Annotated in this window: 44 protein-coding genes, 3 tRNA genes and 1 rRNA gene; 13 read left to right on the forward strand and 35 right to left on the reverse strand. The window is 47.1% G+C overall.

Annotation, left to right across the window (positions count from 1 at the left end; translation table 11 throughout):
• Positions 1-251: 251 nt before the first annotated feature.
• Complete coding sequence (locus tag KNP87_RS15930) at positions 252-425, reverse strand: hypothetical protein (protein ID WP_167331052.1); 174 nt, start codon at positions 423-425, stop codon at positions 252-254.
• Between the two features lie 263 nt (positions 426-688).
• Between KNP87_RS15930 and KNP87_RS15935 the strand changes: the two genes are divergently transcribed.
• A complete protein-coding gene (locus KNP87_RS15935; protein ID WP_214722279.1) occupies positions 689-3,124 on the forward strand; it encodes a HAMP domain-containing sensor histidine kinase in 2,436 nt (811 codons plus the stop codon).
• A 58-nt stretch (positions 3,125-3,182) separates the two neighbouring features.
• Here the strand turns inward: KNP87_RS15935 and wrbA are convergent, their stop codons facing one another.
• The 4 genes from wrbA to KNP87_RS15955 form a co-directional block, all read right to left on the reverse strand.
• Positions 3,183-3,785 carry an NAD(P)H:quinone oxidoreductase gene (gene wrbA / locus KNP87_RS15940; protein ID WP_214722280.1) on the reverse strand — a complete coding sequence of 201 codons (603 nt, stop codon included), beginning with the start codon at positions 3,783-3,785 and terminating at the stop codon, positions 3,183-3,185.
• A gap of 105 nt (positions 3,786-3,890) precedes the next feature.
• The gene (locus KNP87_RS15945; RefSeq protein WP_214722281.1) at positions 3,891-4,925 is read right to left on the reverse strand and encodes a DUF2332 domain-containing protein; all 1,035 of its coding nucleotides are present in this window, start codon (positions 4,923-4,925) and stop codon (positions 3,891-3,893) included.
• Between the two features lie 118 nt (positions 4,926-5,043).
• The gene (locus KNP87_RS15950; RefSeq protein WP_214722282.1) at positions 5,044-7,077 is read right to left on the reverse strand and encodes an acyltransferase family protein; all 2,034 of its coding nucleotides are present in this window, start codon (positions 7,075-7,077) and stop codon (positions 5,044-5,046) included.
• Positions 7,078-7,282: 205 nt separating this feature from the next.
• Entirely contained in the window at positions 7,283-9,442 is a 2,160-nt protein-coding gene (locus KNP87_RS15955) for a hypothetical protein (protein ID WP_214722283.1), read from the reverse strand.
• Between the two features lie 185 nt (positions 9,443-9,627).
• Here KNP87_RS15955 and KNP87_RS15960 point away from each other — a divergent pair, with 185 nt between their 5' ends.
• Positions 9,628-11,433 carry an LTA synthase family protein gene (locus tag KNP87_RS15960; RefSeq protein ID WP_214722284.1) on the forward strand — a complete coding sequence of 602 codons (1,806 nt, stop codon included), beginning with the start codon at positions 9,628-9,630 and terminating at the stop codon, positions 11,431-11,433.
• 107 nt (positions 11,434-11,540) lie between these two features.
• Here the strand turns inward: KNP87_RS15960 and KNP87_RS15965 are convergent, their stop codons facing one another.
• From KNP87_RS15965 to groES, 5 genes are all read right to left on the reverse strand, one after another.
• Positions 11,541-11,723 (reverse strand): hypothetical protein, encoded by a 183-nt coding sequence (locus tag KNP87_RS15965; protein WP_214722285.1) that lies wholly within the window; start codon positions 11,721-11,723, stop codon positions 11,541-11,543.
• A gap of 33 nt (positions 11,724-11,756) precedes the next feature.
• Entirely contained in the window at positions 11,757-12,902 is a 1,146-nt protein-coding gene (locus KNP87_RS15970; protein ID WP_214722286.1) for an AbiH family protein, read from the reverse strand.
• Positions 12,903-13,611: 709 nt separating this feature from the next.
• Positions 13,612-14,943, reverse strand: coding sequence for a hypothetical protein (locus tag KNP87_RS15975; protein WP_214722287.1), 1,332 nt, complete (start codon positions 14,941-14,943; stop codon positions 13,612-13,614).
• 246 nt (positions 14,944-15,189) lie between these two features.
• A complete protein-coding gene (groL, locus tag KNP87_RS15980) occupies positions 15,190-16,830 on the reverse strand; it encodes a chaperonin GroEL (RefSeq protein ID WP_026831841.1) in 1,641 nt (546 codons plus the stop codon).
• A gap of 19 nt (positions 16,831-16,849) precedes the next feature.
• On the reverse strand, positions 16,850-17,134 hold the full coding sequence (gene groES, locus KNP87_RS15985) for a co-chaperone GroES (protein ID WP_012371631.1): 285 nt from the start codon (positions 17,132-17,134) through the stop codon (positions 16,850-16,852).
• Positions 17,135-17,219: 85 nt separating this feature from the next.
• Here groES and KNP87_RS15990 point away from each other — a divergent pair, with 85 nt between their 5' ends.
• Positions 17,220-18,047, forward strand: a complete 828-nt coding sequence (locus tag KNP87_RS15990; RefSeq protein WP_251135661.1) for a CPBP family intramembrane glutamic endopeptidase — start codon at positions 17,220-17,222, stop codon at positions 18,045-18,047.
• 21 nt (positions 18,048-18,068) lie between these two features.
• Positions 18,069-18,302, forward strand: coding sequence for a DUF4305 domain-containing protein (locus KNP87_RS15995; RefSeq protein ID WP_026831839.1), 234 nt, complete (start codon positions 18,069-18,071; stop codon positions 18,300-18,302).
• A gap of 48 nt (positions 18,303-18,350) precedes the next feature.
• Here KNP87_RS15995 and KNP87_RS16000 read toward each other — a convergent pair whose 3' ends face one another.
• The 4 genes from KNP87_RS16000 to KNP87_RS16015 all read right to left on the reverse strand — a co-directional run bounded on the left by KNP87_RS16000 (position 18,351) and on the right by KNP87_RS16015 (position 21,772).
• Positions 18,351-18,644, reverse strand: coding sequence for a DUF2089 family protein (locus KNP87_RS16000; RefSeq protein ID WP_026831838.1), 294 nt, complete (start codon positions 18,642-18,644; stop codon positions 18,351-18,353).
• A gap of 20 nt (positions 18,645-18,664) precedes the next feature.
• A complete protein-coding gene (locus KNP87_RS16005) occupies positions 18,665-18,952 on the reverse strand; it encodes a hypothetical protein (RefSeq protein WP_214722288.1) in 288 nt (95 codons plus the stop codon).
• Between the two features lie 389 nt (positions 18,953-19,341).
• The gene (locus tag KNP87_RS16010; RefSeq protein ID WP_214722289.1) at positions 19,342-20,556 is read right to left on the reverse strand and encodes a cation:dicarboxylate symporter family transporter; all 1,215 of its coding nucleotides are present in this window, start codon (positions 20,554-20,556) and stop codon (positions 19,342-19,344) included.
• A gap of 157 nt (positions 20,557-20,713) precedes the next feature.
• The gene (locus KNP87_RS16015) at positions 20,714-21,772 is read right to left on the reverse strand and encodes an NAD(P)/FAD-dependent oxidoreductase (protein WP_214722290.1); all 1,059 of its coding nucleotides are present in this window, start codon (positions 21,770-21,772) and stop codon (positions 20,714-20,716) included.
• A gap of 184 nt (positions 21,773-21,956) precedes the next feature.
• Between KNP87_RS16015 and KNP87_RS16020 the strand changes: the two genes are divergently transcribed.
• The 4 genes from KNP87_RS16020 to KNP87_RS16035 are packed head-to-tail and all read left to right on the forward strand — an operon-like array spanning position 21,957 to position 25,738.
• Positions 21,957-22,748 carry an ABC transporter ATP-binding protein gene (locus KNP87_RS16020; RefSeq protein WP_026831834.1) on the forward strand — a complete coding sequence of 264 codons (792 nt, stop codon included), beginning with the start codon at positions 21,957-21,959 and terminating at the stop codon, positions 22,746-22,748.
• Between the two features lie 3 nt (positions 22,749-22,751).
• Positions 22,752-23,663, forward strand: coding sequence for an iron-hydroxamate ABC transporter substrate-binding protein (locus KNP87_RS16025; protein WP_026831833.1), 912 nt, complete (start codon positions 22,752-22,754; stop codon positions 23,661-23,663).
• Positions 23,664-23,687: 24 nt separating this feature from the next.
• The gene (locus tag KNP87_RS16030; protein ID WP_051523867.1) at positions 23,688-24,734 is read left to right on the forward strand and encodes a FecCD family ABC transporter permease; all 1,047 of its coding nucleotides are present in this window, start codon (positions 23,688-23,690) and stop codon (positions 24,732-24,734) included.
• Positions 24,731-25,738, forward strand: a complete 1,008-nt coding sequence (locus KNP87_RS16035) for a FecCD family ABC transporter permease (RefSeq protein ID WP_119924026.1) — start codon at positions 24,731-24,733, stop codon at positions 25,736-25,738. Before KNP87_RS16030 ends, KNP87_RS16035 begins: the two co-directional genes overlap by 4 nt.
• A gap of 178 nt (positions 25,739-25,916) precedes the next feature.
• Here KNP87_RS16035 and KNP87_RS16040 read toward each other — a convergent pair whose 3' ends face one another.
• The 10 genes from KNP87_RS16040 to KNP87_RS16085 all read right to left on the reverse strand — a co-directional run bounded on the left by KNP87_RS16040 (position 25,917) and on the right by KNP87_RS16085 (position 34,209).
• A complete protein-coding gene (locus KNP87_RS16040) occupies positions 25,917-26,402 on the reverse strand; it encodes a hypothetical protein (protein WP_214722291.1) in 486 nt (161 codons plus the stop codon).
• Between the two features lie 26 nt (positions 26,403-26,428).
• A complete protein-coding gene (locus tag KNP87_RS16045) occupies positions 26,429-26,905 on the reverse strand; it encodes a hypothetical protein (protein WP_214722292.1) in 477 nt (158 codons plus the stop codon).
• Between the two features lie 21 nt (positions 26,906-26,926).
• Complete coding sequence (locus KNP87_RS16050) at positions 26,927-27,388, reverse strand: hypothetical protein (protein ID WP_214722293.1); 462 nt, start codon at positions 27,386-27,388, stop codon at positions 26,927-26,929.
• Between the two features lie 26 nt (positions 27,389-27,414).
• Positions 27,415-27,891, reverse strand: a complete 477-nt coding sequence (locus KNP87_RS16055; protein WP_214722294.1) for a hypothetical protein — start codon at positions 27,889-27,891, stop codon at positions 27,415-27,417.
• 162 nt (positions 27,892-28,053) lie between these two features.
• Positions 28,054-28,212, reverse strand: coding sequence for a hypothetical protein (locus tag KNP87_RS16060; protein WP_014971497.1), 159 nt, complete (start codon positions 28,210-28,212; stop codon positions 28,054-28,056).
• A gap of 170 nt (positions 28,213-28,382) precedes the next feature.
• The gene (locus KNP87_RS16065; protein WP_214722295.1) at positions 28,383-32,126 is read right to left on the reverse strand and encodes a S8 family serine peptidase; all 3,744 of its coding nucleotides are present in this window, start codon (positions 32,124-32,126) and stop codon (positions 28,383-28,385) included.
• A gap of 249 nt (positions 32,127-32,375) precedes the next feature.
• A tRNA-Ala gene (locus tag KNP87_RS16070) sits at positions 32,376-32,448 on the reverse strand.
• A 108-nt stretch (positions 32,449-32,556) separates the two neighbouring features.
• Entirely contained in the window at positions 32,557-33,336 is a 780-nt protein-coding gene (gene tatC, locus KNP87_RS16075) for a twin-arginine translocase subunit TatC (RefSeq protein WP_214722296.1), read from the reverse strand.
• A gap of 7 nt (positions 33,337-33,343) precedes the next feature.
• Complete coding sequence (locus tag KNP87_RS16080; protein WP_285801260.1) at positions 33,344-33,550, reverse strand: twin-arginine translocase TatA/TatE family subunit; 207 nt, start codon at positions 33,548-33,550, stop codon at positions 33,344-33,346.
• Positions 33,550-34,209 carry a redox-sensing transcriptional repressor Rex gene (locus KNP87_RS16085; protein ID WP_026831822.1) on the reverse strand — a complete coding sequence of 220 codons (660 nt, stop codon included), beginning with the start codon at positions 34,207-34,209 and terminating at the stop codon, positions 33,550-33,552. The genes KNP87_RS16080 and KNP87_RS16085 overlap by 1 nt, the downstream gene beginning before the upstream one ends.
• Before the next feature lie 156 nt (positions 34,210-34,365).
• On the opposite strand from KNP87_RS16085, the gene KNP87_RS16090 reads away from it, so the two are divergent.
• The gene (locus tag KNP87_RS16090; protein ID WP_026831821.1) at positions 34,366-36,267 is read left to right on the forward strand and encodes an ABC-F family ATP-binding cassette domain-containing protein; all 1,902 of its coding nucleotides are present in this window, start codon (positions 34,366-34,368) and stop codon (positions 36,265-36,267) included.
• Positions 36,267-36,659: a hypothetical protein gene (locus KNP87_RS16095; RefSeq protein ID WP_026831820.1), complete on the forward strand. Its 393-nt coding sequence runs from the start codon at positions 36,267-36,269 to the stop codon at positions 36,657-36,659. The genes KNP87_RS16090 and KNP87_RS16095 overlap by 1 nt, the downstream gene beginning before the upstream one ends.
• A 67-nt stretch (positions 36,660-36,726) precedes the next feature.
• Here the strand turns inward: KNP87_RS16095 and KNP87_RS16100 are convergent, their stop codons facing one another.
• Together KNP87_RS16100 and KNP87_RS16105 are read right to left on the reverse strand one after the other, a co-directional pair.
• Positions 36,727-37,320 carry a flavin reductase family protein gene (locus KNP87_RS16100; RefSeq protein WP_028105508.1) on the reverse strand — a complete coding sequence of 198 codons (594 nt, stop codon included), beginning with the start codon at positions 37,318-37,320 and terminating at the stop codon, positions 36,727-36,729.
• A gap of 23 nt (positions 37,321-37,343) precedes the next feature.
• A complete protein-coding gene (locus tag KNP87_RS16105) occupies positions 37,344-37,742 on the reverse strand; it encodes a DoxX family protein (RefSeq protein ID WP_214722297.1) in 399 nt (132 codons plus the stop codon).
• Between the two features lie 183 nt (positions 37,743-37,925).
• Here KNP87_RS16105 and KNP87_RS16110 point away from each other — a divergent pair, with 183 nt between their 5' ends.
• Entirely contained in the window at positions 37,926-38,246 is a 321-nt protein-coding gene (locus KNP87_RS16110) for a winged helix-turn-helix transcriptional regulator (protein ID WP_012371654.1), read from the forward strand.
• Positions 38,247-38,363: 117 nt separating this feature from the next.
• Positions 38,364-38,819 (forward strand): flavodoxin, encoded by a 456-nt coding sequence (locus KNP87_RS16115; protein ID WP_483299344.1) that lies wholly within the window; start codon positions 38,364-38,366, stop codon positions 38,817-38,819.
• An 18-nt stretch (positions 38,820-38,837) separates the two neighbouring features.
• On the opposite strand, the gene KNP87_RS16120 is transcribed toward KNP87_RS16115, so the two are convergent.
• On the reverse strand, positions 38,838-39,491 hold the full coding sequence (locus tag KNP87_RS16120; RefSeq protein WP_026831816.1) for a TVP38/TMEM64 family protein: 654 nt from the start codon (positions 39,489-39,491) through the stop codon (positions 38,838-38,840).
• Between the two features lie 162 nt (positions 39,492-39,653).
• On the opposite strand from KNP87_RS16120, the gene KNP87_RS16125 reads away from it, so the two are divergent.
• Complete coding sequence (locus KNP87_RS16125; protein WP_026831815.1) at positions 39,654-40,319, forward strand: haloacid dehalogenase type II; 666 nt, start codon at positions 39,654-39,656, stop codon at positions 40,317-40,319.
• Positions 40,320-40,365: 46 nt separating this feature from the next.
• Here the strand turns inward: KNP87_RS16125 and KNP87_RS16130 are convergent, their stop codons facing one another.
• The 8 genes from KNP87_RS16130 to rrf form a co-directional block, all read right to left on the reverse strand.
• Positions 40,366-40,935, reverse strand: a complete 570-nt coding sequence (locus KNP87_RS16130; protein WP_026831814.1) for a hypothetical protein — start codon at positions 40,933-40,935, stop codon at positions 40,366-40,368.
• A 31-nt stretch (positions 40,936-40,966) separates the two neighbouring features.
• Positions 40,967-41,974 carry a tRNA (adenosine(37)-N6)-threonylcarbamoyltransferase complex transferase subunit TsaD gene (gene tsaD / locus KNP87_RS16135; RefSeq protein ID WP_214722299.1) on the reverse strand — a complete coding sequence of 336 codons (1,008 nt, stop codon included), beginning with the start codon at positions 41,972-41,974 and terminating at the stop codon, positions 40,967-40,969.
• Entirely contained in the window at positions 41,971-42,429 is a 459-nt protein-coding gene (rimI, locus tag KNP87_RS16140; protein ID WP_214722300.1) for a ribosomal protein S18-alanine N-acetyltransferase, read from the reverse strand. Before rimI ends, tsaD begins: the two co-directional genes overlap by 4 nt.
• Positions 42,422-43,075: a tRNA (adenosine(37)-N6)-threonylcarbamoyltransferase complex dimerization subunit type 1 TsaB gene (gene tsaB, locus KNP87_RS16145; protein WP_214722301.1), complete on the reverse strand. Its 654-nt coding sequence runs from the start codon at positions 43,073-43,075 to the stop codon at positions 42,422-42,424. Before tsaB ends, rimI begins: the two co-directional genes overlap by 8 nt.
• On the reverse strand, positions 43,072-43,518 hold the full coding sequence (gene tsaE / locus KNP87_RS16150) for a tRNA (adenosine(37)-N6)-threonylcarbamoyltransferase complex ATPase subunit type 1 TsaE (RefSeq protein WP_026831810.1): 447 nt from the start codon (positions 43,516-43,518) through the stop codon (positions 43,072-43,074). Before tsaE ends, tsaB begins: the two co-directional genes overlap by 4 nt.
• A gap of 107 nt (positions 43,519-43,625) precedes the next feature.
• Positions 43,626-43,702, reverse strand: a tRNA-Met gene (locus KNP87_RS16155).
• Between the two features lie 33 nt (positions 43,703-43,735).
• Positions 43,736-43,812 (reverse strand) — tRNA-Met (locus KNP87_RS16160).
• 165 nt (positions 43,813-43,977) lie between these two features.
• Positions 43,978-44,093: ribosomal RNA gene (gene rrf, locus KNP87_RS16165) — 5S ribosomal RNA — on the reverse strand.
• Positions 44,094-44,102 lie beyond the last annotated feature (9 nt).

A 44,102-nucleotide genomic window follows, 5' to 3' on the forward strand; every position in this document is an offset into this window, starting at 1 on the left:
AATGAGCTACGGTATCAAAAACGATTAAACGGCTTAAGTCCGCTGGAATTCAGGGCTCAAGCCGTTTAAAAATTTTATATTATTTTACCTGTCTACTTGACGGGGAGTAGTTCAGACAGCGCAAAAATGCGCTTTTTCCTGTAGGAGTTGCGTGTAGCGAGTGATTTTTTTGCGAGATCAGGGTGGCAGATTATCATTCTGCCACTCTGATCTTTGTAAAAACTGACTTTTGAGTCAGCCCCTTTTTTGTATCATCTGCTCTTTTGCCGCTTCACGGAAAAGACGATCGCCGCAAATAACGACAACAGTCCTCCTGCCCAGCCGATGATCGGTGCGTATGAAAACGTATCGCGCAACAGCATCCCGCCAACGATTAAAATCGCCGCATCGGCGGCGAACAACACAGCTAAAAAGCGATAGTTCATCTGAAGTCCCCCTTTCTTCTCAGAAACATCCACCGTACTTTTCATCTTTCCCTGATTTTAAAGCACGCATGCATCGGCTCGATTGTGAATGTCCCAAAACGTCTCGAGCACTTTTTGGTATGAATTTCTTGTATTTAAGATAATTTTCTAATAACACTATATTTTTGAGTCTAAAAAATGTACGATTACGGTAAGAAATAGGTATAGTAGTTACATCTATTATTGAATCGGAAAGCTGACGCAAAGGGGCATCCATATACTTTATGAAAAAATGGTTCAATCAAAAAATCAGCCGACAAATCATGTCCGCTTTTTACCTCATACTAATTACGCTTTCTGTTTCTTCGATTGCTGCTTACTTTTATACGAACCATCAAGTCATGAGTGCCAAAACCAGTCTCGATGCCATCAGCGAGCGTCAGGAACGGGCGACGTCCTTATGGGACGACTGGCAGTCGCTCCAATATGAGATGCGGGGATATATCGTGTTTGGAGACGACGCTGTATTAGAGACCGTCGACGAAAAAACACAATCGCTGGAGGAACAAACCCAGTGGTTCGAGAAAAACGGAACTTATGAGGCTGATCAAATCTATGCCTCCGATGTCCGTTCGCTTTACACGTCCTACACGACGTTCGTGATGCCGAGCTTGATCAAGTATGTCCAAGCCAAACAAGACGGGACTGTCGATGAAAGTTTTCTGCAGATGCCGAGTCTGAAATCGATGATGCCGGAAGTCAAACGGGATCCGAACCGAAAGTTCAAGATGAATGCGTCCGACAGTGAAACGATGCGTAAAAGTGTCAACACGATGGAGAGTGTTTTCACCAATTACCGGACAAGTCTGCAGGCCAAAGAGACGATGGCAAAGGACAAACTGATTACACAAACAAAATACGCAGAATGGATTTGGCTTGTGAATCTGCTTGTCTTATTTCTCGTCATTCTGTTGATCATTCGTCCCTTCATCGAACGGACGACACGTCAGATTCAACTGCTCAGTAAAGAAAGTAAGCTGCTTGCTCAAGGACTTCACACGGCACCGTTGATTCCGATGAATCGGACCGATGAGATCGGTGAGCTCAGCAAGTCATTTCATCAAATGGCGACGGCACTGACCGACAACAAACATCGGTTGATGTCGTCCAACGATAATCTGGAACAAGCACTGCAATTGACGTTGCGCAATGAAGCCCATCTCAAAATCCGGAATCAGTTGACCGAAACACTTGCCGACCGCGATACCGTGACAGCTTATCCAGCTGTCATCGAAAAGATGGTCGAGATTACCGACTCCACGAATGGTTCGTTGATTTTCAAAGAAGGGACGACGGTAACGAACATCGTGTCTCACGCCATGTCGGAACACGAGCAGGATCAGTTGATTGCGACGATTGAACCGGTCATTCGAAAAGCACGGACAGACAAAGTTCCGCATACGGCTCAATTCGAAGAACGCGCTTTTGCGGTGACACCGGTCCTTGATGCCAGTACCGATGAAATCATCGCCTACATCTATCTGATGCGCCTGCACCGCCCGTTTGATCGGCAAGAGCAGGAAGAACTAGCCGCCTTTGCCCGTCAACTCGCGTTGTCACTCCTCCGGATGCGCTCTTTCGACGAGATTGATCAAGAACGGGAAAAAACAGCCCGCTTGTTGAACTCGATCCGCGAATCGATCGTCTACATCGAACCGGACGGACCGATTCAATTGATCAACCGACCGTTGCTCGAATTATTTGATCATCCATCCGCCGTTGAGTCCAAGGCCGAATGGTTGATTGAAATCGATGATTCGATCACCCATTTGAAATACCAGGTCGATCAACTGCCTGAGTTCGAACGGTACTTACGTCAAACCTTCGTCAACCGGGAAACAGGAGAAGGCATCACGTTTTCGATTAACCACGAACGACGGTTCATCAAGACCTACTCGGAAGAAATCCATTACGGTGGGAAGTTCCGGGGTATCCTGCTTGTTCTCCGTGATGTGACGAACGAAGTCGAAATCGATCGGATTAAAAATGAACTCGTCTCGACGATTTCCCATGAGTTACGGACACCGCTCTCCTCAATTTACGGCTTTACCGAGCTGATGATCCAGCGGGATCTTCCGTCACATCGGCAAAAAAAATACTTGAACGCGGTCCACTCAGAAACGGAGCGGCTGTCCCTGTTGATCAATGACTTCCTTGATTTGCAACGGATGGAGGCCAATAAACAAGAGTACACGTTCGAACCGTTTGATTTACTTGCGATGATGAAGGACTTAAAACAACTGCATAGTCTGTCTTCGTCTAGTCATCAAATTCGTGTCTCATCTGACGTGTCGCCTCTCTTGATTGAGGCCGATGCGAAGAAAATCCGTCAGTTGTTCGGAAACTTGATCAACAATGCCATCAAGTACTCCCCAGCCGGTGGTGCCATTGAAATCCGTGTGACCGAGCACAATGAACGGCTGCAGGTTGCGATTACCGATCATGGTATCGGTATACCAGCTTCCGCCATGAGCGAACTGTTCCAGAAGTTTTACCGGGTCGATAATTCCGATACCCGAAAAATCGGTGGAACGGGGCTTGGCTTATCCATCTGTCGCGAGATTGCTCGTGCCCATGATGGTGAAATCCACGTCGAATCGATCGAAGGACAAGGCTCGACGTTCACCGTCGACTTGCCGTTAACACAACCTGATGCATAAGCAAACCGCGCTGTTCCGAAAAGGAACTGGCGCGGTTTTTTTGATTATATTTTTTTAATCAGCCTTTAATACGACTTGCAATGTCCACCGTACGCTTCGCTTGGTGACGAACAGCCGGTTCAACGGACTCGACCATGTTGCCGTCTTGATCGACGGTCACCGTCGTCCCGTATGGATTACCGCCTGCTGCAAACAGGACCGGATCCGAGTAGCCTGGTGCTGCGACGATCGCACCCCAGTGGAACATCGATGTATACACAGCAAGGACAGTCGCTTCTTGTCCGCCGTGCGGATTTTGAGCCGATGACATCGCGCTGACGACTTTATTGACAAGTTTCCCCTGACCCCAGAGACCACCTGTCGTATCGAGGAACTGTTGGAATTGTCCCGGGACATGTCCGTAACGGGTCGGGACACTGAAGATGATTGCGTCCGCCCAGTCGAGCAGGTCGGGTGTCGCTTCTTCGATTTCACGCGTGGCATCGGTATGTTTTTGCCAGAGTGGGTTGGAGGCAATCGCTTCTGCTGGTGCCGTCTCCTTGATTTTCGAAAGACGCACTTCGGCTCCAGCCGCTTCCCCTGCTTCTTTCGCCCACGTGGCGAGTTGGTGATTCGTTCCGGTCGAACTGTAATAGATGACAGCCAGTTTCACATTAGACATAACTTCGCTCCTTTTTTCAAAAACAGTGACGGACAATGGATGTACATGTCATCTTTTCCCGCTTTTTGGATAAAGTAACGCCTTTACTTTGAATCCAAGGGATTTTTATACTTCTTGTGGAACCAACCACTTGAACCAGCGACCGTGGCCGTCTGTCTCGGCAATCGTCTGTTCCGTCAAGACTCCATCGATGTACGCATCAAGATGCAAGTACCGGTCCTGGACGTTGTTGTACAGGTGGTAGAGGTTCCGCGTCTGTCCGATTTCCTCGACGACTTGGAGCAATTCCTTTTTCACAGCCAGCGGCATCTGGTTTGCGACATGTGTGTGGAAAATACAGAGGATACTGTCGTCCGGTGTCTGCGTTGCGTACCGCTTCAATAATTGAATTCCGTCCCCTTCGACGAGTTCCAGCGCGGACTCTTCCACGTAACGCGCTGCCGCCTCGAACATCTCAAGCCGTTCCCGGTGCTCCGTCCAAATCAGTGCTTTCAGCCACAACTGTTCATCGGCATCGGTCAGATCGACGATATTTAAATCGAGTCCGGTCCGCATCGTGACGGGTGGTGGTGTTTTTGGAAGCGTCGGTGTTACCGTTCCCTCGATGACGGAGGTTAGATGCAGACGGGATGCCGGATTGCCGACCGTCTCCCCTGCCCCGTAATCATAGGCATATTGATCAAACAACAGTTGCAATCCGGCACTCGTTCCGATTTCGAGCAGAGCGAGCGGTTGGTTCGTCTGTTGATGAATCTGACCAAACACCGGATACAGATACGTACAGCGTCGGACCTCGTTCGTTTGGACAAGACGTTGTGCCAGCAGCGGAATTAGATCCGCTTCGTAAGTCTGACAAAAGGATTCGAAATCTGCGAAGGACTCCGCAAAAGGTTTTGGCTGTTCCGTCACGCTCGGATAGTACGCGGCGAGCGGATGATCAATCCCTTTCAGCAACAGATAGTGGACGGCACCAAACAGGAGATTCGGAATCGGTTGCCCGTCGCGCGCGTGTCGGCACAGTTCAAGAATTGCCGGAGTTTGTGCAATTTCCTCCGATAGATATTCATAAAACGGACTCGAGTCCCGGCACTCTCGTTCCGCGAAAATCTGGAAGCGTTGTGCGATTTCTGCTTGTGTCACGAATCGTTCCCCCCTTTTTTCGTTACCCAACCTTATATTCCCTAAATTATTCCAAAAACCTGTTTCCGACATCAAAAAAACTCTTCCGCCTGTAACAGGGGAAGAGTTCGTCTGACGATTAATCAGCTTGTTTTTTCTTAAGAATATCCGTTACGACTTCATTCAGTTTTTGTTTGAAGACCGGTCCGAAACTTTCCGCGTACGAATTCGTCATATGACTGACGTCGCGGTAGATGACGACATTTCCGATGACCGGACGGAATTCTCCATCGACGCGGAAGTAATCCGTCAAATCGAGTTTGTAGAGCGACTTGTTCGTTTGCTCGAAGTTTTTCCAATACGCTTCATCGCGCTGGTTGACTTCCGCATTCATTTTCTTCGTCGTCTCTTCGATGCTCGTCGTCTCGAGCGACTCAAGAACGTTAAAGCTGTAACGCGGATTATCCCGCAGTGCCAGACCGTCGATGCCGTACTCGTCTTTGACGTACTGCATCTGATCGACCATTTGTTGATGAATCTTATCCTTCGTCGCATTTGCTGCCGTGACGTGCGAAATGATGAGATCGACGTCGGCATCCTTCAAGTAATCGAGGACATTTTGGTTCCAGATACCTTTTAAGACGTTATCGTCATAGCCGGTCGAGAAGCGTGTCCCGGAACGGGTGATGTTCAAGACCCGGTACTTTTCACCTTTTGCAGCTTCGTGAATCGCTCCGAACCATTGCTCCGAGTGCGAGCTGCCGACGAGTGCAATCGTTGCGATGTAGTCTTTCGTTTCGCCATACTCGCCGACTTTGACGTCACTTTTGCTCAATACTTGGTTACTGCCGTCGGTGTGAACGAGCGGCAGGTCATCAAAGACGTTGGCGTACGACGGGAATGGCTCACGGTCCGGTGTCTGGTCCGGATTCTTGACTGCCATCGCCCCCGGATAATCGCCGGTGCTGACGCCGTCCGTCAATTCTTTTTCTTCAAAATACTTCAGACCGAGCAACGAACCGATCAACAAGACGTTGATGCTCGCCATGATGCCGAGCTTCTTGAAGGACGAGCGGTCGACTTTTGAGCTGCGGATCGGTTTTTCGATGTATTCCGTCATCAAGTAAGACAACAGAATTGACGACAGGATGATCAACGTCCCCATCCAGAAACCTGGTGTTTGCTGGACGTTGTAGCGGTAAAACTCAAGCAGGACCCAGTGCCAGAGATAAATCCCGAACGCGATTCCACCGAGTTTGACCATCGGTTTTGAACCTAAGAAACGTTTGATCCCGAACGTCGTCTCACGTGTTCCCGACAAGACGATGAACAAGGCACACGTCATCGGCCATAAGGCGATGTAGCCCGGGAACATTTCCGAGACGTTGAAGATGATCCCGGTTAGGATCAACCCGATCAATCCGAGCCAACCGATCACGGTTGCAATCCATTTCGGAACACGGATCGACGACAGGTTGATACACAGCAGACTTCCTAAGGCGAATTCCCAGACGCGTGTCATCGTGATGAAGTACGCCCACGGCTGATTGACTGACGTCAGATAAATCGAATAGGCGAGAGAAGACACGAACAAGACACCTAAAATCGTATTGATCATCGGTTTGACGTTCTTGATCGCATACTTTTTGACCATCCAGAGGATGAAGGCAAACAAGACAAACCAAATCATGTAGAACTGCCCTTGAATCGACAAGGCCCAGAAATGTTCAACCGGCGACTTCATTTGGCTCGCATCCAAGTAATCGGTACTCGAAATCGCCAGTTGCCAGTTTTGATAGAAGAACATCGAGGCGACGACTTCACGAATCGTCTTCTCTAAAATCGATTGCGGTAATAAAAACGAACTTAAAACCAGCACGACGGCCAAAATGAACAAGACCGACGGCAACAGCCGTTTGATCAACTTCGTGACATACGGTAAGAAACGAAACTCACCGGTCCGGTTGATCGTTGAGATGATCGATGTCGTAATTAGGAAACCGGAGATGACGAAGAACACATCGACGCCGCCGGAGACACGATTGAACCAGATATGATAAACCGCGACGAGTAACGCCGCGACGACACGTAACCCTTCGATTTCCGGTCGAAACTGACTTTTGGTATTGATGAGTTTTTGAGGGTGGACTTCTTTGTGATTCAGTTGATTCATTTTACATTAGCTCCTATACTATTTTTCTCACGACGAGACGAATGGAATTGAAAAAAATTCCTCCAACATTAAACACGCACCAATTCATCCTAAAGTAAAATACTAATAAAATCCATAACAATAGTAATTACTTTTGTGTTTCTTTGATCACCGACCACAACAAACACGACTCTTCTGATAACGAAGGGTCGTGTTTACATGTAGCTTATTTCACGGTTAACGTAAACGTTTTACTCTTGCGTAGTTTGATCGATTCCGCATGGACCGTCACGCGTGTCCCCCGTTTTTGTTTCGGGAACGTCATCGTCTGTGTTTTACCGGTCGCGATTTTCGTGTACCGTTTCTTGTTGATCGTCACGACAATCGTCTTGCCTTTAGTCGCTTTGACTTTCCATGCCGTGCTCGCTGAATTTAACGCCGTCGTGTATGATTTCAGCGTTGGATTGCCGGCAGCGACGACCCGTTGTTCGGAAACTTGGAGTTGTGTTCCTTTGCGCGCCACCAATTTGACGACTTGACCCGCTTTCAACGGTTTTGTCGGGATGGCGAACACCCGTGTTTTCTTCCGGTCGATATACGCCGTGTACTTGCCATCGATGTAGAGTTTTCCGTAAGAAGCATCCCAATCGAGCGCACCGTCAATCGTCGTCTGTTCGTCATTTAACGGCTGATGTAATACACTGGACATCATCACGCTGTCTTTTAACGAGAGTGATTTCGAGACATAACTGCCGGAACGGACAATCCGGTACTCAGCCAGTTGATCTGTATAGGGAATCGTCACTTCGGTCTTCTTGATTGCTGGCACGGTTGCGATTTTTTTCTTTCCGTAGTAGACAGTATACGTTCCGCCGTCAGTTTTACTCTCCAAACGGTACGTGAAGGTTTTGAAATTCGTATTTGTCGACTGGGTCACACGCGGTACTTCGTATCCGACGACCGTCCGCTGTACCGTCGTTTCCTTATCAAATACATTGCCGCCACCGATTGTAAACGAGATTGGTTGCCCGAGCAGTCCCGTCGTACCAAGTGGAAGGGTCAGCATCCCGTTCTCATCCGATACCGCACCGTTGATGCGTGTTCCGTCCTTGCGGAAGACACTGACCGGCACATCGGCCTGCCCAAGATCAATCCGGTACGTATAGAGACCTTCTTTGACTTCTTTCAGTTGATCGAGTGTCGCCGTCAGGTATCGTTTGTGTTGATAACGAGTCGTATCTTTCAATACGACACCTGTTTCTGTCGTATAAGCAACGGTATACTCCGTATTATAAATCCGCTTTTGACTTGTCGGAATCCGGACACCGTTCTCCTGATCAACGTCTCCCGTAAACGTAACCTTCTGAAGCGCAAGCGGTTCCGTCGTCCCGTCGATTCGTGTCAGCTGAATATCCGGCGTCAACGGCGTCTTCTCCAGAAACACAGTGTCCGCTTTTGTCCGATCATCAATCGCGATTGGTTCGCGTAAGTACTCTTTAAAGTCGAGCAGCGTCGTTTGTCCGTTCGCCCGGTAAATGGCACGTCCATCGGTCAAGACTTCTTGTGCTAACTCATCGGAATAGTCGACCAGTGTCTTGATTTGTCCTGTTTGCTTGTCCAGATAATACAAGGAAGTTGAACGGTTATCGTCTTTCGTCTCATCTTCTTCCGTTAGTTGCATATACAAACCGTCTGCCGTCTCATAGGCTCCACGGACAAATTGATCCGTCCGTTTATTCGGTAAGGCATACGTCTGATTGGTTTCTACATTCCGGATCACGGCTATCTTGCTGACATCAAGAATCCAGTCCCCTGTCAGCGGATAAAATTCATTTACGTCGATGGACTGAACTTTTGCAAACGTTCCATCTGCCTGCACATCATACCAGTCCGCGACGCCGTCCCGAATCAAGGAGAAACGGTTCGGACCAATCCACTGAACGGACGGAGTACGTCCATCCTTCACCGTATCACGGATGACGAATTGGTTTCCCTGTCGCTCCAGTACATGAAACGTATCCCAGCCTCCCCGTGCCACGAGATGATCTTGGTCAAGAACCCGTAAATACTCCAGATTTTCAGGGAGCTCCACTTCTTCCGATGTCCCGGTTTTAGCGTTCATGAAATAATACGGCTGAAAGTTTTCGTCAAAATAATCGTCTTGGAACAAGAATAATGTCTTGTCAGCAGATTCTGCCCGGAGGAACACATACGGTGATACACCACTTGGATACGGCGTCGTTTGTTTCGTTTCCAAATCATAAAATCCGATGATCGCCTGATCATTCTTTTTAATGTCATACGGGGCAGCTTCAGTCAGTGTCGTCAGCGTCAACCAGGTTCCGCAGACCAGTGCGGCACTCCCCATCCAATGTTTCCAGTTCATCTATGTAGAACATCCTTTCAAAATGCAGTGATTAATTCTATTTTATTCCATTTATTTTTTCTATTCAGATGTTTTTTGATACATCAGGTCAATGACAAACATATCGCAACCGATTCAAACGTTCGTTCTCATTTAGTTTAGGGTATAGACTACTTCACAACAATGATGAACGTTAGGAGAATATTATGATCGTATTTGGTTACGCCCTCTACTTATTGTTAGGCACGTTAAAATTCGTGCTGTTCAGCTTTTATACCAACACCGCTTTTCCGGTTGATCTCTTTTTAATGAACCTTGGCGGGATGTTCGTGCTGTCGAGTTGGACACTGTTGATCCAGTGGAACAAACGCCGCTGGATTTGGCTCGGTCTTTTAATTGCCCACAGCTTCCTCTTGATTTCCGATTTGTGGTACTACCGCTACTTCGAAGATTTCCTGTCAGTCTCGTTGATGTCGCAGATGTTGCAGATGGGTGATGTCAGCAGCGGTTTCGCCGCCCTGATCCTGCCGTCCGACTTCCTGTTGTTTGCGGACAGCCTGATTTTCTTAGCGATTCTCTTCTTTACACGCAACAAGACGTTTGCCGTCACGAAAAGCAAACGCCAAAAGGCAGCAAGTCTCGTTTTCCTCGCAGGTGTGATCCTGTTTGCTGCGCCAGTCACCTACAGCGTCGTCAAAGAAGATCAACGGCTCAGCCAGTCGGTCTCTGACATGCGGGACTATTATCAGCTCGGTTTCTGGGGGTACCACGGACTCGATCTGTTCCGCGGCATCCAAGGGGCAATCGGCTCAGAAGAAAGCTTGACCGCGTCTGAGCGTCAACGAATCGAGGACAACTCGATTTCAGCCGCAGACGGCGCCACGAAAAAACCGAACATCATTCTCGTCCAATTGGAATCGTTCCAGGAATCGGTCATCGACCAAACCGTGAACGGACAAACGTTGACACCGAACCTGAATAAGTTGAAACAAGAATCGCTGTACTTCCCGTCGTTTTACCACCAGACCCATGAAGGGCGGACCTCGGACGCGGAATTCATCACGAACACGTCGCTCTATCCATTGAAGTCGGGTTCGGTCTACACCCGATTCCCGGACAATGAATTCGGGGCGTTGCCTGAATTGTTGCGTAACAACGGCTACGACACCGCTGCCATGCATGCCTATGAAAAAGGATTCTGGAATCGGGATCAAGTGTATCAAAATCTGGGCTTCGATCACTTCTTCAGCCAAAAGGATTATCCCGATCAACAAGAAATCGGGATGGCGTTAAACGATAAACAGTTTTTGACGACATCGATCGAGCATATGGAAACACTCAAGGAACCGTACTTCTCGTTCCTCGTTGCCCTGACGAGTCATACCCCGTACGAGATTCCAAAAGACAAACGGGAGCTCGATTTGTCCGGCTATGAGGATCCGATGTTGAAACGTTATTACCAGACCGTCCATTATGTCGACGAGGCCGTCGGACAGATGGTCAAGGAGTTGAAGGCAAAAGACATGTGGGACGAGACACTCGTCATCTTTTACGGGGATCATGACAGCGGCTTGACGAACGAAGGCAGTGAGATGCAACAAAAAGCGCAGATCGACAATGCCGTCGACGCCTTTGAACTCGACCGCCAAGTGCCGTTGTTCATCAAAAAACCAAATCAAAACACAGGACAAGTCATTCAAGAGAACGGCGGACAAATCGATATCGCCCCGACGATCGTTGATTTACTCAATCTCGAGTCCCCGTATATGATGGGCAACTCCCTGCTTGATGACGAACCGAATCTGACCGCTTTCCGCGACGGTTCGTTCCGTTACAAGGACTACTATTACGAAGCGAACCTGACGGAAAAAGCTGGCAACGGCATCTGTTATGACGTCTCGACGAAAAAACAGATCGACCGTGACATGTGCCAGTCGCAAACGAAACAAGTACGAAAAGATTTGCGGCTGTCGGATGCGATTATCGAAAAGAATGGATTAGAGCAAGACTGAACCAATCATCCGAATCAAATGATCGTTGCAACACTAAAGGAGGAGCCGGACTCAGCATCCGGCTCCTCCTTTTATGTACTTTAGTCCATCCGTCTTGAACGGATCATTTAGTGAGCTGTCCGATATTCATTCAACCACTGCTGTTCCTCGTCGAACAGGACATTCCATCTTTTCATGATGATCCAGTCAAACAACTCCGAAATCGTCTTGTCCGAGTGTCGATAGCGATTTAAAAAACGGAATGCTAGCAAGATTTCGTCGCTTTGAATCTGTCGCTTTCGCTTAAGCATCGCTTTCACTCACTTATAGATGAATAAATTGATTTAATTCGTTAATTCCTTTAAGACCACGGGGTTTAATTTACTGAAGTTAAAAATTTTTAAAGTATCAAATTGAATAAAAATTTGTCTACTTAAATTTTCTTTCTCTTCTTCCAAAGCGTATTTTAGTAATTTGTCTTTCCATTCTTTCTGTTTGCTCATCATTCTTCTATGATGTTTCATTAATCCTCTTTGATCAGTCTCATATGCATAAATTAGTACGCTCTTATTAAAATCTTCTCTTAAAACATTAAGCACCATTTCCCACCAATATTTATCAGATTCACCCATCGACATGCCGTAAATAATGATTAAATTACTTTCTTTAATTACGCTAGTCGTTCTTTCCATTCTTGTACTAAGTGCATATTGATTTGATATTGTTTTAATCATCATCATCTGTAAATCTTCGTTTGATGAAAGTTTACTATCTATTTGTGATTCGTCATTAACTCCCAAAAGTATTTGTTCTTGACAATACCCGTGTATATGGATTGGTGAATTAGAATTTATTCCTCCCTGAGAATAATGCTCTATCCAATTTTTATGGAATAAGTCAAAAATCTCAGTATAATTAAAAATAATATAATTTAAATTTTTAACCGTATTTTTATAATGCGAATATTTTTCATCTAGATTCCGTTGATCTCTCTCGTAAGTATTAATAGGAAACCTGATAGAACTTTCAAAATTACTCAAATTTTCTTCTACTAAAAATTCTTGTATATTAACATCTAGATTGCGTTCAATATACTCAGTAAAATAATCGATAAATTCCTCATAATTTTTGATGAATTCCTCGATATCATCTTCAGTTTTAATTTTTTCCGTATATGATCCTATTGCAATTTCAAAATCAGACCAATCTATTTTTTCAATATCCCCTTCATAATCCCCTAATATTTCCTTTTGGAAATAATCATTTATTATATTTTTAATAAGTTTATTCTCTTTTTTTTCGTAGTTCTGATTCTTTAGGTACTTATAAAAATCCGCATAACTAGTTTTTAAACCAATATTAATATCGAAACCATTACCGATTAAAAATGTAATATTCATTTTCGTCTCCAATCCATTGTATATTTTTTTATCAATATCAAAATGGTAACTGTGATTTAAATAATTTTTTGACAATTTCAATAAATCCATTGTATATATACTTTTATTTCTTTACAACAAATGTATATCCTTATAATATCTATATGATATTTTTAGCTTAATAACAATTTTCCGAATAATTATTTCTCATTGAAAAAACTTAAACGATAAGATTAAACTATCTTGTCATTTAAGTTTAAATTAAAATTAGTTATAGATTTTTAGAGGCTATTAATTACACCATTCCGCTTATGCCGTCCATATCACAGTAATTGTAGAAGCAACTCTAGTCAGTTCTTTTTTGTCCGCGATGACGACTTCTATTTTCAATAATATAGATGAAACTAAAGTAGTATTTTGAAGTACCGAACACGCTAACGCGTTACATTTTTTTGCATTGACAACTCCTGGTTTAGATTATATCCACCTACTCGTCTGTAATCATTTTGAACATAAAATGGCAATGCTTTGTGGTTTGACAAATTAAGATTAAAATAGCAGACGTCACGCCTACTGTTGTTATCTTCTAATTCTAACGATATACGTGCTGTTTTTCATCAAAGAATCTACCAGCGGATGGCATGGGTCGACTCATTGATGAAAATGGCGGGTAAATTGATGTTGTATCGACAATCATTAATTTATCAAAGTTGAAAAGTTTCACGTGAATTATGAGACGAGAAAATTACTATTAAAATAAGTAACAAGGTAGAAAGATTAACTTGCTTGATTGATTTGTTTATTTATTAGTTTACTGACGTTATAGATTTGGTGGACTGACAGACCAATCATAATAAGATCCTCTATAATCTAATTTTTTCATAATAACTTGTTCTAATAAAGCAACCATTTGTGACCACACCAAGTAATCATTTGAACCATATTCATAATTACCATGGGCAGCATTATTTCTATTTCTCACGAAGGACCGAACTTTTTCCGCGTCATACTCAACTTCAAATGTATCTAGTAGATTTATAATTCTAGAACGAAGATTTCTAGTAAGTAATCCGTTCCACTTTTGCTTCATTCCAGAATCGTCAAAGTCATTTACATCCTCTAGTCCAATTAACGGAATAACATTTTCTTCCAAAAATAACTTGAATTCAGAATAAATTCCTCTTCTCTGTGCTCTACCTAAATAACCAGAAACAGTTTCTTCTAACTCTTCACTTACAAACTCTTCAATAACAGATCCTAATACAATATAAGGAATTGGAAAAATCAAATTTGAAGCTGATAATTGTATACCTGCCGAAATTTTTTTGAGTGAACTTCTAGATTCTGTAGTTAAACTTACATAGGTAGGAAAACAACTTTGAACAAATCTAGATAATCCCCGTGGGTATTTGACCTCAATTAATTGTCTGTGAGGTTTTAAAGGAGCAAACGAGCCATTACGTATTATACGAAATAATTCAGCATTATTAGAATATCCTTTAACAGTTCCCCACCTAACTTTTCCGCCATAAGCAATTGAACAAAGGTCAAGAATCAAGTCCATCAACTCATTTCCTTCATCCAAGTTTAATCTACCACTTTCTTTTCTTAGTACAATTTTAACCGTAAAAACATCTTCATTTTGCCTTTCAATTTCAGTCATCCGAGTAACAAGATTATTATTTTCAAGTATTTCTACCGATATCGTTTCTTGATTGTATGATAAAGAAAACTGGGTTTTATTTCTTGTGATTATCCCAAAAGATTCTGTCATTTCATCAAAACCTATAACAAAGTTTGGAATATAATACTCTAACATCTCACATTCTAAATTATTCCCGATTACTATCTCACCGATATCAAATTTCAAATTGATATCTATATCCGCTTGAGTACAATTTTCATTTTGGTTAACCAAAACTATTTTTTTTGCACTGAACGTTTTCCCATCAGTTGTCACTCCTTCAAAATTCCAAGGATAGACGGGTAATTCTCTACACATTAAAACACTATTAGTGCTAACAGAGATATCATTCCTATTTTTATCCCATACATTATTAATATTAAAATTTAAGTTAAAATCACTTTCTACTTCAATTACTTCTTCTGCTTCTTCAAGCCTGAGATTTCCTCTACCTTGTATATATGTCATTTATTTTCCTCCTATATTGCTATAAATCTCCATGAAATATCTTTTTAGTTTCCCCGGAAAATTATCTTGTGTATATTATTTATAATGTTAGCTATTTTTTAATAAATCTTTTCAGAAAAATCGATAGATAAAAAAGAAACTTTCCAAAAATCAAAAAATTAATGGAAAGTCTCTAAGTTAAATTTTTGTCATTTTTCACTACTAAGAATTTTAGCAACAAATATAATTTAGGTTCATAAAATCTTGTTACATCATTCCGCCCATTCCACCCATGCCGCCCATATCAGGCATTGCAGGAGCAGATCCGGCTGGTTCTGGTTTATCGGCGATGACGGCTTCTGTCGTCAAGAACATCGCTGAAACAGATGCTGCGTTTTGAAGTGCTGAACGCGTCACTTTCGCTGGATCGACGATTCCTGTTTCGATCATGTCGACATACTCGTCTGTCGCAGCGTTATAACCCATGCCTTGTGCTTCATGTTTGAGACGCTCGACGATGACGGAACCTTCTTGACCGGCATTTTCCGCGATTTGACGGAGCGGTGCTTCGAGCGCACGAAGGACGATGTTGACACCTGTCGCTTCATCGCCTGTTGTGACAGCCAAAATCGATTCAACGGCTTTCGTGACGTGGATGAAGGCTGTTCCCCCACCGGCAACGATTCCTTCTTCGACGGCTGCACGTGTCGCGTTGAGGGCATCTTCGATCCGGAGTTTCCGTTCTTTCAGTTCTGTTTCGGTTGCGGCGCCGACTTTGACGACGGCTACGCCGCCTGCGAGTTTCGCAAGACGCTCTTGGAGTTTTTCACGATCGAAGTCGCTTGTCGTTTCTTCGATTTGTGAACGGATCGTACCGACACGGGCTGTGATTGAATCACTGTGTCCGTTTCCTTCGACGATTGTCGTGTTGTCTTTTGAGACGACGACTTTCGACGCGCGGCCGAGTTGCGTGATTTGTGTTTCTTTCAGATCAAGACCAAGTTCTTCTGTGATCAGTTCTGCGCCGGTGACGATCGAGATGTCTTCGAGCATCGCCTTACGACGGTCTCCGAAACCAGGTGCTTTAACCGCAACGGCGTTGAACGTTCCACGGAGTTTGTTGACGACGAGTGTCGCGAGTGCTTCGCCTTCGACGTCTTCCGCGATGATCAAGAGTGGTTTGTTTTGTTGGACGACTTGCTCAAGAACCGGCAGGATTTCCTGGATGTTCGAAATCTTTTTGTCCGTAATCAGGATGTACGGGTTCTCAAGGACCGCTTCCATTTTATCGGAATCCGTGATCATGTATGGTGATGCATAGCCACGATCAAACTGCATGCCTTCGACGACATCAAGTTCCGTCGTGAAGCCGCGTGATTCTTCGATTGTGATGACACCGTCCTGACCAACACGTTCCATCGCTTCGGCAATCAATTGACCAACTTCTTCGTCAGCTGCCGAAATCGCCGCCACTTGTGCGATCGCTTCTTTGCCTTCGATTGGTTTCGCAATCGCGTGCAGTTCTTCGACGGCGCGGCGGACTGCTTTTTCGATCCCTTTACGGATGACCATCGGGTTCGCACCCGCTGTGACGTTTTTAAGTCCTTCACGGATCATCGCTTGTGCGAGGACTGTCGCTGTTGTTGTACCATCCCCTGCGATTTCATTCGTTTTCGATGCGACTTCTGCCACAAGCTTCGCGCCCATGTTTTCGAAGTGATCTTCGAGTTCGATTTCTTTTGCAATCGTCACACCATCATTCGTGATGAGTGGTGAACCGAATTTACGTTCGAGGACGACGTTCCGTCCTTTTGGTCCGATCGTCACCTTGACTGCGTCCGCTAATGCGTCTACTCCACGAAGCATCGCCCGGCGTGCCTCTTCACTGAATAAGATATCTTTTGCCATGACTGAAATCCCCCTTTGATTAGTTTGCTACTGCTAAAATATCGCTTTCGCGTAAGATTAAGTATTCGTTGCCATCGACTTTCACTTCTGACCCTGCGTATTGCGCATAGATGACGTGGTCCCCGACATTCACTTCAAGTGGTACACGGACACCCTGCTCCGTCACACGGCCTGTACCGACAGCGACGACTTTACCCTCTTGCGGCTTTTCTTTCGCTGACCCAGGAAGAACGATTCCTCCGAGTGTTGTTTCTTCTTTTTTAACGACTTCGATCACGATGCGATCACCAAGTGGTTTTAACATGCGAAACATCCTCCTTGAACATGACTGTTTTTTAGCACTCACTTAATTGGAGTGCTAACATATTTTTATCTTAAACGGTTTCCAGTTGGAATTCAAGCACGAACCCTTATCCGTTTTCCCGAAATCGACATCTTTGAACCATCACCATTCGTGCGCCCGGTCGGTTTGTTTGTTACAATCGGGACAGTACCTTCATTACAAAGGAGTTGTTTCCCGACCGATGAAAAATTCCGTCAATCTGCCGTTCAACATGGCAGAGAAGTGGCAAATCCGTCACATCATTCCGATTGTGATTTATTTAATCGTGCAACTTGTACCAGCAACCTTTCCGAGTTTCCTGTCAAAAAGCCAAATTCCGGGTGTTCTCGGCTGGTGGCTCGCGATCGGTTTTACCTTAGCCGTCATCGTTTCCTTCTATTGTCTGCGTCCTGACTGGCAGAAGTGGAAAGCAGAGGGCAATCAAACCGATACGATGGATACATTAAAGTGGATCGGAATCGGGATCGTCTTACTGTATGTCTCTTTAATCAGCGTCAACTTGATTGATGCCTGGTTGTCCGGCGGAATTGAAAACATCGCGAAATCACAAAATACGGATGACATCATGAAAGCAATCCAAGTCATTCCGATTCTCCAGGTGATGGTCGTCCTGCTTGGTCCGATCATGGAAGAGTTTCTGTTCCGCCACATCATGTTCGGAAACTTGTCGACGAAACTGAACTTCATCTTCAGCTTCGTTCTCAGTGGAATCATCTTCGGTCTGATCCACGGCGACAACAAATTCTTGATTTACGTCGCGATGAGTTTCGTCTTCTCGCTCGTCTTCGTCAAGACACGCCGCATCATCGCTCCAATCGCGATCCATGTCTTTAACAACGGCATCGTCGTACTTGCACTCTACGCAACGACTTAATTAACGAAAGGTAGTGTTTTCATGCGACAAGGTTCAAACTTCATGGCATTTTTCTATGCCATCTTCGGTATTCTGTTCATGTACCTCGCGTACAGCAACTCAATCGAGGCAGGAACCGTCTTCAACTTCTGGACGATCCTCTTGACGCTGTTCGCAGCCGTCGACTTTTACCGTCTCTACCTCATCTTCCGCTTCCGGATGGCAGCCAAGAAGATGATCAAGAAAGAACAGGAAAAAAAGGACGACAAGAAATAATGCAAAATGAGATCGCCGAGGAATCGGTGATCTCATTTTTGTTTTCCTTCACTTTGTCTGATCTTTTCGATAGGAGTCGATGATCACTTTCGCAATATCAAGATTCAACCGTTCGTCGAGGACGAGATTCTTGATCATGTTGATGAATTCGACGTCCTCTTGTTGCACGGACTCGATTCGTTCAATCAATTGGTTCAACTTCGTCCGGACGGTCGGATACGACACTTGATAAGAAGTTGCCATGTCTTTTAGCGAACCGGAGTTCAAGACGAACTTCCGGATGAATTCGAGATGTTCTTGTTCTAAAGCCAGTACCCAAGCAGGTACATCCTGTCGTTCCATCGTTTTCCCTCACTTCTCTCTTACAAATCTTGAATATCGAGACGATCCTTTTCGCGTTGCAGTTTTTTCTTGCGCGAGTTGTTTCCCTCCACTGATATACTGACTAAGGTTGACGTCAGCATGAGCGTGCCAACCCGAATCAACGATTCACGGTCATCGGAATGCTCTCCTGTATAAAAGTATATGTATGCTCCTCCCACTAAGGCAAGTACAGGCAGAATCACTCCGAGCCAATTACTTTTTCTTGCGAGATAAAACTGTCCTCCAAATAATCCAATCGTGATCATTCCCGAAATAAATATATCCACTTGTTTTCCTCCTTTTGTTGTCTATCCACCGTTCTATATTAATAATATTAATTTTTATTTAAACATTATTCAACTTATTTTAAACAATCGTGATAAATTCATTACTTTATTCATAAACGATGTGATTTGATATATTTTTACAATCTGATATTCAACCCATTCAACAGAGGTAGCGTGTGTTCCGCCCGACTTCTACGGGAAAAGGAAGCTCTGCTTCCGTCAGGAACAGGCGAGACCCGGTCGTCAGAGACGACCGCAGCTTGCGTTCCGCCCGAGAAAAGCGGGCGTGACAAACACGATACCGCGTCCAGCACTAATAGATCATGTCCTCCCATTTCCAAAACAACAAAAAAGACCAGATGACGATTCATCTGGTCTGCTGTCCTCTATTAGGCACTCTTGATTTGATCCTTCTTACCTTCCGTCGACATGAACGCATCGAGTTGATCGGAGTCGAGGACCCCTTCCCATTTCGCGATGACGAGTGACGCGAGCGTATTGCCTGTTACGTTGACGACAGAACGCATCATATCCATGATTCGGTCGATTCCGGCGATGAAGGCCAGACCTTCAGGCGGAATCCCGACTGTCCCGAGCGTTGCCAGTAAGACGACGAACGAAACGCCAGGTACAGCTGCCATCCCTTTTGACGTCAGCATCAAGACGAAAACGAGTGTCAACTGTGTGCCGATCGATAAATTGATATCGTACATCTGCGCGATGAACAAGGCCGCCATGGCTTGATAAAGTGCAGAACCGTCGAGGTTAAACGAATAACCCGTCGGAACGACGAAACTGACGATTGATTTTGGAACACCCATCTTCTCCAGCTTCTCCATGACGCGTGGTAAGACCGTTTCCGACGATGCCGTCGAATACGTCAGGAGCAATTCATCTTTGAAGACACGGACGAAATCCGACACGCGGATGCCGACCCATTTCATGATGGAACCAAAGACGATGACCATGAACAGCAGTGCCGTCACGTACAACGTCCCGATCAATTTGAACAATGAACCGAGTGATTCGATCCCGAACGTCGAGACCGTGACACCAATCAGGGCGAAGACACCGATTGGCGCAAACTTCATGACGATGTTGACCAAGTTGAACATCGCAGCCGCGACCCCTTCGAAGAAGCGGACGACCGGTAAACCTTTTTCACCGGCAAATCCGACGCCGAGCCCAAACAGAACGGAGAAGAAGATGATCGCGAGCATATCCCCGCGTACCATCGCGTCCAAGATGTCTGTCTTGTCGAGTGTCGCCATATTGATGCCGGCACCCGGCTCGACGAGATTCGCTGCAAACAAGCCGGTAAAGATTGCAATCATCGTCACGATCGTAAAGTAACCGAGCGTCTTGACGCCGAGGCGTCCGAGACTTTTTGGGCTGCCGACCGATGAAACACCGAGGACGATTGTCGTAAAGACGATCGGGACAACGATCATTTTCATCATTCGGATAAAGATGTCACCGATTGGCTTCAGCCACTCCGCAACGTGTGGATTCCCGTAAAAGACACCGCCGACAGTGATCCCGAGAATCAATCCGATTAAAATCTGCCAAGCAAGACCAATGGGCTTGCGTTTTGTTGTTGCCATAATTATTCCTCCTACATCTTGCAATTAAAAAAAACACATAAGAGCATTTTGTCCTAAAGACAGAGCGTTGTCAAACCCATCTGTTATAGCACAATACAAAAAAAGAGGTGGCTTCCGTCCGAAGAACAGAAGCCACCCATCTCATATTTATCTTATATTAATGGTTTTGATTGACCATTTCCTGAATCAGTTCACGGTTCCGTTTTTTAAAGACTTCATTATGGGAAGAAACCATCGCGACTTTCGGTGCGTCCGGTTCGATGAATTTTTTCGCCCGGTTGACGGCATTCGCCGCATCCTGGAACGCCCCGGAGATGAGGTGGACTTTCCCGTCGTGGGACAAGATATCACCTGCTGCATACAAGCCGGGCACACTCGATTCACTCGACGCTGTTCCGGCGATATAAAAATCGTCGACCTGTTGCAAATCGAGATCGCAGTTCGAAAGTAACTCGGCATCCTGTTCGTAGCCGTGGTTAATGATGACCTCGTCAATTTCCAAGGCCACCGTCTCGCTTGTCGCACAATCAATCAGTTCGACCGAGGCAATCCGGTGATGGTCGTCACTGGCAATTAATTTATGGATCGTCGTATTCAAGAGACAAACGGCAGAGCTGTTCACGAGTTGCTCCACTTGCGCTTCGTGCCCCGTGAAACAGTCTTTTCGGTATGTGACATAGACTTTTTTCGCGACCGGTTCCAGTTCATTCGCCCAGTCGATTGCCGAGTTGCCGCCGCCGGAAATAATGACGGTTTTGTCCTTAAATCGTTCAATCGATTTGACGGTGTAGTTCAAGTTCGACACCTCGTACCGTTCCGCGCCCTCGATCTTTAATTTCTGCGGATTGAGGATGCCGCCGCCAACCGCAACGATTACCGTCTTCGAATAATGAATCGTCCCCGATTCCGCTTCCAGAACGAAGTTGCCGAACACGTCTTTCGTGATCGAGATGATTTTTTCGTTTAAATGAACGCTTGGATTAAACGTCAAGCCTTGTTCGACCAGCTGTTCCATCAGCTTTGCACCGGTAATGGGTGGCTGACCCCCGACGTCCCAAATCATTTTTTCCGGATAGACGTGAATCTTTCCACCCAGTTCTGCCTGATATTCAATCAATTTCGTCTTCATTCCGCGTAGTCCACTATAGAAAGTAGAGTATAACCCGGCCGGGCCTCCACCAATTACCGTTACATCGAACAATTCCTGCTGCTCCATCTCGCTCACTCCCTCACGATTTGATACGACTGATTATCATTCTCATTTCCAATGATAACGTGAACATCTCTTGAAGACAAGAAAAAATGTTGACAGCGTTTTTATGTAACTGTTATGGTTAGGTGGACGATAGTGATAATCATTATCAATGATAACAGCTTTAAACGAGAAGGAGCCTCTGTCTATGGTACGTCTAGCTACAGAAGAAATCAGTATTGGTTACGGAGATCGTACCATCGTCAAGGAATTGACGGTTCAGATTCCTGATCGGAAAATCACGACGATCATCGGTGCGAACGGATGCGGCAAATCGACTTTACTGAAGGCGATGACCCGGATCATTCCCCATCAATCGGGACGCGCGTTACTTGATGGTCTCGATATTGCCAAGGAAAGTACAAAACTGCTTGCCCGGAAAATGGCTATCCTGCCCCAGACACCGGAAAGCGCAAGTGGTCTGACGGTCGCAGAGCTTGTCTCATACGGTCGCTTTCCTTATCAAAAAGGATTTGGTCGTTTAACGAAACACGATTACGAGATCATCGATTGGGCACTGGAAGCGACGGACACGATGGCGTTTAAGCATCGTCCGGTCGACGCCTTATCCGGTGGTCAACGGCAACGGGTCTGGATTGCGATGGCCCTTGCGCAGGAAACGGACATCATCTTCCTCGATGAACCGACGACCTACCTTGACCTCGCCCACCAACTCGAAGTCCTGGAGTTACTCGAACAACTCAACCGGACAGAAGGTCGGACAATCGTGATGGTGTTACACGATTTAAATCAAGCGGCACGTTTCGCCGATTACATCATCGCCATGAAGCATGGTGAAGTCGTCAAAGCCGGAACGTGTGAGGAAGTCATCTCAAAAGACGTCCTCAAAGATGTATTCCATATCGATGCCGAAATCGGTCGTGATCCGCGCACGAACAAACCGATGTGTGTCACCTACAACTTAATTAAGGGAGACTGAATCATGAAAAAGCTTTTATTACCGGTTCTTTTATTGTTAACGCTTGTGATTGCTGCTTGTGGCAACACGGAGAAAAAAGAAGAGACCTCGTCTGCTGATACAAAAAAAGAAACGATTACCTATAAATCCGAAAAAGGGGACGTCGAAGTCCCGGCTGATCCAAAACGTGTCGTCGTCCTGGCTGGTTTCGCCGGCAACGTCATGGCACTCGACGTACCTCTCGTCGGTGTCGACTCGTGGTCAAAATCGAATCCGAAGTTTGACCTGAAAGACGTCCAAGAAATCTCAGAAGAAAACGTCGAAAAAGTCATCGAACTCGAGCCGGATCTCATCATCGGATACGATACGACAAAAAATATCGATAAATTCAAAGAAATCGCACCAACTGTCACGTACACATACGGCAAAGTCGACTACTTGACGCAACACATCGAAATCGGTAAATTGCTCAACAAAGAACAAGAAGCACGCGACTGGGTCAAAGACTTCAAAACACGTGCAGCAGACGCTGGAACAGAAATCAAAGCTAAAATCGGTGAAGATGCGACAGTTTCTGTCATCGAAAGCTTCGACAAACAACTCTACGTCTTCGGCGACAACTGGGGCCGCGGTACAGAAATCCTCTACCAAGAGATGAAATTGAAAATGCCGAAAAAAGTCACAGAGATGGCGTTAAAAGATGGCTACTACGCGTTATCACCGGAAGTCTTACCTGAATATGCAGGCGATTACCTGATCTTCAGCAAGACAGCAGAAGCGGATAACTCGTTCACAGAAACGGACACATACAAAAATATCCCTGCCGTTAAGAACAAGCAAGTCTACGAAGTGGATTCAAAAGAATTTTACTTCAACGATCCACTCACATTGGAACGTCAACTGGAGTTCTTCAAGAAAAGTTTCCTTGGCGCGTAACGTATACTAAAGGAGGGAGCCTCAATGCTCCCTCCTTTTTTGGATTCATACAAACTGGAGGCGATACCTGTGTCATCCGCTCGACTACCCTTTGGATTAAAAATTTCATTCGGACTGGTCCTCTTCGTCGTCATGTTTTGGATTTCGATGACGTTTGGTGCTGCTGATACGTCAATCCGTGAAGTCTGGAACGCCTTGACGTTTGGTCCGCTCAACGATAAAGCCAAAATCATTCAAGAAATTCGTCTCCCCCGGGAACTCGCCGCGATTCTCGTCGGTGCGGCACTCGGCGTCTCGGGTGCCATCATGCAGGCGATGACACGTAATCCTCTGGCGGATCCCGGTCTGCTCGGTCTAACAGCCGGTGCCAATGCGGCGCTTGCCTTAGCAATCGTCTTCATTCCCGGCATCAACTATTACGGCATCATGCTCGCCTGTTTCATCGGTGCCGCCCTCGGCGCCGCACTCGTCTTCGGAATCGGTGCTTCCCGCCAAGGCGGCTTCTCCCCGCTCCGGATCGTCCTCGCCGGATCGGCGATTTCCGCCTTTTTGTACGCGATTGCGGAAGGAATCGGGATCTACTTCAAGATTGCCCAGGACGTCTCTCAGTGGACGTCAGGCGGACTCGTCGGCACGACGTGGGGACAACTGCAGGCGATCACGCCGGTCATCGTCATCGGGACGGTGATTGCGATGATTTTCTCGCGTCAGTTGACGATCCTCAGTCTGTCGGAAGAAGTCGCACTTGGTCTTGGTCAAAACATCACCCGGATCAAAGCCGTCTTGTACGTCGTCGTCATCCTGCTTGCCGGTGCTGCCGTCGCCTTAGTCGGCAACATGGCGTTCATCGGATTGATGATTCCCCATATCGTCCGGGCAATCGTCGGGACTGATTACCGTTACATCCTGCCGATGACGGCTGTATTCGGAGCGACGTTCATGCTGCTTGCCGATACGATCGGTCGGACGCTGTTTGCACCGTACGAGACACCGGTCGTCGCGATCGTCTCAATGCTCGGTTTACCGTTCTTCTTATTGATTGTCCGTAAAGGAGGTCACGCATTCTCATGATGGAAACTCGTTTACGCCGCCGTCAACGCTTGATCTTTTTCATTTTAAGTGTGTTACTGCTCGGCACGATCGTTATCAGTATCGGTCTTGGTCCGGCATCCGTCTCGTACGACCGTCTGTTGCCGACGTTGTTCGGTCAAGGGACGTTCAAAGAAGATTTTGTCCTGTTCTCGCTCCGTCTGCCACGAATTATCATTACATTACTTGCGGGAATGGCACTCGCCTTGTCCGGTTCGATTTTGCAAGGTATCACTCGGAATGAACTGGCCGATCCCGGTATTATCGGGATCAATACGGGAGCCGGTGTTGCGGTGGCGATTTTCTTCCTCTATTTCCCGGTTGATGTCGGCTCATTTATCTACGGATTACCGGTTGCTGCCTTCTTAGGTGCTTTAGTGACGGCCGTAGCCATTTACGCGCTTTCTTACGACCGGAATCGCGGCTTGCAACCGATTCGCCTGATTTTGACCGGCGTCGGTTTCTCGATGGCCTTGTCCGGTATCATGGTCATCTTGATTTCATCGACGAAGCGTGAGAAAGTCGACTTCATCGCCAAATGGCTCGCCGGTAACATCTGGGGCACGGACTGGACATTCGTCTACGCCTTGTTGCCCTGGCTGATTGTCTTGATTCCGTTTACGCTGTATAAAGCCAATAAACTCAATCTGCTCGCTTTAAACGAACCGGTTGCGATTGGTGTCGGGGTCTCGATTGAGAAGGAACGGATTCAACTGTTGCTGACAGCAGTCGCACTCGCGGCATCCGCCGTCTCCGTCACCGGTGGGATTTCCTTCATCGGCTTGATGGCACCGCATATCGCCCGTGCCCTGGTCGGTCCGCGTCATCAATGGTTCTTGCCGATTGCGCTGTTGATCGGCGGCTGGTTACTCGTCTTGGCCGATACGATCGGACGAAACATTGCTGATCCGGAAGGTGTTCCTGCCGGTATCGTCGTCGCACTGATTGGTGCACCGTACTTTATTTATCTGCTTCTGAAAAAGTAAGAAAACTGATCAACCAACAAGAAATGATTTCTTGTTTGTCTCTGACAGCGCAAGTTGCCTTGCGCTTCTTCCTGCAGGAGTCTCGTAAATCAAATCATTTCTAAAAAACAACAGCGGCGAGAGGAATTTTAACTTCCTCTCGCCGCTGTTGTTTTTTTACGTATCGGTTCATTATTATTTAATATTTAACGCGCCGTGCTTCCCGTTCTGCTTCAATCAGCTCGCGTTCTGACAGATGCGTCGGATCCAGTCTTTTGATCCGCGAATCGACGAGACGATCGAGTGACAAGACCGACAGCAAAAAGACAAGAACTGGTCCGATCAATGTTGGTCGCGGCACGTACGGAATCAAAAACTGCGCGCCCACGACGATTAACAGCTCGGTGATCGTGATCAGGACGTACGGTAACCCCAAATGGTCCCAGACTTCCATCCGGTCAAATCGTTTCGTAAAGTAACGATACTTCAACAAGCGGACGGTCCACTGGTAGCCGAGGACCGGGACCAGTAAAAAGTAATGCATCGAGGCTTCGGAAAAGTTTAAATCATCTGCCAGAAACAAAAAGACGACCAAAACGAGCAGAAAAAATACCGTCTGAACATGCCGGGCACGTTTCGTGAAGCGCAGATAATCAAGTGTGCGTTGCCGTTTGATTTCACCCATTCCCTGACCTCCCCCTTACCGCTAAATTAATTTCCCGGTTTCCGGTACTGTTCAATCTCCCGCATCGTCACAAAAGCGGGATCCAATTGTTTCGCCGTCGCATTTAGTTTGGAAACAAACAACGTAATCACCAGCACCCAGATCAGAATCATTGCAAACGCGACACCTGAATACTGCGGGAAGAGATCGCCCGTGTAGAACAACAACACAGGCACAAAATAGCCGATCATTGAAGCCCGGCTGACCTTCAAGACGGTCTCTTGATACAATTCAGCCGGCAGACGTCGTTTTAAAATCCGCAAACGCATGATTTCACGGATGACGCCTCCGAGACAAAGTACCGTAATCGCAAATAACGTAAACAGTCCCGTTTCCCAAAAATCGGGAATGAACCAACCGATGACTGCCAGCACTAAAACAGGAATCGGAATCAAATGTTGGATTTTTTTCAACGGCGGTCCGAGCAGATTTAACCGTGCATTTTTTTCAAGCAATGTATTCATTTAATTTTCTCTCCTACTTTTTTATACGTTTTTATGAACTTCCTGATCACTGACGAAATCCGGATCATCACGCAGTTGGATTTTTTTATACACGCGTTCACAGATCGCATAGAGTGGAATGAGGATGATCATAAGCGCCAACCACATCTGCCAAAACGGACGATCCATCGTCGCTACCATCAGGATGACGAAGATCGTGTACAGGATAACTTGATAAATGATCCAAAAACGCCATTGTTTGGTTGCCAATTCTTCTCCGACATAGGATTCAAGAATCCGGCGCTTTTCGACTTGATACCGGTAATCGAACAAAAAGTAAGTTGCCGGGATCAGTAATACCATTAAACTCGAGTCAAACAATGTTGTCAGGATCCCGACGCCGATGAATAGTAAAATGCTCCAAATCATTTTTGTCCCTAAGGTATTCTTATCCATATAAGCCAGCGTCAATTCGTGTAACCGTTCGTCCCGTGCCGTACGCATGATGTTCTCTCCTTTAACTAACCCTGTCATTCTTCCAGATACTTCACGTGCTTATACACTTCCTGATCACTGACGAAATCGGGATCGCCTGAACGTGCCATTTTCTTAAACAGCCAGTCGGTCGCAAAATAAAGCGACGCAAGAATCAGGATGATCCAAAAAGTCATCTTCCATAAGGACAGATCGCTCGTTTCGAGCACGATCATGAGCAACGAGCCGTATAATACGATCTGAATTCCAAGCCACAGCATCGATTGTGTCATGATCTGATCTTTTGAAAGATACCGTTCTAAAATCCTGCGTTTTTCCAGCTGAAACGGAAGATCAAAAATCAGATACACAAGCGGCAACAAACCGAAGTAAAGTGCGGAATCCATCGTTTCCGAAAAGATGCCGAGCGTCGCCGCCACGGCAGCCATCAGCCAGCCGTTTTTTTGCAGCTGACTCTTGTCGATATAGGCAAGCGTCAGTTCATGTAATCGTTCGTCCTTTGCCGTTTGCATCCGTCTTTCCTCCTTGAAGTCCTGTTTCGCTAGTGTAGCTAGTGATACCGGCCGTGTCACAAGCGAACTGCCACACGTTTCTTTTCGTTGTTCTATACTGTCATATACTTACAGTTTACCAGTTATGTTTCAAAAAAAAAGAAACTTCTATAAAAGAAGTTTCTAGGCCGATACTTGGATGATCAGGTAAATGACGCTATAGGCAACGATTGCTAACGGAATCATCGCGACACCGATCAACCAACCGTTCTTATCACGAATTCCAAGATACAGAACAAGACAGCCGACGATGAAGGCGATTAACGTTGTGAATGGATTCATAGTAGTTCCCCCTCAAAAATAACCTATTAAGAAATTTCCCATTCCCGGAACTTGATAAACACACAAAGCGTCGTCTCAGCAGTTCAGACGGAAACGTTTTGTGTCTAAACGCAAAAAAAGTGCCGGACAGGACGGAATTCCATCCTGCCAAGCACTGTTTCGTAAAAGGATTACTTCTTCGTAATGACAACTTTCTTCTCGACGACATGGCCGCCTAAGTCAGTCAGTTTCAGGTTGTAGACGTTTTGACCTTTTTTCAAGGTGACGGTTTTGTTGATTGTCTTCTTGAATGCACGCATCTCGTATGGTTCTTTGAACGAACGGCGGTATTCGGCATTGCCGTTCAGATCAAAGCGTAACTCATCGTAGTTGTCGCGCAGGACGATTGTCATCTTCGCTGTTTTGGTTTTGCTTGAAACGGTTGTTGGTGCCGTCACGCGGATCGTCGGACGTTCCGAATCGATGATGACTTGACGGCTGAAGGCGACACGATTGCCTTTTCCATCATACGCTTCGACTTTAAACGATTTCACGCCGTCTGTCGTATACGTGATGTTCTGGCTGAACGCATAGTGCTGTTGCGCGGCATCCCAGCGTAATTTCACGGATTTGCCGTTGATTTTGAATGACTTCACGCCTGACTCATCCGCAACGTTACCTGTTACAGTCACTTGTTGCGACGTCGTTAAGGCAAGTGCTTCCGGTGTGTCGATCTGGACACTCGGCACCGCTTTGTCGACGCCTGATGTGTTGACGTTTTTCTTGACGATGTTGCCCGCGTAATCAGAGACGACGAACGTGACTTTCGCGCGGCTCGGAAGATCCGTCAGCGTGTAATTTTTAGCAGACGGAGCAAGCGGCTGTTTCAAGACACTTTTGCCGTCAACGAGGATATCAAATGAAGCGATACCTGTTCCTTGATCACCGGCTGTCCATGAGACGGCCTTCTTGTCAGCATCCCATTTGACTGTCGCAGCCGGTACTTTCGTATCGACATAGATTGGGAATGTTGCTGTCTGCCATTTCGCATTCGGGTAATCGACGACTGATTTCACTTGGTAGTAGTACAGACCGTCTTTGACTTTTGAACCGTTGATCGTTCCATCCCACGCAGCGTTCGTCACCGGCGTAAAGCCTGGTTCCGCTCCACCATCGTAGTAGTTCTTGACGACATCCGACTGAGTTTCGAGTTTACGGAGTGGTGACTGGTTGCGGTCGAGAATCGAATACTCGACTTTCTTCGCATTCCGCAAGAACGACAGAACCGGGAACGCCTCATCCGCGCTGCCGTCTCCGTTCGGAGAGAACGAAACTTTTTCTTTGACGACTTTACCGAGCGCATTCGTACCGAGGAAGTTGAAGTCATCCTTCACTTCTGTCGCAAGACCCGTGATGCCGTAGAATGTGTTGCCGTCATAGAGCGGCGCATCCACGATCGGTGCTTTGTCCCATGCCCCTTTAAAGCCGACATACGGAACCGTCAACTCTGGTTTTTTGCTGTTGGCATCGACGAGACGGACGAATCCTTCGACGAAGTAGCCGTTTTCGAAGATCGTGTCGAGTGGTGCACCGTTCGCCCAATCCACCGTGTCTTTTAAGTCGACTGTGACGTTCACTTTTGTTGTGCTCTTCGCATTGATCGCGACCGAGCTTGCTTTCTTCGAACCGACCGTGAACGAGATCGGGAACGTGCCTTTGTTGGCATCGACTGCATCAACGGTTCCTTTTTTGAAGATACCGTTTGCCTCGAGGAGGTTCTGACCTTCAACTGCAAGATCCGATTGAACGGTACCGGCCAGTTTGTACGTTAACTTCTCATTGCTGTAGTTCTTCAAATCTAACGTGAAGGTGAACTTGTCACCGACTTGTTTTAAGGCTGCTTTTCCTTCGCCCGATTTCGTTTCCGTCACGACGACCGGTGTTTTCATCGCCGCACGCAAGTCCATCAGGCCCGCTCCTTCACGACGCGGCGAGTAATAGTTGCCGGTTTTCGCTTCCGCATTGTACTTCCCTTTATCGAGTTGCGGACGTGACGTGTTCATCAGGATCGTTTTCGCAAGTTTGACACGTGTCGCACCGCTGACCTTAAAGTCCTTGTCGATCCGTTGCATGACAAGCGCTGTTCCACCGGCGACGTGTGGTGCTGCCATCGATGTACCGCTCATGACGCCGTATTCGTTGTCGTTGAGCGTCGAATAGATTTTTCCGCCTGGTGCCGTGATCTCCGGCTTGAAGTCCAGGTTCGGTGTAACGCCCCATGACGTGAAGTCGGACATTTCGCCGGCAACCGGATTCGGACTGGAGACCGCTTTGCCGTCGAACGTCACCGTCAACGCCTTGCCGTCTTTGGCTTTTGCTTCGAGTTCGTTTCCGTCGGCAATGCTTAACGAGACGAGCGGAATCGTTGGTTTATTAAGCGCCATGCTGACGTAATCGCCGTGCTCGACCCGGCCGCGGACGATGACACCGGCTGCGCCTTGTTTTTCGGCTTCCGCTTGAATCATCGCATAGTTAAAACTGCCGTTCCGAACGACGAAGACGACTTTATCTTTGACGTCTTTATCGGCATAGTTCGCTTCACTGCCGTCACCGACATAAACGACATCCATCTTCTCTTTATCGAAGACCGCAATCGGGTTCGGTGAATCTTGTTTTTGATACGCGAGATAACCAGCGTCCTGCCCGTCAACCGTCAATGCCATTCCTTCGAGTGTCAATTGTGTGTTCTCAACCGACGCAACTTGCAGTGACTCGCTGATCAAACCCGGTGAACCGACGACACCGACGTCTGGATTCGACGCGTACGGGTTTCCGGCGCCACTTCCGGCAAATGCCGAGTTTCCGGCTGAAATCGCACACAAAATGCCGTTGTTCATCGCATTGACGATTGCTTTTTGTTCCGGATCATCTTTTTGGACGAATGATGCCGTTGAGCCGAGACTCATGTTGATGACGTCTGCGCCAAGCGCAATCGCATCATCGATCGCTTTGATGTAGATGTCACTGAATGTCGACGGCATTCCCGGATCGTTTCCGAATACTTTCATCGCGAGAAGTTGTGTCTCAGGTGCAACCCCTTTGATTCCACCGTTCGCTTCATCGCCGTTGGCACCGACTGTACCGGCAACGTGCATCCCGTGCATCGAAGCACCCGGACCGAGATCGCGGATTTCGCTGTCATGATCCGCATAGTTATAGCCATACGGTACTTTTTCCGTGAAGTAGTTTCCTTTTAGTCCTTTTGACGATTTAAAGCCTTCGACTTTTGATGACGTCAAATCGACTTTTGTTTCCGGGCTGAGGACCATGTCCTTGTGCGTCGGATCGATTCCCGTATCGATGACGGCAACGATCGTGCCTTCCCCTTTATACCCGTAGTCCTGCCACGTCTGCTTCGCATTAACCATGTCTTTACTATGTAACATGTTTGGCGTTGCGCCCTTTTCGACTTCCGGACGCGCATATTCGTGTGCGATATGTACGTTCTTGACCCCGCTTAATTTCTTCAGTTCCTTGATTTCACCATATTTGACTTCCCCGCTGAACCCGTTCAATACGGTCGTGAAGCTTTCCTTATAGGCAACCGCGATGTCTTGTTGTGCAATCGCAGCTTTGACTTCCTTCTGTTTGTTGACGATTTGATTCTTGAGAATCGTTTTTTCCGTGTTGCTTAACGCGCTGTAACGTTTATTCTGAGCTTGCGCGTGCTCGATTGCGGCTTTTTGATCCAGTTCAACGACAATCCGGACCTTCTCATTTTGACTGTATGACTTTTCCTGCCCCGTTTTCTTGAGTGAGAGTGCTTGTGGCTTTTGTACGTCTGCTTTCCCTTGAGATGACAGACTTCCCTCAGCATGAACCAGGCTGGAAGATGTCATGATGGCGGCTGCCACCAATGCAATCTTCTTCTTCATTCGTTTTTCCCCTTTTCTGAAAGATGTAATGTGACCCTAAAAAACATATTAAACGAAAATTCTGTATTTTTAGTTTAATTAAGTTTCTCTTAATATACAATTCAAATTTGGTTCTTTTTAAAAATATTTGTTGGTTTATGTCATCAAAAGCATGAAACTCCCTATATTCCCCTTATTTTAATAAGAAGATTTCTTATAGGAAAACACAAAAAAACCCTTGGTTTCCCAAGGGTTTTTGAACAAACGGAATGGAGACTATCGGGCTCGAACCGACGACCTTTTGGCTGCCAGCCAAACGCTCTCCCAGCTGAGCTAAGCCCCCGTGTGTTTCTATTAAGAGTATAACCATTGCTGTTCATTTTTTCAATATAAAATTAGACCGCTTACAAAAAAACTCTCCTTGCCGCCTCGACAAGGAGAGTTTCGGTCGTTATTTATTTAAGTCACGCATCAAATCCGCCTGTCGCTCCAGTTCTGCTTGTTGCTCCAAGATCAGTACTTTTTTATACGTCCGCGCTGAAATCATGATGCTGATTTCATATAAGACGAACAACGGGACAGAGATCATTAAATGCGAGGTGACGTCCGGCGGTGAGATCAACGCCGCGACGACGAATAACGCAAAGTAGGCATACTTCCGATTCTTCCGCATGAAGAACGGCGTCACGAGTCCAAGCCGTGTCAAAAACATCGTCACGACCGGCAGTTGGAACAGTATTCCAAACGGGATCGTCAAGCGGATCAAAAAGCTGAAATAGTTCTCGACGCCGATGACTTGTTCGATGCCGAGCTCTTGTCCGAGCTCTGTCGATACTTCAAGTAAAAACGGTAACAACCAAAAGTAAGAAAATGAAACACCAGCTAAAAATAAGAAGAACGTTACTGGAATATACGTCAACGTCGCTTTTTGTTCTTGGTCATGCAGACCGGGACGGATGAACGCCCAAAGCTGGTACATCCAAAACGGTGACGCCAAGACGATTGCGATGATGAACGCAAGATTCAGATATAACATCAGTGGATCAGCCACGTTAAAAGCGTTCAGACCAATTCCAAGCTCCTTTAAGTCAGCCTGCAGAAAACGCACAAGCGGACGGACAAGCGGAAAAGCTGCAGCGAACATGACCACCACGATGATGAGCGACCAGACAATCCGCTTCCGGAGTTCATCTAAGTGCGTCGTCATACTCTGCTCTTGATCGATCGCCATGATTCACTCACTTCTCTTTCGTTTCGTCCTTTTTGTCTTTATCATCGTCCATGATGCCGTTTGTCGCACTCTTGAACTCTTTTAACGTCTGACCGGCAGCGCGGCCGAGTTCCGGTAATTTCTTCGGTCCGAAGATGATTAAGGCGACGACACCGATTAAGGCAATACTCCCTGGTCCCATAAATCCTACTGTTAACGGAATAAGGTTTTCCATTATGATTTCACTCCTTCAGCTGATTGCGAATAATGCTTCATGAAATAAACAAGCGACTGCAACTCAATCGACAGATCGATGTGATGGACCCGAACATGGGCCGGTACGTTTAATCGTGCCGGTGTAAAGTTCAGAATGCCGGTCACACCATACTCAACTAACTCGTCCGCTACTGACTGTGCGAACTGGGACGGTACCGTCAAGATGGCGACGTCGACATGGTTCGCTTTGATTTGTTCTTTCATATCTGACACGTGGTAAATCGGAACGTCTTGTGTCGTCGTTCCGACCTTCTCCTCATCCGCGTCAAACGCGATGACGATACGAGTACTATTATTCTTTAAAAAGTTATAATTTGCAAACGCTGTCCCGAGGTGTCCGACCCCGATTAAGGCGACATTCGTGACCTCGTCTTGGTTAAGTGTCTTTCGGAAAAATGTTAACAAATGTTGAACATTGTAACCGTACCCCTTTTTCCCTAACGCCCCAAAGTAGGAAAAATCACGACGGATCGTCGCCGAGTCGACTTTGACCGCTTCACTGAGCTCTGCTGACGAGACGCGCAGCTTGCCGGAGTTGTAAAGACTCTGGATGAAACGATAATATAACGGCAGTCGTTTCGCCGTTGCTTGTGGTATTTTTGTGTCTGGCCCATTCATACTGCAGTTCCCCCTTCGGCCACGTTCTGACGTGGCACCCAAATCAATGCAAAGAATTCTACTCTCCTTGATTGTAAACCACTTCACATAGAGTAACAAATATTATATTCGGCAGGATTTTTCGTGATAGACTAAAGGGTGGAAGGATGGATGGATATGATTCTCTTACAAGTAAACCAACTCTCAAAATCATTCGGTGTTGAGCCGATTTTAGACAATATTAAACTCGAAGTACAGGAACGGGACCGGATTGCCCTCGTCGGTCGAAATGGTGCCGGAAAATCGACACTTTTAAAAATCATCGCCGGTGAGCTGTCACATGATTCCGGGGAAATCATGAAGAGCAAGGAAGTCCGGATCGGTTACCTCGCTCAGGACAGCGGACTGGAGTCCAACGAATCGATTTGGAACGAGATGCTGACCGTCTTCGAACACCTGCAGGATCAAGAACGGGCGTTACGCCGGATGGAAATCGAGATGGGCATGGAGCACATCTTGAATGATCCGGTCGCCTACGATCGGTTGCTCAAAACCTACGATCAGGCACAACACGACTTCTCGGAAGCCGGCGGCTATCAGTTTGAAGCCAACATCCGCTCCGTCTTACACGGGATGCGCTTTTATCCGGACGATTATTCCCGCCGGATTCAAACACTTTCCGGTGGTCAACGGACCCGTCTCGCCCTGGCGAAGATGTTGCTGCAGGCACCGGAACTGTTGATTCTCGATGAGCCGACCAATCACCTCGACATCGATACCCTGTCTTGGCTCGAAAGTTACTTATCCGGTTACCGCGGCGCCGTCCTGATCGTCTCCCATGACCGGTATTTCCTTGATCAAGTCGTCAATGTCGTTTATGAATTGTCCCGCAACGTCTCCCGGAAGTTTACCGGCAACTATACGAAGTATCTCGAACAAAAAGCGGCGTTGTACGAACAGGAAATGAAACAGTTTGAACAGCAGCAGGAAGACATCGCGAAGATGCAGGACTTCATCCAGCGTAACATCGCCCGCGCGACGACGACGAAACGGGCGCAAAGCGTCCGCAAACGTCTTGAGAAGGTCGACCGGATCGATCGACCGGACGGCGACGAACGCAGTACGGTCCTGTCGTTCCCGATTGAAAAGCAAAGCGGCAATGACGTGCTGCAGGTGAACCAACTTGCTGTCGGTTATGAAGAAGCCGTCTCGAAAAACATCACATTCCGGCTCCAACGTGCCGAGTCGCTGGCACTCGTCGGTCCAAATGGAATCGGCAAATCAACGTTACTGAAAGTCCTCGTCGGTCGTCTGAAACCGCTGTTCGGTGACTATCGTTTCGGCACCGGCGTTTCGATCGGCTACTACGATCAGGAGCAGGCGGAACTGAACGACCGCAACCGGGTCATCGACGAGATTTGGAACGAATGGCCGTTGATGCGGGAACAGGAAGTCCGGTCCGTTCTCGGACAATTCCTCTTCAGCGGAGACGACGTCTTTAAGCTCGTCCATGAATTATCCGGCGGCGAACGCGGACGATTGGCGCTGGCGAAGCTGAAATTACGGAAAACGAATCTCCTTGTCCTCGATGAGCCGACGAACCACTTGGATCTCGACTCCAAAATGGTGCTTGAGAATGCCCTCGTCGATTACGAAGGGACGTTACTGTTCGTCTCCCACGACCGTTACTTCATCGACCGGGTCGCGACCCGCGTCATCGAGATGAGTGTGGATGGTGTGACCGATTACCTCGGCGACTACTCGTACTACATGGAGAAAAAAGCCGAGAAGGAAGAAATCGCCCGCCTCGAAGCGGAAGAAGCGAAAGCAATCAAAGTCGCATCGACGAAGACGATTGATAAGGAAGCCCAAAAAGAAGCACGCAAAAAGAAACAGCAACTCGAACAGCTGGAACAAGAGATTGAACGGTTGGAGAACCGGTCGGTCGAAATCGAACAGCTGTTGTGCGAACCGGAAGTCTTTAATGACATTCCGAAAGCGACTGCCCTGTCGGCGGAGCGCGACCAGATTGATGTCGACTTACTCGAGCTCATGGAACAGTGGGAGTCGTTCCACTGATGCGTTCGAAAAGTTACTTGATCAATCTCATTCAAGGTCTATTGTCCGGTGTACTCTATTTTGTCCCGATGTATGCGGATTACGTTTCGGTTTTCATCCGTCCGGATGGATTAAATGCCGTGTACCCGTTGTTTATCTTGATCTCCTGTATGATCGGTCTTGTCATTCAGACATGGAGCGGTCTGTTCATCAGTCTGTTGTCCGGCTTATTCTGTACGCTCCTGACGACGCAATTATTCGTTGAACTCAATGATCCGATGATCATCCTGTATTATGGAGCAGTGTCACCGCTCGTTGCGTTTCTGATCAGTTGTGTCGGGATCTGGGCCCTTGCCGTGTTGTTTTATCTGCTGGACGGTTTCCAGTACAGCAAACGTCATAAAGTGGAATAGGCAACAAAAATAGACGAGGAAAGCGGATATCGAATCTGCTTTTCTCGTCTATTTGTATCGCGTTGTCTTATTTCGTAGGACGCGCAATCGTGAAGATGTCACCAATCTTCGCATAATCATTTCCGGCGAGACGGGCAATTGCGCCTAAACCGTCGGCATCAATTCGGAACGAGTCCACGAGTTCATCTGCGACGTGATACCGTACGACTTCGCCGATCAATAAATCAGCTGCCTCCAGCTCAACGTGTTGCGTCAGTTTCAGTTCAAAGCGAATCTTCGCTTCAGCAACTGCCGGGACGTCAATCAGATCGCTGTCGATCAACGTCAGGTTCGTCCGCTCCAGTTCACTTTCACCGTAAGCGAGCGGGGCTGCCGTTTCGTTGACCGCTTCGACAATCTCTTCACTGACGATATGAATGACATACTCCTGATTGAGTAAGATATTTTTGGCTGTATCCTTTTCCCCTTGATCCGTCTTTTGGACTGCGATCAGTAATTGCGGCGGATGGCTTGAGGCGACCGTGAAAAACGAAAACGGCGCAGCATTAATCGTTCCGTCCGCACCTTTCGTCGTTACGAAGGCAATCGGTCGCGGAATGATGCTCCCGATCAACAATTTATAATTTTCTTTTGGACTGAGTGACTGTGCATCAAACTTCATTGTTCATTACCCGCTTTCTCTGATCACCCGAGCATGGCTGCGAGCGAATAGTCTCCAGCACCAATCAATGCGACGCCGAGGGCGATGACGATCAGGGCCATGTTGTATTCGTACCCGTTCTGTGTCACCCAATAACCATTTTGACCGTGGACCTTGATGATTGCGATGAGCATCGATCCGATGATCAGGGCGGCAGCGAACCATAAGAACAAACCACCGGCAAACAACAAACCACCGACCAGTTCCGCCAGTCCTGCCGTAATTGCAAGTGCTTTCCCCGGTTTCATCCCGATCGACTCGAACCAGCCCCCCGTCCCTGCAATGCCATGCCCTCCGAACCAACCAAACAGTTTTTGTGTCCCGTGTGCGGCAAATGTTAATCCAATCACCAATCGAATAAGAAATAATCCTAAATCCATCATCTTGATTAAAACTCCTTTTACTTAATGTTTTTTAATTACTTTTCGTAACCTAAATATGACTATAAATCATCACTTACTAAAAGTAAATAGATTTGTTTTTGTTCTTTTTGTTACATTAAGTAAAATGATTCGATTTTTTTAGTGGAAGCGGGTATACTACAAGTATAGAAAGGATGAGTGCTGATGGAAGAGACATTGATTCCGACTGCCCTTTGTCCGAAAGTCGAACATGCCTTTGAAATTTTGGGCAAGAAGTGGACGGGCTTGATTTTACGTCATCTCATGACGAAGACCTGTCGTTTCAACGAAATTCAAGATGCGATTCCGGAGTTATCTGGTCGTATGTTAACGGAGCGCATGAAGGAACTTGAGGCGGAAGGTATTGTCATCCGGACCGTCATTCCGGAACGTCCGATTAAAATTCAATACAGTTTGACTGACAAAGGTCGTCAGCTTGAACCTGTCATTCGTTCAATCGAAGAATGGGCCGAGCTCCAAGACTGACACAAAAAAAAGACTCTCCCAATCGTGTGGAGAGTCTTTTTTTATTTCTTCTTTTGCATTGAGAACGATTATCAATTAAACTAAAGAGGTTCACGTCTTGAAGAAAGGATGATTCAGATGAACATCATAATTGGTTTTGTCAGCATGTCCGGCAACACGGAAGACATCGTGCAGATCTTGCAGTCGGAACTCGAGCGCAAGGGCTGTACGGTTCACATACAAGAGCTCGATCAGTTATACCCGTCCGACTTTTCCAAATATGATGCCGTTTTACTCGGCTCCTACACATGGGGGGACGGCGATTTGCCGTATGAAGCAGAAGACTTCGTCGACGAGTTGGGGGAAAGTACGTTAAACGGCTTACCTGCTGCCGCCTTCGGCTCCGGCGACTTGGATTACCCCAAATACTGTGCAGCCGTCGATACGTTGGAACAGACGCTTGCGTCCGCCGGCGCGACGATTGTCGTTCCCGGGCTGAAGATTGAGTTTGATCCGGATACACCTGAGAAACAAGCCGCCTGTCGCACGTTCGCGAATGAATTTTTCGTCCGGGCACAACGGCTTCACGCTTAACCGGAAAGAACCTCGACTTCAGCCGAGGTTCTTTTTTGCTTTCCAGCGTTTTTGGAGATACCAAGGAACAATCGTCAAGACAAGAAAGACGACAATCGCACCGATGATAATTTGCGGATCCTTCGAGACGATGCTGCTGCCTAAAAAATTATAGGCAAATGTCCCGGGGATGATTCCGATCAACGTCGCCAGGAAAAAGGACAGCAAACGGACTTTCGACAGTCCGGCTGCATAGCTGATCAAATCGAAGTTGAAAATCGGAAGCAGACGGAAGATCAATACATAGATAAATCCATTTTTTTCGAGTTGCTGCTGAATCTGCTCCACTTTTCCGGCATTCGCCTTCTCCTTGATCAGTCCGCTTCCAAGCTTTCGTGCGACTAAAAAAGCAACGACCGCCCCTAGCGTCGCTCCGATCACTGTATAAATCGTTCCCATCCAGGCACCAAAGGCCAGTCCGCCGGTAATCGACAGGACAGATGCCGGAAAGAAAATCAAGGGACGGATCGTATAGAGAAGAATATAGAGAATCGGCGCCCACATTCCGAACGATAAAATCCACTCCTTGATATCTGTCGGGTTAATATCGAGATAGGCACGGCTGAACCAAATCAGTCCGCTGATGATCAGGATAAGCAGAAGAATTCGCATGATTTTTTGTTGGCGTGTCATAAAATGTCTCATTTCCTTTCCAGTAGACCCTGGTCTTATCTATCAGTTCCCGAATCCGGCTCGCGTCACGCCTCCGGTTACACTTGAAATGAGTGTTTCAGCTGTAACGCTTTATGGGAACTGTCTAAAGAGAACAAACTGGAAAGCAGAAAGGTGATCAGAATGACACAACCGATTAAAGCCTTAGTCTTTGACGTGTACGGGACCTTATTTGATGTCCATTCCGTCAAAGTGAAAGCAGAAGAATTGTACCCGGAACATGGAGAAGCGATCAGCCAAGCCTGGCGCCAAAAGCAGCTCGAATACTCGTTTTTACGCCAGTTGAACGGTCAATACGTTCCGTTCAGTCAAGTAACGCGTGATGCACTCCGGTATGCCTTGCTGCAACTCAAACTGCATGTCACGGAAGAACATATTGCTGACTTGATGGAGGTCTATTTGCAACTCGAGCATTACCCGGAAGTCGATGCCGTCCTCCGGCAGATGGGGGATAAACAACTGGCAGTCTTCTCAAACGGATCACACGATATGCTCGATCCGTTGATGGAACAGTCCGGACTGGCCGAACGATTCGACCATATCATCAGCGTTGATGACATCAAACAATATAAACCGACTCCGGCATCCTACATGCATGCCCTCAACACACTGGGGCTCAAACGGGAAGAAGTCCTGTTCATGTCGTCGAACGGCTGGGACATCACCGGGGCCAAAAGTTTTGGTTTTCGGACAGCATGGATCAATCGGGCAGGGCTGCCGGTCGAAGAGTTGAATCTCGATCCGGACAGCATTTACGATGATTTGAACGGTCTGCTGGAGTGGAAATAAAAACAAGCGATGTTCTCCCACGAATATCGGGAGAGCATCGCTTATTTTAATAGTTCGCCAGACGCGAGAATCCTCTTTTAAAGAGATCAAGCTTCAAGCCACCGTCTTTCTCGATGAAAAACAGGTATTCTTTTTGATCCGTATCTTTATAAAAGACTTTATACAACGTCAGCGTCCGTTTTTTGTTGTTTTCACTGGCCACGACCTGGTGCTTCGAGATGACCTCCGCTTGGATTTGTTCCGCATCCAGTCGATCGATCATCGGTTGGAAGGATTTCTTTTCCTGATCCGTCGCCGGCTTACCTGGCGCGATCGTAAAGAAGTCATCACTCGCTTTATTCGTTAAACCGTATTTCCGGTCGACCAATACCACGTTCTTTAGTTCACCGTTAACGGTCTGATCGAACGCATACAGCTTCTCGATCCGTGTCTGTTCACCTTCCGCACGACCGATTTCGTACAGGGGCTGCTGTTTCGTGTTCGCTTCAACTGCTTTTTTATCTGGTACGAGCTCTTCTTTATAGGCGATTTGATACGCATCGACGATTTCCCGAATCTGTAAACCGATTGCGACAATGACGAGTACACCTAATAACGCGATGATGACTTTTTTCATTCCCTTATTTCCCCCATGTCTCTCGAATTCCTTACTTTAAATCTAGCCCAGGTTCGGCATTCATGGCAAGTGTCGATTGGCGGCCGGCCCGATATGGATGAATGGCTGCTGCTCCGATCATCGCGGCATTGTCACCGCATAAGTGCATCGGCGGGATGACGAGCTCAATCCCTTCACGTTGACAGGCTTCAGTCAACCCTTTCCGTAATCCTTGGTTCGCGGCAACACCACCGGCAACGAGCAGCTGTGTCCCGCCCTTTTCCTTGACGGCACGAATCGCTTTTGTGACGAGGACTTCGACGACGCTCGCTTGAAAACTGGCTGCCAAGTCTTCCGGGATGATGACTTCCCCCCGTTGTTCCGCATTGTGGACGGCATTGATGACAGAGGATTTTAAGCCGCTGAAACTAAAGTCATATGACTCTTTCTCGAGCCAAATCCGTGGGAAATGGAACGTATCCTGTCCCGTTTGAGCCAGTTGATCGATCCGGGGGCCACCTGGATAAGGGAGCTTCAAGGTCCGCGCCACTTTGTCATACGCTTCTCCGGCTGCATCATCACGGGTTTCCCCGATTACTTCGTAGACGCCGTCTTCCGGCATATAAATCAATTCCGTATGTCCTCCTGAAGCAATCAAACAGACGAGCGGGAACTGAAGTTCTTGCACAAGACGATTGGCATAAATATGACCCGCGATGTGGTGAACACCAATCAATGGTTTACTGTGAGCAAAGGCCAATGCTTTGGCCGCGCTGACACCGACGAGGAGGGCACCAACAAGACCCGGTCCTTCCGTGACGGCAATCGCATCGATTTCATCGATCGTGACGCCCGCTTCCGTCAAGGCATCATCAATGACATATGTGATCCGTTCCACGTGATGACGGGAAGCGACTTCCGGCACGACCCCGCCAAAACGTTTATGACTCTCGATTTGAGACGAGACGACATTCGAAAGTACATCCGTCCCCCCGCACACGACAGCAGCGGCTGTCTCATCACAACTGGATTCAATTGCTAATATCAACGGTTGTGTCATAGCTTGTCTCCTTCTAGTTCCAACCAATAGATGGCTGCATCTTCATTATTGTCCTGATAATAACGTTTCCGTGTCCCGGCGTATAAAAAACCAAGTTTTTCGTACAAGGTACGCGCCGGTGTATTCGAGACACGCACTTCGAGTGTCATCGCCCGTAACCCAAGCTGTTTGGCTTCCGCGATCAACGCAACGAGCAGAGCTTCTCCGATTCCCATGCCACGCGTTGCCCGTTTGACGGCAACGTTCGTGATATGGCCCTCATCCGCAATGTGCCACAGTCCGGCAAATCCGATGATTTCTTCTGCTTCTGCGACCAAATAATAGGCATTCGGATTTTGCGTCATCTCTGCTACAAATGCTTCCAGTGTCCACGGCGTCGCAAAGGACTCCCGTTCCACGGCATGAACACCGGGTGCGTCCACGACCGTCATTTTTCGAATCAAGACGTCACTCATGACGTTGTGCCTCAATCCATTTGGCTTCCGCTTCTGCGAGACGAAGGTAACGCGGCTCAAAGGCATGAGTCTCGACAGGCTGGCGTGTTGCGCCAAGCAATGCCAGAACACCGGCACGTGGAGCGCGGAATGCCGGATCAACGATGGCGAACGGTTCCAGTTCCGATCCGAACTTGTCCGTATCCCCCGTCACTTTCGTATCCGTCGGCAAGTTTTTGACGAAATCTGCGACCAATGTATGTTGCTCTTCTCCGACCAATTGACCGTTTTCGTACAGACCAACGAATCCTGTTCCGCGGCGGGCGTCTTGAATCGCTACGATCCGACCGGTCGAGCCGGCGGATGCTGCCATCAGTTCAAGCGTCGACACAGGAACCAGTTCGATTCCGAGTGTATAGGCTAACGTCTTGGCCGTTGTTGCTCCAATCCGGAGACCGGTATACGAACCGGGTCCATCAGCAATGACGACACGGGTCAAATCGCGGGGCGACCAGCGGACTTCCTGCATCATGCGCTCAAGCAAAGGCATTAATTTTGTTGCATGGTTCAACGAGGTCACATAAGAGGCTTCTGCCAAGATCTGTTTCCCGTCCGATAACGCAACAGACAGTTGTTTCGTCGATGTATCAATCGCTACGATTTTCATGGATATAACCCCTCACATATCTTGATGTACTGTTCACCGATTGGTTCAAGCAAAAAACGACGTGAGTCATCGCCTGTCCGTTCAATTGTGATCGCAAGGCGTTCCGGTGGAAGGACATCAGCAATCAATTCCGACCATTCGACGACAGCGACACCATCTCCATTCAAATATTCTTCAAGACCGATGTCATCTCCGCCTTCGAGACGGTAGACATCCATATGGTAAAGCGGCAATCGTCCAGTATAGACCTTCATGATCGTAAACGTCGGACTATTGACGTTTCGGGTCACACCCAACCCCTTGGCGAATCCTTGGGTGAAGGTTGTCTTTCCTGCCCCCAAGTCCCCGTCGAGCGTCACGACCATCCCTTTGAAGGCACGGTGCCCCAGTTCAACGGCAAGCGCCGTCGTCTGTTCGAGGTTCGTCATTTCAAGTTTCATCATCTGTGTCCCTCCTCCTTTTCTCTTACTCCATTGTACCGAACAAAAAAGGCAAAAAAAAATACGAAACGCTGAACGTTTCGTAGTAAAGTTGAAGTTAAGTTTAAAATTGGTTGCGGGGGCCGGATTTGAACCGACGACCTTTGGGTTATGAGCCCAACGAGCTACCAGACTGCTCCACCCCGCGACGATAAACGTTTCGGATTTGAATTATAAAAATTGGTTGCGGGGGCCGGATTTGAACCGACGACCTTTGGGTTATGAGCCCAACGAGCTACCAGACTGCTCCACCCCGCGATGATATAACGTTTCGACAGATATTAATATAACATGTACTTTTTAAAAATACAAGCCTTATTTCACTTTCTTATCTTTTTTCTTAAAAGATCCTATCGTGAAATCGTTTTTTAACGACTTGATCCATCAAAAAACCGACCTGCAGATGCAGATCGGTTTCTTATTGCCTGGCAACGTCCTATCCTCACAGGGGGAAGCCCCCAACTACTTTCGGCGTTCAAGTGCTTAACTTCCGTGTTCGGCATGGGAACGGGTGTGACCACTTGGCTATCGTCACCAGACGACGGGCT

Source organism: Exiguobacterium sp. s192 (assembly GCF_018618795.1).
Lineage (GTDB): Bacteria > Bacillota > Bacilli > Exiguobacteriales > Exiguobacteriaceae > Exiguobacterium_A > Exiguobacterium_A undae.

What these genes read in the sequence shown, in the direction of transcription:
- KNP87_RS15930 (WP_167331052.1), bottom strand. Translation starts at nt 425, where the DNA reads ATGAACTATCGCTTTTTAGCTGTGTTGTTCGCCGCCGATGCGGCGATT.
- KNP87_RS15935 (WP_214722279.1), top strand. Translation starts at nt 689, where the DNA reads ATGAAAAAATGGTTCAATCAAAAAATCAGCCGACAAATCATGTCCGCT.
- wrbA (WP_214722280.1), bottom strand. Translation starts at nt 3,785, where the DNA reads ATGTCTAATGTGAAACTGGCTGTCATCTATTACAGTTCGACCGGAACG.
- KNP87_RS15950 (WP_214722282.1), bottom strand. Translation starts at nt 7,077, where the DNA reads ATGAATCAACTGAATCACAAAGAAGTCCACCCTCAAAAACTCATCAAT.
- KNP87_RS15955 (WP_214722283.1), bottom strand. Translation starts at nt 9,442, where the DNA reads ATGAACTGGAAACATTGGATGGGGAGTGCCGCACTGGTCTGCGGAACC.
- KNP87_RS15960 (WP_214722284.1), top strand. Translation starts at nt 9,628, where the DNA reads ATGATCGTATTTGGTTACGCCCTCTACTTATTGTTAGGCACGTTAAAA.
- KNP87_RS15965 (WP_214722285.1), bottom strand. Translation starts at nt 11,723, where the DNA reads ATGCTTAAGCGAAAGCGACAGATTCAAAGCGACGAAATCTTGCTAGCA.
- KNP87_RS15970 (WP_214722286.1), bottom strand. Translation starts at nt 12,902, where the DNA reads ATGGATTTATTGAAATTGTCAAAAAATTATTTAAATCACAGTTACCAT.
- KNP87_RS15975 (WP_214722287.1), bottom strand. Translation starts at nt 14,943, where the DNA reads ATGACATATATACAAGGTAGAGGAAATCTCAGGCTTGAAGAAGCAGAA.
- groL (WP_026831841.1), bottom strand. Translation starts at nt 16,830, where the DNA reads ATGGCAAAAGATATCTTATTCAGTGAAGAGGCACGCCGGGCGATGCTT.
- groES (WP_012371631.1), bottom strand. Translation starts at nt 17,134, where the DNA reads ATGTTAAAACCACTTGGTGATCGCATCGTGATCGAAGTCGTTAAAAAA.
- KNP87_RS15995 (WP_026831839.1), top strand. Translation starts at nt 18,069, where the DNA reads ATGCGACAAGGTTCAAACTTCATGGCATTTTTCTATGCCATCTTCGGT.
- KNP87_RS16000 (WP_026831838.1), bottom strand. Translation starts at nt 18,644, where the DNA reads ATGGAACGACAGGATGTACCTGCTTGGGTACTGGCTTTAGAACAAGAA.
- KNP87_RS16010 (WP_214722289.1), bottom strand. Translation starts at nt 20,556, where the DNA reads ATGGCAACAACAAAACGCAAGCCCATTGGTCTTGCTTGGCAGATTTTA.
- KNP87_RS16015 (WP_214722290.1), bottom strand. Translation starts at nt 21,772, where the DNA reads ATGGAGCAGCAGGAATTGTTCGATGTAACGGTAATTGGTGGAGGCCCG.
- KNP87_RS16020 (WP_026831834.1), top strand. Translation starts at nt 21,957, where the DNA reads ATGGTACGTCTAGCTACAGAAGAAATCAGTATTGGTTACGGAGATCGT.
- KNP87_RS16025 (WP_026831833.1), top strand. Translation starts at nt 22,752, where the DNA reads ATGAAAAAGCTTTTATTACCGGTTCTTTTATTGTTAACGCTTGTGATT.
- KNP87_RS16030 (WP_051523867.1), top strand. Translation starts at nt 23,688, where the DNA reads ATGCTCCCTCCTTTTTTGGATTCATACAAACTGGAGGCGATACCTGTG.
- KNP87_RS16035 (WP_119924026.1), top strand. Translation starts at nt 24,731, where the DNA reads ATGATGGAAACTCGTTTACGCCGCCGTCAACGCTTGATCTTTTTCATT.
- KNP87_RS16040 (WP_214722291.1), bottom strand. Translation starts at nt 26,402, where the DNA reads ATGGGTGAAATCAAACGGCAACGCACACTTGATTATCTGCGCTTCACG.
- KNP87_RS16045 (WP_214722292.1), bottom strand. Translation starts at nt 26,905, where the DNA reads ATGAATACATTGCTTGAAAAAAATGCACGGTTAAATCTGCTCGGACCG.
- KNP87_RS16050 (WP_214722293.1), bottom strand. Translation starts at nt 27,388, where the DNA reads ATGCGTACGGCACGGGACGAACGGTTACACGAATTGACGCTGGCTTAT.
- KNP87_RS16055 (WP_214722294.1), bottom strand. Translation starts at nt 27,891, where the DNA reads ATGCAAACGGCAAAGGACGAACGATTACATGAACTGACGCTTGCCTAT.
- KNP87_RS16060 (WP_014971497.1), bottom strand. Translation starts at nt 28,212, where the DNA reads ATGAATCCATTCACAACGTTAATCGCCTTCATCGTCGGCTGTCTTGTT.
- KNP87_RS16065 (WP_214722295.1), bottom strand. Translation starts at nt 32,126, where the DNA reads ATGAAGAAGAAGATTGCATTGGTGGCAGCCGCCATCATGACATCTTCC.
- tatC (WP_214722296.1), bottom strand. Translation starts at nt 33,336, where the DNA reads ATGGCGATCGATCAAGAGCAGAGTATGACGACGCACTTAGATGAACTC.
- KNP87_RS16080 (WP_285801260.1), bottom strand. Translation starts at nt 33,550, where the DNA reads ATGGAAAACCTTATTCCGTTAACAGTAGGATTTATGGGACCAGGGAGT.
- KNP87_RS16085 (WP_026831822.1), bottom strand. Translation starts at nt 34,209, where the DNA reads ATGAATGGGCCAGACACAAAAATACCACAAGCAACGGCGAAACGACTG.
- KNP87_RS16090 (WP_026831821.1), top strand. Translation starts at nt 34,366, where the DNA reads ATGATTCTCTTACAAGTAAACCAACTCTCAAAATCATTCGGTGTTGAG.
- KNP87_RS16095 (WP_026831820.1), top strand. Translation starts at nt 36,267, where the DNA reads ATGCGTTCGAAAAGTTACTTGATCAATCTCATTCAAGGTCTATTGTCC.
- KNP87_RS16100 (WP_028105508.1), bottom strand. Translation starts at nt 37,320, where the DNA reads ATGAAGTTTGATGCACAGTCACTCAGTCCAAAAGAAAATTATAAATTG.
- KNP87_RS16105 (WP_214722297.1), bottom strand. Translation starts at nt 37,742, where the DNA reads ATGATGGATTTAGGATTATTTCTTATTCGATTGGTGATTGGATTAACA.
- KNP87_RS16110 (WP_012371654.1), top strand. Translation starts at nt 37,926, where the DNA reads ATGGAAGAGACATTGATTCCGACTGCCCTTTGTCCGAAAGTCGAACAT.
- KNP87_RS16115 (WP_483299344.1), top strand. Translation starts at nt 38,364, where the DNA reads ATGAACATCATAATTGGTTTTGTCAGCATGTCCGGCAACACGGAAGAC.
- KNP87_RS16120 (WP_026831816.1), bottom strand. Translation starts at nt 39,491, where the DNA reads ATGACACGCCAACAAAAAATCATGCGAATTCTTCTGCTTATCCTGATC.
- KNP87_RS16125 (WP_026831815.1), top strand. Translation starts at nt 39,654, where the DNA reads ATGACACAACCGATTAAAGCCTTAGTCTTTGACGTGTACGGGACCTTA.
- KNP87_RS16130 (WP_026831814.1), bottom strand. Translation starts at nt 40,935, where the DNA reads ATGAAAAAAGTCATCATCGCGTTATTAGGTGTACTCGTCATTGTCGCA.
- tsaD (WP_214722299.1), bottom strand. Translation starts at nt 41,974, where the DNA reads ATGACACAACCGTTGATATTAGCAATTGAATCCAGTTGTGATGAGACA.
- rimI (WP_214722300.1), bottom strand. Translation starts at nt 42,429, where the DNA reads ATGAGTGACGTCTTGATTCGAAAAATGACGGTCGTGGACGCACCCGGT.
- tsaB (WP_214722301.1), bottom strand. Translation starts at nt 43,075, where the DNA reads ATGAAAATCGTAGCGATTGATACATCGACGAAACAACTGTCTGTTGCG.
- tsaE (WP_026831810.1), bottom strand. Translation starts at nt 43,518, where the DNA reads ATGATGAAACTTGAAATGACGAACCTCGAACAGACGACGGCGCTTGCC.